Genomic DNA, 57671 nt, shown 5'->3' with positions numbered 1-57671 from the left:
GAATCAAAGACGGGCACATCGTCGGGTCCCATGAAGTGCTTTTTGAACCGATAGGTGCCGCGATATTTCGGAACGCCCGCATACATCTCATCGAAGAAGGTAAAGCCTTGGTCGAAAGAGACCTCAACATGGGCGTCTGGCCCGAACAGGTTGGCTTGGTAGACTTTCTCGCGCTCTGCTTGGCGGAAGCCATGAATTTTTTCAGACAGCTTGCGAGCGAGAATAAATTTGCAGCGCATCAGCTGCGACAAGCTTAGCTCGCGGTCACGTGTTAGATAGGTCACGACATCGCTCAGCCAAGCCAGTAATTCCGCTTGGCTGAGCCACGGTGTACGTATTTTGCGATCTAGCCATTGCACTAGGCTGTTTGGCGTCCAGTCGTCTACTTCGACGTTCATGGTGAGCTGTTCAGCGGTATCGCCAGAGCCAATGGTGACGCGATTGCCGTCCAAATCAATTTCAAATGTGTTCGTGGTATCCACGATACTGAATTCGGACGCTTCCAAGCGGGCTGGATGATCAGCAAGCGACCACTCATGTTGCTCCATGAGAATATCAGGGTCACCAAATACCATCTCCCCCTGCACGTAGGCCATCAAGCGGGGCAGCGTGAAGGTTTCTCCCTTCTGTGATGGCGGTATCTCGTGCTGGTATTTAGCGTGGTGCTCGTTGATGCTTTGCTGAAGCTGCGGTTTAAGCGATTCAGGGGCATAGCTGATCAATGTGTGGGTTTCTTCGGGCTTGAGGAAGCCCTTTACTTCCACGTGGCTCTTGCCGCTCTCATCAAAGGTCACTTGTACTTTCGACGGCACTGCCGTGTTCATTTTGCTAGCTTCTTCCTGGCTAGCCTGCATGGCGACTTTCATCGTCGGGATGGACTGAGGCTGTCGTCCAAACAACCCATCATCAAGGCCGAGCTGTTCGGCTTCGATATTGTCCTCTGCCTCGCTCTCTTCAAAGCCCATATCAATAAGTTTATCGCGAAGGCTGTGGGCCGCCTCAGAAAAGTGCTTAGAGACCAGCTTAGCGTAGGATTTATTCAGCGCTTTCTCTTTACGTTTCTGGGCGTAAGGCATGCGAAGCACGCGGCCCAGGAGCTGTTCGGCATCAGTTGAGCTGCGAATATTAGCCACCGAGCAGAAAACATAGGCAAACGAGCAGTCCCAGCCCTCCTTGAGCGCCTCGATCGTGATGACGTACTCGATAGGGCAATCGGGCTTGAATAGGTTGATGCCGTCTAATTCGCGCTGTGCGCCAGTGGCCACAGCGATTTTATTTGGATCAATATTCTCATTGTCGATCAGGTGCTGTTTCAGCACCTCCACGGTGACCTCTTCGCCTTTTTTTTGTGCCTGAAAGAGCACGATAGGGCGAATATAAGCTTCTCGATCACGTTCAGCGTGCTCTTGTAGCTCGGCACGCTTCAAAATGGCCGAGTTAACTGCTCCTTGCCATGTCTCAGCTTCATCCAGCACCACAGGCATTTTTATCATTTCTTCATCTTTCAGCTCCTGGGCTGTTACGGAGTGAAGTAGATTATTAAATCCCTTAGGGGTGGCGGTAAATTCGATGAGCGCGGTCGGATTAATCCGCTCATAAACTTCTTGGCTGAGCTTGGAGCCCGCTTTATGGGCTTCATCCATGATGACCAGCGGCTGGTGAAGGTGCATCAGGTTAGCGAAACTGAATTTGATATTGCCCTTCTCAGTGCGCTCTAGTTCCGGCGTTTGAGGAGAAACCGCTGAGAAGTGTGGCTCCATCTCCTCATTATGGGCATAGACTTTTCGCCCATCGGTATTGCTTACGCGCAGCGTTTGTACCGTACCCACAACCACACATAGGTTGGATCGAAGATCATGTGACTTAATATGGGTGAAATCGCCAATATCAAAGATTCGTACGCGCCCACCAAATGCCTCATCCAGGGCTTTTCGGTAGGGGTGGCGAGGGTTCTTGAGCGCTTCAGCCGTTTGCACACGAATGGTGTTGGTGGGTACTAGCCATAGCACCAAGGGGTAATCTTTTTCTACCCAAGCATCTTTTGCCACAGCAATCGAGTGAGCGGCGAGAATCGTCTTACCACCGCCAGTGGGTAAGCGCAGGCAAACATAAGGCGTATCTGGGAGCGTTTTGATTGGGGAGTACTTAGCCTGATAACCACGTAGACGTGCAGCTACCTCGGGTTTTTCGGTAATTTTTTTATATGCCTCTTGCGGACCAATAACCCGCGCCTCTTCCAGGTAGGATTTAAGCGTATCAAGCGAGGCGTGTTGGTAATCCTTTAACTTCATGTGCGCGCCTTAACATCGTAAGGGGTTTGCTTGAACTCGATCTGCTCAGCGTTGAGCGTTGCCTCTGACAACATGGTGCGCTCGCCGTAAATAGTCATTGGGCCTTCAAAATCCCCCTGCACAGCGCGAATAACGGCTAACGTCTTCCGAGTAAGTACGTTTCCATTGGCAGCAGCTTTGTCTCCAAGAATGCCGTTGTATAGGAGGGCATACCCATGGCCATTATGGCTGCCCAGAAACGGCGTTTGTTTATTCGGCTTCGCCCACGAGATGTCCGTCTCGGTATACCAGATATGAGCGGCCAATACGGGGAATTTGATATCGGGCTGAATTTGCCCATCTTCCGTAAACACTGGTGGACCAAGCCGATAAAATCGGAAGCCACCGCCGCCTTGCCAGTTTTGCTCCTCAGAAATACCGCCTTGCTCACCGTCAATGACTTGCTTGAGTCTGGGAACGCAGTGCGTGACGGCATGCTCACCCATCTCAATGCCGATATATCGACGGCTCATTTTTTGGGCTACAGCGGCTGTGGTGCCTGAGCCAAGGAAGCTATCAAGCACAAGGTCGCCGGGATTGGTGGCTATTTGGAGAATGCGCTCAATCAAGCGCTCCGGCTTGGGAGTACCAAATGTGTCATCGTGTCCAAAAAGAGCCTGATTCTCTTTTTTACCTTCTTGAGAATGCCCTACGTCTGTATGAGGCCACCATGTCCAAGGAACCATACCTGGCATTTCAGCGACGAACCTTTTAACCGAAGGTGCCCCGTCGCCTTTGGGGCCAAAGTACATCCTGTCGTCGGCTAGGAATTGCTCGTATCCTGTTTTAGTGACCCGCCAACACCGGCCGCCTGGAGGAGTAACTACGCGTCCAGAAGGAAGAGTGATTTCATACATTTGATTAGGACGGTAACCAGGTGCTGTAAAGTCTCTAGCCTTCCAGGGGCCTCGGTTGTCTTTATCTGGGTTTTTGAACTGTTTAGTTTGTGCGTCGCTAAGCGGGATGAGGTTGCGTGTTTCTTTAAATGAACGTGGCTCCATCGCATAGCAGAGCACATACTCATGGGCATCACTGATGGCAACACGCGAATCTGGCGCATAGCGTTTCTGCCAGACGTTGGTAGTTACAAATTTTCGCCTACCAAATACTTCGTCGCAAATGACTTTTAAATAGGCGTGCTCGTCTTCGTCAATACTGATCCATATCGAACCATCCTCAGCTAGCAGCTCACGCAACAGCTCCAAGCGGGGCCACATCATCGCGAGCCATTTGGAATGCTCTAGGTTGTCGTCGTAGTGCTCGAAGGCGGAGCCGGTGTTGTAGGGTGGATCGATATAGATGCATTTAACCTGCCCGGCGTAATAGGGCAGTAGTGCCTTCAGGGCGTCGAGGTTATCGCCCTGGATGAGCATATTCCCTGAGTTCTGGTCACCATAGCCAAGCTCGGGAGCCTCTTCCATCAAGCGATAGGGCACCTTTTCAGCGCCGCGCACGTCTTCGTCTCGGGTTAACCATCGCAGTATGGGCATGTACTCGTGTGTTCCTTAGCAGCGTATTACTTGGGCTTGGCTTATGGCCACATAATACCCTTTGTGAAGGGTAACTTCTAAAGCGGCTGGCATGCCTTACCAGCGGGCCAGAGATTGAGTTTTTCCATGGATAACACCAAAATTACATTATAATTCAGTTTTTTCGAATTCAATATCCATTTGGCTGTCAACTATGTACCGTGTATGTATAGGTCAAAAGTTAGATATTATTTCGCAACTGTTTCGTGAATATTGATTGTCTTAACGAAGGTTTTTAAAGATTTAATCCCTAAACTATACCAAAGTGATTAATGAAGATCCTGTACGTAGAGCGTAGTTTTTCATTACTTGATGGTTCAGGTGAAAAAAGCTCGAAAATCGGTTTAAAGTTCTTTTTATCTGTTCTAAGATCTCCAGTCCAAAGGCCTCTAGAAACGGTTCTTGCAAGAATAGATTCAAATATGTAGTCATTGCACTCTAGTACCAAGTTGTGACAAATATTAAACACATTGTTAATGGCGTCAAAAGTTAAAACTATCGGTTTTTCTAAATGCTCAGAAAAAGTTTCCAAGCCTAATTCTATCGCATTTTTTGAACCAAGGTGGCCAGAACGATGCGCAATGCAATGGCGAAGATGACATACTTTTTCATATTCATCGAGTGCCTTAGATAAATCGGGCTCTTTTTGAATGTTTAGTTGCAAGCCTGTGAAATCATTTATGTTTTTTACTATTCTAGATCCAGTGAGAAATGTGGATTCTTCTAATAAGGCTTCTGGCAGTAAATCAGGGCTATGGAATAAAGCTGCACCATAAGAAACCTTGTTACGATAACTATGAGCTCTTGAGCTATCATCAGTTATTAAGCATTTTCTTATTATTGATCTAAAGTACGTCTCGACACTTGATACAATGCCTATTGTTACAAGGTTAGCCTTCATTCGCCATTCCGCTGAGTCATTTTCTGCTCCTAATATAGTAGTCAATAATTCTCTTTGCTTCACAAACCGATGAATGGGTGAAAGGTCTGTCACTTCGACATCTTGAAAATAAACTGTCGAGTCGAATCGTGACGAGTTACGCATGCCTGATATTGAACTTTTAAAACGTTGTTGAGCCATTTTTACACCAGAAACTCATTAACCCAAGTATTTACCCAACCATCAATCCGGTTGTATATATCCTCAGCCCTAGCTGTTTTTATACGATGCGCCTTCTGTAATTCAGTTGAAGGATCCTGGCTGCGAATTACGTCCTCAACTGTTTTGAAACTCGTATATTGCTCAATTGCCTTTTTTTGGAAATCTGTAAGCGGTAATTCACTTAAAGGTTTCGCCATACATTCTCTGAATGTTGAGTAATCTACAAGAGGCTTACCACATTCATGGCAAAATTTCTGCTTCTCAGTTAGCCTCCTAGCCCCACAATTTGCACACGGTGGTAAGTCTAGGTTTAATTTTACGAGTTGATCCTCTTTAATTAGAGATTCAAAAGAGGGTCTAGCAGGATGCTTAGCCGAGCGGCCAGTCAAGATCTCTAGCAATTTTGTAGCGCTAAACCCTCTGCTCTTTGTTAGTACTCTTTCATCTAAGACAAATGCCATGTGAGGAATAAATCTACGGAGCCTACGGTCCGCCCCATGAGAAGTGCTATCTTCTTCATAAAGCAAACCAGCCTCTGTTAAAAATCGAATCATCCTTTCAGCTTTCTGAGGGATTCCAGTGATGCCAACAGTGATAATTTTTTCGAAGTTATCTCCTTTTTTATCAATATTTTGGTGATTTAATGATTTTAAATAATTAACAATATTTGTTAAAAACTCGTTTCCAAGCTCTATGACCCCCCTATACTGCTTGAGCTTATCAGCAATTGATAAATATTCTGCAGTTGTATATTGTTTTCTATCGTAAATTACTTTGTTGAATTTTTTCTGAGCTGTAGAAGAGCCTTGTTGCTGGTATTCACGAACCATCATTATATATGCTCTTGGTATACCAAAAGCAGCATACTTAAAAAGTTCCAATATTTCATTAGGAACATTTGGTTCACCCTCAAACCTGTTGCTGGTTAGAGAGGTCATGAATTCAATGTAATTTGGGTTTTCAACACTTAACCAAACATTTACTGGTTCAGCATCATGTCCAAGGTGAAAGCGTGGCCCATATTGCGTCGTTCCTGGATAAACCGATGCTTTAGGTGATATGAGCGAAGACTTTATACTTCTAAATACTTCAAAAAATTCAACCATGTATTCTGGAGTTAATGTCAATGCTGCGTCATCAAGCAACAAGATTGCTCGTTTACGTTCTTGGCGCTGTATAGAGCTTTCAATATAGTCTTTAGCTTTTTCAACTGAAAGTTTCTGTACAATGCTATAAAAATCGGAGTTGTACTGCTGTTTTTCTACAGCTTGTATAAATTCCTTTAAGCTGATGGCATCAATACCTTCATAGAGAACATTATCACCATAGTCCTCTATGCAAGATAGAATAATTTTTCCTAATGTCCATGCATGAAAGACACCAATAGCATTTGATGATTCGTTTAAGTATGTCTCAAGGCGAAGATAATGGTTAAAACTTACGTATACTGGTAAAGGCTTATTTGAATCCTCTTTGCAGGTTATGTACGCGAGTCTCATGTGGTGTGTTTTGCCGGTGCCTCGTGGGCCGATAAGTAACTTTGCACCAACTTGAAATAATTTCTTTTGTATATCCTCAAAAAACTTTCCCTTGGCGGTTTTTGTTTTAATATATTCTGGTGGCAGATAATCGGCACGCTCTTCGTATTCATGCGTATCCAGTTCAGCCATTAGTTCAAGTGTTTCTTGATTGTTGCTCACCCTTATCTCCTTTACAGAAAGGTACCTCCGTGCTAATTTATAAAATATTTTCAGGAGGTTAAGCTAGTGTCTCTAGAGCAATACTACACGGAAGAGAAGATAGGCGAAAGGTTAGCCACTATGCTTCCTTGCAGCGCTCCAGAGAATTGCATTGAGTTAAGTGCCGGAAAAGGTGCTCTTTTATCTCCAATAATAAAAAAATGGCCTAATATTTGCATATCTACTTGTGAGCTAGACGTAGCAAATAACGCATATTTGAAAAAGCATTTCCCAGGCGAACATCATAATGTTGATGTTGTATCTCGCTCCTTTGAATGTATTTATAAGGATGATCTAGCTAGTTATGATCTCGCCATTTGCAATCCTCCTTTTTCTTGGCGAACGAATCTTGATTACGAAAAAAAATTGCTAAAAGATTTTGGTCTTAGTTGGATGTGCGGGTGGTCAAAAATTAGAACTGAAGTTATATTTACTATCCAGAATCTCAAGCTAATTAAAAGTTCAGGTGTTCTTGCTTTAATCTTACCTGACCTTATTGTGTTTTCAGATTCTTTCTCAAAATTTAGAAAATACTTGTGTGCTGGTGGCTCTATTGTAGAGATTTCTGAGATTGAAGCTGGTTCGTTTAAAAGAACTGAGGCAAGAACATTCATTGTTGTAATGGTCAAGGGTGTTTTTGAAAATTATTTTTCGCTTACACGTAGTGATGGTGAAGTTTCTCATCATTCGCAAGATGAATTCTCCCGCTGGCCATCAAAGTTTATCAAGAGCGATTTTTTTTCGCTTGCAGAGTCTATTTTCAGTTTAAAGAGAGGAGTGCATTCTGGTAAAGAGTTAAGGGAGAGTGATATTCCCTATTACCATACCTCTGGATTTTCTCATAACAAGAATGAAGAAAGCTTCATATTTTCTTTGGAGGGAAAACTTGTTAATTCATCTCGCACGATAATTGGTTCTACGGGCGATGTCTTGATTAGCAGAGTTGGAACCCGAGCCATAGGTAAAGCAGAAGTTGTTGAGAAAGGTCGATATGTAATAAGCGACTGCGTTTTTCGTCTGTCTGTTCCGGATTACATCGACCCATTCGAAATTAAGGACTTTTGGCACGCCAGTGCTACTGAAATATTTTCGAGTGCCAGAGGGACTTGTGCTAAGTATCTAACAAAATCTGATGTTCTCAATCATCTTGCACGTTATTTAGAGATTAAGCATGAAGATAATATTGGCAGCATGAATATTGCACTTGCATAGTTGTGAAAGTTCTTTGTTATTTACATTAGTAACATAGGGATAATTTCCTTCAATATTAAATATTTTCAGTCATTTATGTTCTTTTTAAAATCGGGCCAACTAAATGTATCTTTCTAGCGATGCTAATATATTAATATTTATTATTAATAATTTTTAGTTAATAAAGAATAGTGAAGCCTAGCTTTTTAGCCAAACTCATAGGTCCAGATTGAAAAATCTCAGAGACGGTAACTCAATGGCTTATTCCAGTTCAGGCGACTCGCACTTTAGTTGAGCCACTACGCCTTATCGAATATTTTCATTTGGTTGCCGGTTGGTTCTCATGTGGCTGCCAACAGAATGAAGACCATGTAAGTAGCCTACACCTAGAGAGATGTTAACTCCCTGATAATATTTAGTTTCCACATTGGAGACACGATTTCAAAGTTTATTTTTTGTACTCATTATCTCTTGGTCGGAGGTTCAAGTTTAACTGGCCTCACCAGCTGCAAGCTAGTGAGAAGCAAGCTCGTTGAAAAAAGCTGGGTTGTCCTGGATCGTAGCCAGTACCTTAGCCGCCAGTCCCGTAGGGTTACGGCGCTTGGTTTCCCAACTTTTGATTGTGTCCACACTGGTTCCCATAGCTTCAGCAAACTCCGCCTGAGAAACATGAAGATTGGCCCGGATAGCACTCACATCGGTCACTTCATGGCGTGTGATGCGGCTGGCCTGCGCTTTGCCTTGTTTGATCTCAACGGCTTCCTGCAGCGATGTTTGCAGTTCGTCAAAAATGCTCATTTGGTAACCTCCCCCTTGAGTTGGTGGGTCAGTGTTTTCAGTGTGGCCTTTTCAGCGGGCGTTAAACTGTCTTTCACGCTCTTGGGGTAGGCCAGTATCAGATAGATTCTCTCTGCCGTTGCCAAAAAGTAAATAACCCGAGCGCCGCCGCTTTTACCTTGGTTGCCCAACGACATGCGTATTTTGCGCAGACCTCCCGTGCCGGTGATTTTCAACCCAGTTGTCCAAATGGCTGCGCTTAAGCAGCCTGTTTATTACGCTCGATTTCGTGCACTTTCCCTGGGTTGAGCGACACTGAACCAGTGACCTCCCAGTTTCGGGTGCTGCCCGACCAGCGTTTCGGATATCGACGCTTAGCGCTTTCATAAACCGCTTTACGGCGTTCAAGGCGTTTTCGATCAACACCACGATGTCGGTCAGCTGGCGTGACATATTGGATGCCACTGTGAAGGTGCTGCTCGTTGTAAGCCTGCTCGAACGCCAACATCCATTCTCGTACCGCGCTCAGCGATGCAAAGCCCTTGCTGGGCCACGCCGGGCAGTATTTGACGGTGCGGAACAGCGATTCCGAGTAAGGGTTGTCATTGCTCACTCTTGGCCGACTGTAAGACATCAGCATGCCCAGCTCTGTTAACCTCGCTTTGAGCGTATAGGACGTCATTGGTGCCCCGTTGTCTGAGTGCAGTACCGGCGGCTGATGCCAGCAGCTTTCTCGCAGCAAGGCGCGTTCCAGTAGCTGCTTAGCCAGCTCGCCCGATTCGGTGTCGTGAACTTCCCAGGCAATGATTTTGCGGCTGTAGATATCCATGATCAGGTAGAGATACCAGTGCTGGCCTCGTACAACGGAGGCGCAGAAGCTGATGTCCCAACTCCAGACCTGGTTTGGCCCGGTTGCCGTAAAACTGGTCGGCGCGGGCACTGGACGGCGTGGTTTCATACGGCCGCGATGGTGCTGCTGGTGATGCTTTTTCAAAACCCGATAAAACGACGCTTCGGAGGCCAGATAGACGCCTTTGTCTGCCAGTAAGGGCACGATTTGAGACGGCGGCAAGCTCTGATACTCGGGACGATGACAAACCTTCAAAATGGCCTGCTCTTCCTCATACGTCAGCTGATGTGGCTGCCTGCCTTGCACCGCCTGTGGACGCTGATCCTCAACAACAGCGCCACACTCAGATCGCCAGCGTTTCAGCGTGCGTTCGCTGACGTCGATAATAACGGCCGCTTGATAGCGGGAGGCACCACCCGCCACCGCTTCGTCAAATAGCGCGATGAGCCTTGCACGTTCGTCGAGAGGCGTTAGTCGTCCTCGCCGCTGTCGGGGTCTTCGCTGTACAAGGCTTCGAGCTTTTTTGAGAGCACCAGTAACGATGTCGTCTCTGCCAATACCTTGTCTTTGCGACGCACTTCTGCTTTGAGCTGTTTGATGGTCTTACGGTCTTCTTTACGCTGTTTTTGCGCCGCTTTTTCCTGATCTTCTTGCCGGCCAGCGCCTTCGAGGCAAGCCGCTTTCCACTGCTGAATTTGCTCGGGATAAAGGCCTTTTTCGCGGCAGTAAGCGCCAAGCTCTGTTTCTGACATCGTCGCGGTTTCGATGACCACGGCTAGCTTGGCGTCAGGTGACCATTCGTTGTCGCCTTGGGTGTAACCCGGCACAGGCACTCCTTTTTCTCGACACTGTTTTAACCAACTATACAGCGTCGCGTCAGAGATGCCTTCTTCCGTTGCAACCGATACCACACTGCGGTTGAGGGGTGGCAACAACTTCTTCAGGACAGCTGCTTTACGCTCTGCAGAATAACGTGGCACAAGGACTCCATGCCGCTCCCTCTGGGGTAGATTTAGGCGATATCGCCAACCGGACAACTAGGCTGACAGAGGGGGGTGCCCTGAATCAGGTCACCTTTGTCGGGTTGAGCAATCAGGGTGCGCTGCAGCTCCTTTAATTCGTCGTCTGTCGCAATGGCCTGGATCTGTCGGGTGAATGTTGGGGTTTCGATAAATTCAATCGCATGACTCACGTGGGGGAACATCCTTTAGCCAATGCGTAATTTAGTGTACATAGTACATTTTGAGTTATCAAGTATCGACCCTATACTCTGCTGTAGCTGGCAGCAATTTGGTTGCCAACTGGTCGCCGCGTGGTTGTTATTTGGCTGCTAACAAGGTGAAAACCATGTGAGTAATGTAAACCATGGAATATCTTAACTCATTGAAAAACCTTTGTTTCCGCATTGCAGGCGCGATCCAAAAGTTTGTTTGGTTGCACTCATAATCCCTTGGTATTCGGTGCATTGTGAATAGCCAAAGTCTGGCTGCGATTTACTGAAACGTCCCCGTTTCGAGAGCATGCCAGGAAAAGTAGTTCTCATGTTGAAAAAGCCCTCGATTGATAGTCACCCCCCTAGCTGCTGTCGACTGTCTGCCGAGGGCTCCGAGGCCATGTGGTCGCATTTTGGTCGCAGACTGGGTGCAACCAACGTGCTGTGTGTAAAAGATGTAAAGCGGTAATATACTGATTTTAAAGCAAAGCCTTGTGCAAGCGCGGCCCTGATATGTTGATTGTGCGGATTCAAAATCCGCCGCTGTAAAAGGCGTGGGAGTTCGAGTCTCCCCACCGGCACCAACGTATTAATCAAAAAAGGGCTTAGCGTTCATCGCTAGGCCCTTTTTGTTATGCGCGCGATATGGCTTCCCCGTTTATCAATGGAATGCCCAGGTGCCACGTTGGCGTTGATATATGGTGGTATTTGGATAACCATCAAAGCGACTCGCCATTATTCACCAAGGAGATGCTATGCGCGTCACTCGCGATGTTGGGGTATTGCACGCTATTGGTAAGCGGGTCGTGCGCAAAATGGAGCGTGACCAAATTACGATGCTCTCGGCGGGGGTCGCGTTTTATGCGCTGTTGGCGTTGTTTCCTGCAATTGCGGCGGTGATTTCTCTCTGGGGTCTTTTGTTTGATCCTTTTGACGCGAGCCAGCAGCTGCGCGAGCTCAGTCGGATTCTGCCGCCTAGCGCCTCGGAGCTGGTGAGTCAGCAAACGAAGAACGTGGCGGAAAACGCTGCACAAGCCGGAGGCATTACGGCCTTGGTGGGGGTGGCGGTGGCGGTTTTCGTAGCATCCAAAGGTGTGCGCGGGCTGATCGTGGGGCTCAATATTGTATATGGAGAAAAGGACCAACGCAGCCGTGTGTTACGCGGTTTTGTGGTAATGGCGCTGACGTTTGGGCTGGTGGTGATGACACTTCTTACTCTGGGATTTATTGCGCTAGTGCCCTTTGTGGTCGATGTGTTGCAGATTGCATCGCCCCTCGATCAGCTGATTGACTGGCTGCGTTGGCCGGCGTTATTGGTGGTCATGAGTTTGGTGATTGCGCTGTTGTATCGCTTTGGCCCTTACCGTAAGTCAGCGCATTGGGAGTGGGTCAATGTTGGCACGCTAGTGGCAACGTTTCTGTGGTTACTTGGCTCCGGCGGGTTATCGCTTTACGTGCGCTATTTTTCGCACTTTAGCGAGCTTTATGGTTCGTTAGGTGCTGTGGTCATGTTGATGCTGTGGTTTTGGCTATCGGCATTTGTGGTGCTACTAGGCGCTGAGATCAACGCGGAAAGAGCGCGCCAAGCCAGAGAAACGAATACTTAAAGAGGCCAATACGTAGGGCGATCCGTGTCGGTAACCAAGGCTAACGTGGCCGTGGTGGCCACGGCCTCTATCAGATATTGTTTTACTTTTTTTAGAACATTTCCCTGTTTTAGAACGTTTCCCACTCCGTATCTTGTTCTTTAGCACGGGACAAACGAGGCTGATCGGCTTTTCTATCCGAAGATACTGCCGGTGCCGGCAAGTTACCACCGCCACTGAGACGGAACGATTGCACTAGCGTACTCAACCTTTCGGCTTCCTCGCGCAACGAAGCGGCAGAGCTCTGAGTCGTGTCGACCAAGGAAACGTTTTGCTGGGTGGCGGAATCCATTTGATTGACCGCTGTGCTGACCTGTTCGATACCCGATTCTTGTTCTTTGAGCGCTGATGAGATTTCATTCATCAGCCCAGAAACCTGGCTGACGGCTTCTAGGGCTTCTTCAATGCCTTCTCCACTGCGGATGGCTTGCGCAGAGCCTTCGGAAATTCGCTGGGTAATATCTTCGATGAGGGTGCGAATTTGCTGTGATGAGTCGGTCGTGCGGACGGATAGCTTGCGGACTTCCTGAGCGACAACGGCAAAACCTCGGCCATGCTCCCCGGCACGCGCGGCTTCCACCGATGCGTTGAGGGCGAGGATATTCGTTTGGAAAGCAATGCTGTCGATGACTTCTACGATCTCGGTAACTTGACGTGAGCTAGCCTTGAGTTCATTCATCAATTCTACGGTGCGTCTCACTTCCTGATTACCGGCTGCAGCTTTGCTAGCGGCCTGTTCCGAAAGTTGGTCAGCGGAGGTGGCCGATTCGCTATTCTGGCGTACGATAGAAGACATCTCTTCCATACTTGACGCTGTCTGCTGCAGGGCGGCGGCCTGTTGCTCGGTTCGCGAAGCCAAGTCCTCACTACCGCTAGCAATGTCGCGCGAAGCGGAGCGTACACTTTGGGCACTTTGGCTTACGGCGCTAAAACTGCGATCCATCCGGGCGATGAAGGCATCAAATTCAGAGGCCAGCTCACCAATTTCGTCCTTGCGACGGCTCTGGATGCGCGCCGTCAAATCACCTTCCCCTTCAGTGATGTCACGAATACGTTTGCTAACATCACGTAGCGCGCGTGACATGAGGTTGGGGCCTATAAAGGCAATGGCCAAGGCGATAATCAGGACCAGGCCCACAAAGCCGAAAACCCAACGCGTTTTTACACGAATACTGGCCAGTGTATCCGCTTCTAGCGTCTCGCCACGCACGCCGGCATTTTGTCCGGCAATATCATAGAGCTCGCGCAATTCACCGAACGCTGTTTGCGATTCCCCCACCAACTGCGCGCGTGCTGATTCGATATCACGAGCGCGATGGTAGTCGAAAACCTGCTGAGACGCGGCTTTCCAAGCGTCGAAGCGTGCCTCGAAGCTTTCCAGCCCTACCATGACTTCAGGATACTCAGACAGTTTTTGCATGAAGTTCTGCATGCGCGCATGCGCTTGATCAGCGTTTTCTTGGTAGTCGGCAAAATCTGATTCGGCTGCTTCGCTTCCTGGCGGGTGTTCAAGCACAGTAAGTTCTGCCACGCGCGCTTGATAAAGATCTCGGTCTGCATTGAGTACAGCGGTGATAGCCGGGCTGAAGGCAGTTCTGAACGCCATCATGCTCTGACGTACGTTATTAAGCAGCAAGGTTTCGGCAACGACGACGATAATTAAGGCCGCCGCGACACCAATGAAGGCAAGCGTGTATTTGACATTGATAAGTTGTAATTTTTGTAGCATATCAAGCAGTCTCATAAGTCATTATACAAAGCATTAGACTATCTCATGCCTAAGCTGGCTCATAGGATCAAAAGAATCATGGCAACGTCATACTTTTAAACGCTACGCTGTGCTACGAGCCACGTATCAAAACAGGGCTTGGACAGGCCTCGACTTCGATCTCAAAAAAAGAAGTCGTCGCTCAGATTAATACGTAGGGCTGTCCGTGTCGGTAATGCCAAGGCTAATAATAAATACTATAAGGAGGCATGATGCAAAATCGCACGGTGCCGTTGAGCCAAGCGCTAATCGATGAAGAAAGTGCACGTGCACACCTGCTGCAGTCGGAAAAGCTTGCATCTATCGGCCAGTTAGCGGCAGGGGTAGCGCATGAGATTAATAACCCGGTGGGCTATGTTTTCTCTAATCTTTCGACTTTAGCGGGTTATGTGCAGGAGTTGATCAAGCTGATCGATGCGATCGACAGTGCGGCAAGCCTTGATGACCTCAAGCAGTTCAAACAGTCGACCGACTACGCGTATATCCGCAGTGATGTTCAGGACCTGATTGGCGAATCTGAAGAGGGCATCGAGCGTGTTAAGTCGATTATTACCGCATTGAAAGATTTTTCGCATATCGAAGAGGATGCGTTCACTTACGCTGATATTCATCGCGGCATCGAGACCACGCTGAATTTGGTCAACAACGAAATCAAATATAAAGCTGACGTAGTGAAAGCGTTTGCCGAATTGCCAAAGGTGGAGTGTTTGCCGTCGCAGATTAACCAAGTGGTGCTCAATCTGTTAACCAATGCGGCTCACGCGATGGGCCCCCGCGGCACGATATACCTACGCACCGGGTATGAGGGGGAACACGTGTGGTTTGAGGTAGAAGACACGGGTAAAGGCATCGCTGCGGAGCAATTGCCGCACTTGTTCGAGCCTTTTTACACCACCAAACCCGTGGGAGAGGGTACGGGTCTCGGGCTTTCGCTTTCTTACAGTATCGTCGTCAAGCATAGCGGCGACATTCAGGTATTCAGCGAGCCAGGCGCAGGAAGCCGTTTTCGTGTTTGGTTACCGGTTCACCAGTGCGTACGGCCTCAGGAGGTAAGCGAATGAGTCAGCCTGCCAGCGTATTGATCGTTGACGATGAGCCCAATGTCTTGCGTGCTCTGCGGCGCGTACTACGAAGTGAGACGTACCAAGTACTGACGGCGAGTAGCGGTGAAGAGGCGCTGGAGATACTGGCCGAGGAGCCCGCCAACGTCGTGGTGTCGGACAACAAAATGCCCGGCATGGACGGCGCTGAGCTCTTGAGCCGCATACAAGCCAGCTACCCTGACTGCATTCGTATTTTGCTCACCGGTCAGCACGATTTAGACGCGGTGACGCGGGCCATTAACGATGGCCATATCTATCACTACATCGCCAAACCGTGGAACGATGACGATTTGCGCTTTATCTTGCGCAAGGCGGTTGCCTTCTTTGAGAGCGAGCATGAGCGCCAACGCCTAGAAGCGCTGACCCAAACGCAAAATGAGGAGCTCAAGCGCTTTAACAGCGAGTTGGAAGCGCGGGTGGACGCCCGCACGGCTGAGCTTACCCAGGTGGCGAGCCAGCTCGATAGCGCCCATGAAGCACTCAAACACAGCTACGTGACGACGACGCGGGTATTTTCATCGCTAATCAATATGCGCTTACCCGAGCGGCATCAAACCAACAGTCAAATTACGCAAGTCATCAAGGCGTTTTTGCAGGCACATCCGGTAGATGAAGGGTTACGCCGTGACCTGCTGATGGCCGCATCGCTGTATAACCTGGGAAAGTTGAGCTGGGACGATCAATTGCTTGGTCTTGCGTCGGAAAAAATGTTTGGCGAAGAGCGCGACCGCTATCGGAAATACCCCGAAATGGCGGGAGAGCTTTTGATGGCGCTGGAACCCTTGCATGGGGCAGCAAAACTGATCCGCTACCATCAAGAGCGCTGGAATGGCAGTGGCTTCCCTAACCACCTCAAAGAGGAGGCGATCCCCTGGGGGGCGCGCCTGCTGCGCTTATGCGTCGATTTTATTGAGCTACAACGCGGATTGATGCTGGATCGCCACGTTAGCCGTGATAATGCCCTTAAGTTGTTAGAGAAACTCGCTGGCCGGGTTTACGACCCGGAACTAAGCCGCGAACTGGTGGCATTTTTGCAAGAGCACGCCCCGGATATGGGCATTAGCGATGCTTCCGTGATGGCGCTTAGCACCGACAAGCTGGAGCCGGGCATGATCCTGGTGCGTGATTTACACTCAAAAGCCGGGCACTTGCTGCTTAATGAAGGCCGCGAGTTGACCGAAGGGCTGATTGATAAGCTCATAAGCTTTGAGGGCACCGAATCGATCCGCTACACCCTGTTAGTGCGCCTGCCCGATGAAGAGGCGCTTATTGAGGACGAATCAGAAACGTAAAACCTTCCCCGTCCAAGTCCCTCACCGCTACAAGCACCCTTCCCGCCGCTAGCTCCTTATTAGCGGTGGGAAAGGTGTGTCGGGTGGAGAGGAGTAATGCTATAAAAGCTCTTCGGCAGCCAGCGCCAACCGCGAGCGCTCAACGCTTTTCAAGGTGATATGGCCGGCGTGGGGCCAGTCGCAAAAGCGCTCTACCACGGCCGCCATGCCGCAGGTATTGGCGGTGAGGTAGGGCGTATCAATCTGGCCGACGTTGCCCAGGCACACAATTTTGGTATTACGACCGGCACGGCTGATCAGTGCTTTGAGCTGTTTAGGGGTGAAGTTTTGCGCCTCATCGATGATTAAGAACGTATCGTTCAACGTGCGCCCGCGCATAAAGCTGGGGGCTCTAATTTGCACACGCGAGCCAATCAACTGCCGAGTGGCGCCGCTATCCCAACTCGATTCGCCCTCCTCGTTGCGCAACAGGTTGTCCATGTTGTCGTGAAACGCGCCCATCCACGGCGACATCTTCTCTTCTTCGGTGCCGGGGAGAAAGCCAATGTCCTCGCCCATAGGGATCGGTGCGCGGGTAAACACCACGCGCTCGAAGAGCTTGGCGTCAAGGGTTTGTTGGAATGCTGCTGCTAGCGTCATAAAGGTTTTACCGGTGCCCGCGTTACCGGCGATGGTCACAAGATCGATGTCTGGGTCCATTAGCATATTGAGGGTGAAATTCTGTCGGCTGTCGTGGGCGTGAACGCCCCAAACACCGTCGTTGTGGCGGTAATTAGTCAAAAGCTGCAAGCGTGCCGATGAGGGCGCGATTTCGCGGACGATGGCTTCAAATTCGGCACCATTTTCGCTGTCCGAAACGAGCATCCCGACGTGCCATTCGCGTGGTATATTGCCTTTGAGTTGATAAAAGGTGTGGTGCTCGACACGCTCGACAATGACCTCGACGTTAAGCGACTCCCAAAGCGAAGTGCCGCGCTGGTCGGTGCCAGCGTAAACCTGGGCGCCTTCGATCATAGCCTCGCTGTCGTCGAAAGCACGGTCGCTGAAATAGTCCTCCACCGGCACTTTTAGCGCGGCGGCTTTGACGCGCAAGTTGATATCTTTGCTGATCAAAATGACCGACGCGTCGGGGCGCTCTGCGCGCAGCCGACAGGTTTCCGCGAGTAAGCGGTTATCGGGGCTAGTCTCCAAATTATCGAGCGGTTTTAGATCGTCGTAACAGAGAAAACGTAGCCGACCGGAATGGCCGCTGGCGCGGGGTATGGGAATACCGCGTTGAATATCGTCAAAGGTCGCGTGTTGGGTAAGATCCGAGAGGGTGCGGCTAACTTGTCGAGCGGTTCGGGCAATTTCGCGAATGCCGTTTTTGTGTTTATCCAACTCCTCCAAAACGGTCATGGGGATTACCACATCGTGCTCGTCGAAGTGATAAAGCGCCATGGGGTCGTGGATTAAAACGTTGGTGTCTAGCACGTAAAGCCGTGTGGCTTTCTTTTCGAGTCGAACCATCGTTGGAAGTACTCCTTGGTAGACGGCAACGTCGACACTGGCAGGCACGTTTTACAACGATGTGACAGACAAAAAACGTGACGGATGCAGTGTCGCTCCCCGGCGAACTCACTTGACTCCTTTTTTGCCTGTATTAGAAATTAGCATGGCGTGCTTTACATCATTTCGCCAGGTTTGTTGTTCAACGTAATATGTCACCCCTATCAATGGCGACAAAGTGAGTAAGCGATGACACCCGCGGTTGAACAGGCCAAAAAGGCCGGGATTGCTTTTCATCTACATACGTATTCTCACGACGCCTCCGCTGAGTCTTACGGGTTGGAGGCGGCAGAGAAACTGGATGTTGCCGCCGAGCAGGTGTTTAAAACCCTGATCGTTAAGCTTGATGGCAAGCAGCTGGCGGTAGGTATTGTGCCGGTCACCTGCCAGCTGGGGCTAAAACAAATCGCCAAGGCGGCGGGGGCGAAAAAAGCGGCGATGGCCACGCCCGCCGAGGTTGAGCGCGCTACCGGCTACGTACTGGGCGGCGTGAGCCCATTAGGTCAGAAAAAGCGCTTGCTAACAGTAGTAGATGACACCGCCCAACCCCACGCCAAAATATACGTCAGCGCCGGGCGCCGTGGGCTAGAGATTGAACTGGCCCCAAGCGATCTTGTCGCACTAACGCAAGGCCACTTAGCCGCGATTGCCGTGTAATCGCCGCGCAGGCTAAGCGGCTTTCTGGTAGTCTGCGCGGTTAAAGGCGCGCTGCGCCGTTTTTGTTTTGCTGGGCGTCTCCGCCCCTTCAGGAATTCTCTGTGTCCGACACTTCTTTTGCATCGCTTGCGCTGCCTCACGCGCTTGCGACGAACCTAGACTCTCTTGGCTATCACGCGATGACCCCGGTACAGGCACAAAGTTTGCCGCCGATGCTGGCCGGGCGCGATGTGCTGGCGCAGGCGAAAACCGGATCGGGTAAAACGGCCGCGTTCGGATTGGCACTGCTGGCGGGGCTGCGCGTTGAGGCCTTCGACGTGCAAGGTTTGGTACTATGCCCTACACGGGAGTTGGCCGACCAAGTGGCCGAGGAGCTGCGCCGTTTGGCCCGCGGTATGCCCAATGTGAAGGTATTAACGCTGTGCGGCGGCGCGCCCTTTGGGCCGCAGCTGGGCTCTTTGGAGCACGGCGCGCATATCGTCGTGGGAACGCCGGGGCGTATCGAAGAGCACCTGCGCAAAGGCTCGCTTGCCCTAAGCGTGCTGACAACGCTGGTGCTCGATGAAGCTGACCGGATGCTCGATATGGGCTTTCAGGCCTCTATCGATGCAATCATCGCCGACACGCCCGCCAAGCGCCAGACGCTTCTGTTTAGCGCAACGTTTCCTGAAGAGCAGGTATCCGGTGGTTTGGCGGCGATGACCCGCGGCGTGATGCGCGATCCGGTGACGGTAAAAGTGGCCGAGGCTCACGATGCCACTACCATTGATCAACACTTCTATACCGTGGCCAATGAGGACGCACGCTTTGCCGCGCTTAAAACGCTGCTGCTAGCCAAGCGGCCGACAAGTAGCGTGGTGTTTTGCAACACCAAGCGCGAAACCCAAGCGGTCGCCGACGGGCTAAACGACGCAGGCTTTAGCGCCTTAGCGCTGAACGGCGATTTAGAGCAAAAAGACCGCGACCGCGTGTTAATCCTGTTTGCCAACCAAAGCGCATCCATTTTGGTCGCGACCGACGTCGCCGCAAGGGGCTTGGATATCGCCGAGTTGGATGCGGTGTTCAATTACCAGATTGCCCGCGAGCTTGAGGTTCACGTGCACCGCGTGGGTCGCACCGGCCGGGCCGGGGCAAGCGGTGTTGCCTGTACATTGGTGACGCCTCAAGACACCTACCGGCTGGAGCGTTTAGCCGATGTTCTGGGTGAGCCGCTGACCACCGAGGCGCTACCCAAGGCCTCGAATAGCGCGCCGTTTGAACCTCCCATGGCCACGTTGCAACTCGCGGGCGGTAAAAAAGATAAGCTGCGCCCGGGGGATATCCTCGGTGCGCTGACCGGTGAGGGCGGCTTGCGCGGCGACCAGGTGGGTAAAATCAAAGTGCTGGCCCGTAGCGCCTATGTGGCGGTGGAGCGCAGCGCGATTCAACCGGCTCAAGCCAAGCTTGAGCGCGATAAATTAAAAGGGCGAGCCTTCAAGGTTCGTCGTGTCCGTTATTAAGTGTGTGCGATGAAAATACCCAAACGATTACAGCCTTTAGTCGACGATGGCATGATCGACGAAGTGCTCATGCAGTTGATGAGCGGCAAAGAAGCGCAGGTGTACGTGGTGCGCTGCGGCGAAGACGTACGCTGTGCCAAAGTGTTTAAAGAAGCCAAGCAGCGCAGCTTTAAGCAGGCCGTGCAATATCAGGAAGGGCGCAAAGAGCGTAACACCCGCCGTGCCCGGGCCATGGCAAAGAAGACCCGCTACGGCCAAAAAGAGCAGGAGCAGGCGTGGCTAACAGCGGAAGTCGATGCGCTTTATCAGTTGGCCGGGGCGAATGTGCGGGTGCCTAAGCCATTCGGCTTTGTCGACGGTGTGCTGCTGATGGAGATGATCACCGGTGCCGAAGGCGAAGTGGCTCCGCGTTTAGACGAGGTGACGTTGTCCCATGAGCAAGCGCTACGCTATCACGCCAAAGTGATTCAAGACGTGGTGAGAATGCTCTGCGCCGGTTTGATTCACGGCGATTTATCCGAGTTTAATGTGCTGGTCGACGCCGAAGGTCCGGTGATTATCGATTTGCCTCAGGCCGTGAATGCCGCGGGTAATAACAGCGCTGAGGCGATGCTTGAGCGCGATGTGAACAACATGCGCGCTTATTTCGGTCGCTTTGCGCCTGAGCTTTTGAAGACCCATTACGGTAAAGAGATGTGGGCGCTTTATGAAGCGGGCGAACTGCACCCGGATAGCCAACTGACCGGCGACTTTGACTTTGACACCCATATCGCCAATGTCGATGAACTGATGGAAGTGATCGACGATGCCAAAGAAGAAGAGGACGAGCGTCAGGCTCGGATGCGCGACGATGATGACGACGACATCCCCTACGGGTGATGATTCCCTGTGCGTTTTATCCCCTAAGGAGCCGTTATGCTGACGCGCTGGCTTCAGCCTTTATTTCGCTACTTTGAATCGCGTATCGGCCCCTATCCCGAAGGCGATGTGGCCACACCGCCCAAGGGTCTTTTCCCCTTTATCTGGCACTTTTCGCGCCCGGTTTGGCCGTGGCTGTTGGTGATGTCGCTGCTCACCGCGCTGGTTTCTGCCGCTGAAGTGGTGTTTTTTCGCTATATGGGCGAACAGGTGGACTGGCTGGGTAACGTCGAGCGGGCCAACTTTTGGGCGGAGCACGGCGCTTGGCTGATGGGCGTTGGTGCGGCGGTATTGGTGGGGCTGCCGCTGTTGGTGCTCGTTCAGTCGCTGGTGACCCACCAGAGTATTTTCGGCAACTACCCGATGATTGGCCGCTGGCTGTCGCACCGCCACATGCTCAGCCAGAGTTTGGCGTTTTATCAGGACGAGTTTGCCGGGCGCGTCTCGCAAAAGGTGATGCAAACGGCGCTCGCCATCCGCGAAACGGTCACCAAGGTAATGGATTTGATGGTGTACGCCATCGTCTATTTTACCGGTGCCGCCTTTTTGCTGGCCCAAGCCGACCCCTGGCTGACGCTGCCGCTGGCCATCTGGCTGGTGGGGTATTTGGGCATCATGCGCTTTTTTGTCCCCCGGCTTAGGGATGTCTCCATGGCCCAGGCGGATGCGCGTGCGCAGATGACCGGGCGCGTGGTAGATAGCTACAGCAATATTCAGACGATTAAACTCTTTGCCGATACCCGTCGCGAGCTTGATTACGCCAAAGGCGCTATGCAGGGCTTTATGGCTACTGTGCACCGTCAGATGCGCCTGGTGACGGTGCTGAGTGTCTGCTTGACGCTGTTAAATACGCTGCTGTTGGTGGGCATGGCCGCGATGGCCATCACTACTTGGTACGTTGACACGATCTCGCTAGGGGTACTGGCGATTGCCATCGCCTTGGTGATGCGGGTGCGCTTTATGTCCGACTGGATCCTCTGGGAGGTCGCCGGGCTGTTCGAGAACATCGGCACCGTACAGGACGGCATGAATACCATTGCCCAAGCGCCTACCGTGAGTGATGCGCCCAACGCCCGAGCCCTAAGCGTGCCGCGTGGTGAGATTCACTTCGAGGCACTACGCTTTGGCTATCCGCAGGCGGTGGGCGAGTATAAAACCGTCTTCGATGGGCTCGATTTGACCATCGCGCCGAACGAGAAGGTCGGGTTGATTGGCCGCTCCGGCGCGGGAAAATCCACGCTCGCCAACTTGCTGCTGCGCTTTTATGACATTCAGGGCGGGCGCATCACCATCGACGGGCAAAACATTGCCGAGGTGAGCCAAACGTCGCTGCGTCACCAAATTGGCATGGTGACCCAAGATACCTCGCTATTGCACCGCTCGCTTCGCGACAACATCCGCTACGGCAGCCCTGACGCCAGCGACGAAGATGTCTGGAACGCCGTGCGCCGCGCCCACGCCGATACCTTCATTAATGATCTGGTCGACACAAAAGGACGGCGCGGCCTGGATGCCCACGTGGGCGAACGCGGCGTGAAGCTCTCCGGCGGCCAACGCCAGCGTATCGCGATTGCCCGCGTGCTGCTCAAAAACGCCCCGATTCTGGTGCTGGATGAAGCTACATCGGCGCTAGACTCCGAAGTAGAGGCCGCCATTCAGGAGCAGCTAGAAACGTTGATGGAAGGCAAAACGGTCATCGCCATTGCGCACCGGCTCTCTACCATCGCCATGCTGGATCGGCTTATTGTGGTGGACGAAGGGCGCATTGTGGAGAGCGGTACTCACCAAGCGCTATTGGCGAAGGGTGGCATTTACGCTCGCCTGTGGCAGCGCCAGTCGGGTGGTTTTATCGGTCTTGACGTCACCGCTGATCGCCCCAACGTTTAGGGGTAAGCAATAATCCAGTATACAAGCGACACTTCCGATTAGGAGACAGCGATGCAAGCGATTCAACTGAAAGCACCGGGTGGGCTCGACAACCTCAATGTGGTGGAGCTAGACGCCCCTGGTGAACCGGGGCCGGGTGAAGTTCGCGTGCGCCTTCACGCCAGCTCGCTTAATTTCCACGACTATGCCGTGGTCGCAGGAATGATTCCCACCGACGATGGCCGCATTCCCATGTCCGATGGCGCGGGCGTTGTCGACGCTGTGGGTGAGGGCGTAAGCGAATTCGCCGTGGGCGATCACGTGGTGTCCACCTTCTTCCCCGGTTGGCAGGAAGGCCCTGCGCGAGTGGGCGACTTTCGCACCACGCCGGGTGATGGCGTTGAGGGCTACGCCCGCGAGCAAGTTGTTGCACCGGTGACGGCTTTTACCCATCAGCCGCAGGGCTACAGCCACGCTGAATCCGCCACGTTGACCACCGCAGGGCTGACCGCCTGGCGTGCGCTGGTGGTTGACGGCGGCCTGAAAGCCGGCGACACCGTGCTGGTGCTGGGCACCGGGGGCGTGTCTATTTTCGCCCTGCAGTTTGCCAAGATGATGGGCGCTCGCGTGATCGCCACGTCGTCTTCTGATGCCAAACTCGAGCGGCTAAAAGAGATGGGCGCTGAGCACGTGATCAACTACAAAACCACGCCCGCCTGGGGGAAAGAGGTCAAAGCGCTGACCGGCGGCGAAGGTGTGGACCATGTGATTGAAGTCGGTGGCTCCGGTACGCTGCCGCAGTCGATTGATGCGGTCAAAATTGGCGGTCATATCGCCTTGATTGGCATTCTTACCGGCCGCGAAGGCGAGATTCCCACCGCGAAGCTGATGGCCAAGCAGGCGAAACTACAGGGCCTAATTGTCGGTAGCCGCCGCGACCAGATCGAGATGGTGCGGGCCATCGACGCCAATGGCCTGCATCCGACTATCGACCGGGAATTTGCCTTGAGCGAAATTGCCGATGCTTTCCGCCATCAGGAATCCGGCAAGCACTTCGGTAAAATCTGCCTGACGTTTTAATACGGTAGGCGAGTGCTTTAGATGATTGACTGAAACCGGGCGGCCATTTTGACCAAATGGCCGCTCTTATATTCTTGCGAGTAGGAGGATCTCGATTCAGCGCGAAACGCAGGTGCTGGAACGCGCCTAATCTCTCTCCGGCAGCTCGCCGCTGTGGTAGACGTTTTGCACGTCGTCGAGGTCGTTGAGCATATCCAAGAGCTTCTCGAAGGCGGCAACGTCGTCGCCTTCCACCTGTGTGGTGGTTTGGGGGAGAAATTGGATCTCGTCTGCTTCAAAGTCGATCTCACCAAAGGTATCCCACAACGCCTGCTTGGCCTTGGCGTAATCGGTGTGCGGGGCAAATACCGTGATGTGGCCGTCTTCGTGCTCGATGTCGGTGACATCTACGTCCGCTTCCATCAGCGCTTCAAGCACGGCTTCTTCGTCATCACCGGCGAAGGCAAAAATCGCGCAGTGGTCGAACATATGGCTGACGCTACCAGGGGTGCCGATCTTGCTTTTGGTTTTGGTAAAACAACCGCGCACGTCGCCAAAAGTACGGTTAGGGTTATCGGTTAAGCACTCGACGATCACCATCGCGTTGCCGGGGCCAAAGCCTTCGTAACGGGCGATAGAGAAATCTTCGCCACCCGCGCCGCTGGCTTTATCCAGGGCTTTGTCGATCACGTGCGAGGGCACCTGATCTTTCTTGGCGCGCTCAATTAAACCGCGCAGCGCCAGGTTGCCGTTAGGGTCGGTGCCGCCGGATTTGGCGCAGACGTAAATTTCGCGCCCATATTTGCTGTAAACCTTGGTTTTGGCATCGGCCGTTTTGGCCATGGATTCTTTACGGTTCTGGAAAGCCCTACCCATCGTACACTCCTGTGTTGGTGGCATCGTGAGCGACGATTTTACTCGACAAGCCTGCTGCCTAACAGCGTTATTGCGCCGCGAGCGGGCCGCTCGTTGGGTTACACTAGTGAGGTTGTTGATTAACGCTCAAGGAGGAACTCCATGCCGTTTTCGCTATGGCTATCGTTAGCCGCTATTTGTGCCATGGGCGCGATGTCGCCAGGGCCGAGCTTGGCGCTGGTGCTGCGCCATACGCTTGGGGGAGGGCGCCTACCTGGGGTGACGGCGAGCCTTTTTCATGCATTGGGCGTGGGGTTTTATGCGCTACTTACCGTGCTGGGGTTGGGTGCGTTAATGGCGCGTTTTCCGCTGCTGTTTCAGCTGGTGACCTGGGGTGGGGCGGCCTATCTCGCTTGGCTCGGCATTAAAGCATTGCGGGCGGGAAGAGCCGGGTCGATTCAAGCAAACGCTGTGCTCACTACTAGCCCTCAGGCGGCGCGGGAAGGCGTACTGGTGGCGCTTAGTAATCCTAAGTTGATTCTGTTTTTCGTCGCGCTGTTGAGCCAATTTGTCTCGCCGGAAATGAGTGTGGCGGCAAAGGCGATTATCGTATTGACGGCCATGATTATCGATGGCGTTTGGTACGTGCTGGTGGCGCTTTTGCTCTCGCACTCGCGTGTGTTGCCGTGGTTGCAACAACGCGCTCACTGGATCAATCGCGCGACCGGGGTGATGCTCATCGGGTTAGCGTTAAGAGTCGTGCTAGGGCCACTGGCCTAGCAAAATGGGGCTTACCAAGACTGGTGTGGATTTTGTTGGCGTGGCAAAGTAAGTCGTATGTATTTGTTGCTATAACGGGGCTGCCATGAACATCTACGATTACGACTGTTATACCCACGATGGGCAGCCGTTTAACCTGGGCGCACTTCAAGGCCAAGTGCTTTTAGTGGTCAATGTCGCGAGTCAGTGCGGCTTTACCCCGCAGCTAAAAGAGCTGGAAGCGCTCTATCAACGCTACCGCGATCGTGGCTTTACGGTGCTGGGGTTTCCCTGTAATCAATTTGGTCGCCAAACGCCAGAGAATGCGGAGGCCTTTTCCGTGTTTGCCCAGCGCGAGTTTAGCGTCGAGTTTCCCCTGATGGAAAAAGTGAAGGTTAACGGCCGTGATGCTCATCCGCTCTTTGTTCAGATCAAGCGTGAAGCACCGGGCGTGATGGGAACGAAAGCGGTCAAGTGGAACTTCACCAAATTTCTTGTCGGGCGAGATGGCCATGCCATCGCGCGCTTTGGGCCTAAAGAGCATGGTGTGGCGCTAAAAATCGAATTGGAACGTGCGCTCGATACCGAGTGATCGCTAGTTCAAAAAGGTTGCTCGCCACGGGCGACGAGCACGCGCTGCATTAACTCGTGCCATCGGTGGCGTACCATCATCGTCGTCAGGCCAGAGAACAGCGCCCAGCCTTTACGCCGCCAGCCGGTTAAGCGCAAGTTGTGGCTGACCAACTGCTTCATCAATTTGTAATCGTCATATCGGCGCCACTCGCTGGCAATTGAGAGTTGATGGCGCGACATAACCGGAGCAAGCTCTAAGCGAAACATCCACTCAAGTTCTTTCAGTGTCATCTCATGGCGCTGAATTTCCTCGACCATGGCGGCAAAGTCACGCTCGCTGGGCTCTCGGTCCAGCCATAACGGCGCCAGTGCCAACCATAAATCCCCGCGTTCATCGACCAACTGCTGTGCGTTCATACTTGTCACTCCGTGCCCATATTTTGCTCGTTATCCTGCCGCGAATGCCTAGCCATCTCAACCAGAAACGGCTTAGCCACCCCACAGGGGCGGACAGCGGCGGCGTTGGCGGCTAGAATACGGCCATTGTTTATTTTAGCGCTTAACGCCAACTCCCGATAACGAGGTTCGATGTGATTATTAAACCTAAAGTACGCGGTTTTATTTGTACCACTACCCACCCGAAAGGCTGTGAGCAGAACGTTCGCGAGCAGATCGAAGCGACGCGGGCACGGGGGCTGGATAAAAGCGCCGGGCCGAAAAAAGTGCTCGTCATTGGCGCCTCGAGCGGCTATGGCTTAGCGGCGCGTATTACCGCCGCGTTTGGTTATGGCGCCGATACCCTGGGGATCTTTTTTGAAAAGCCAGCTAGCGAGAAAAAGCCGGGCACCGCTGGCTGGTACAACAGCGCGGCGTTTGACAAGTTTGCCAAAGAAGAAGGGCTGTACAGCAAATCCATCAACGGTGATGCGTTTTCGCACGAAGCACGGGAAAAAGCCATTGAGCTGATTAAGCAGGACATGGGCGAAGTCGACCTGGTGGTTTATTCCCTGGCGTCGCCAGTACGCAAGCTGCCGGACAGCGGCGAGGTGAAGCGCTCAAGTCTCAAGCCCATCGGCGAGACCTACCGCGCGACTGCCATCGATACCAACAAAGACGCCATCACGGAAACCGAAGTCGAACCCGCGACCCAGCAGGAGATTGACGACACCATCGCAGTGATGGGCGGCGAAGACTGGGAGCTGTGGATGGACGCCCTGGATAAAGCGGGCGTGTTAGCCAAAGGCGCTCGCAGCGTGGCGTTTAGCTATATCGGCACCGAAATCACTTGGCCGATTTACTGGCACGGTGCGCTGGGCAAGGCCAAGGAAGATCTCGACCGTGCGGCTAACGAGATCGATAAGACGCTTAAAGAACACGGCGGTAGCGCCAACGTCGCGGTGCTTAAATCGGTCGTCACTCAGGCAAGTGCCGCAATCCCCGTGATGCCGCTGTACATCGCCATGGTGTACCGCATTATGAAGGAGAAGGGACTGCACGAAGGCACGATTGATCAGCTTAACCGCCTATTCGACGAGAAACTCTACGGTGATGATGCCAGCACCGACGACGTTGGCCGCGTGCGTTTGGACGATTGGGAGCTGCGCGATGACGTGCAGCAGGCGTGCAAAGATTTATGGCCGGCGGTCACCACCGACAACCTCTTCGACATTACCGACTATGCTGGGTATAAGCACGAGTTCTTGAAGCTGTTTGGCTTCGAGCGTGATGATGTCGATTACGATGCAGATGTGAACCCGGTCGTAGAGTTCGATGTCGTCCCGTTGTGAGTATGTCTTGTGCGACTCTTAACCCGACATCTGGAGGTACCGTATGGATACTAAGGAAAGCAAAACCCCAGAAGAAGAGAAAGAGCATGTCATGAACGAGCGGAAACCAGAAAACTATGAAGCCTCCAAGCCGGAGCTTCAGCCCGAGGCCCAAAAGCCAGCAGGGGGTATGCACAAATTATTGCCGGTTATCATCATTGTTCTCGGCATTTTAGTCGCCGCGCTGCTGTTATTTAACGTGGTCGACTAAGCTTCTTTGAACAACTAGGCCGGGTCATTGCCCGGCCTGTTTCGTCTCTTCACTTATCTTAACTTCCCTTCCCTTCCCTTACGTTTTTGGCTATGCCGCAATCGGGGTGACAACCGAATGAAGGCTTAGGTGAGGGTGTCCACAATACCGCCTTCCACTCGCAGTGCCGCACCGGTGGTGGCGCTAGCTTGTGGAGAGGCGGCGTACACGCTCATGTTGGCGACTTCTTCCGGTGTGGCCAACCGCTGGATGATGGACGACGGGCGGCCTTTCTGCACAAATTGGGCTTCGAACGCTTGCTGAGATACCCCTTCTTTTTCCGCCATGTCAGCCATCATGTTCAGCACGCCTTCCGAGCGCGTGGGCCCTGGCAAAATCGCATTGACGGTTACCTGAGTACCGCTAAGCACTTTGGCAAGCCCGCGAGAAACCGACAGAAGGGCTGATTTCGTCATACCGTAATGGACCATCTCGCTGGGAATATTGATACCCGACTCGCTGGAGATAAACTGAATGCGACCCCAATCGCGCTCGCGCATACCCTTGGCGTAATGGCGAGAAAGGCGCACCGCACTCATGATGTTCACGTCGAAAAACTGCTGCCAAGTAGCGTCATCAATTTCAAAAAAATCCTGCGGGCCAAAGATGCCCACGTTATTGACCAAAATATCGGTGTCGGGCTGCTGTTCAATCAGCGATTGGCAACCTTCTGCTGTCCCCAGGTCGGCGGCTACCCCTTCTGCTTTGGCGTTGGGGGCGTCTTTTTTGATCGCCGCGACGGCCTCATCGACCCGCTCTTGGGTGCGCCCAGTGATGACGACGTTGGCCCCTGCGTTGGCAAGCCCTTGGGCAATTGCAAAGCCAATGCCCGCCGTGGAGCCGGTGATGATGGCGTGCTTACCGCTTAGATCAATATGCATACGGTGTGCTCCTCTTGATGAATATCAGCGTCGCGCTAGGAAGCGCCATGTTAAGCCTATTAATGAGTATTGGGCGCTTAACGGATTCTTCAAGGCGAGAGTCGTCGTACACTCGTATAGCGCAACGGATAATTTTTCGCTCCATTGCTGAAAACGGTTAACCTAGTAAAATTCTTTATACTCTTTTCTTTCTTATACTTTCTTCTTTCTTATACCCAGTGGAGGTAGCGTACGATGAGCCACACCCCAAACCGTCAGGATTTTGATCACTACATGGCGCCCAACTACGCCCCTCAGCAGGTGATTCCAGTGCGCGGGGAGGGGAGCCGGCTATGGGACCAAGCGGGGCACGAATATATCGATTTCGCTGGCGGCATCGCGGTGAATTCGCTCGGTCACTGCCATCCGGTGCTGGTTGATGCGCTCAAAGAACAGGGCGAAACGTTGTGGCATCTCTCCAACGTATTCACCAACGAGCCGGCGCTGAAGCTTGCCAAAGCGCTGGTCGAGCGTACCTTCGCCGATAAGGTATTCCTCTGCTCCTCCGGTGGTGAGGCTAACGAGGCCGCGCTCAAGCTGGCGCGCCGCTGGGCGGTGGATAATCACGGTGAGCACAAAGATAAAATCATCTCGTTTTATCAGTCTTTTCACGGCCGCACCTTCTTTACCGTGAGCGTGGGCGGCCAACCCAAATACTCCCAAGGCTTTGGCCCGGTGCCGGGCGGTATTCTGCATGCCGAGTATAACGATTTGGAGAGCGTGCGGGCACTGGTGGGCGATGATACCTGCGCGATTATGGTCGAGCCGATGCAGGGTGAAGGCGGCATCGTGCCCGCCAAGCCCGAGTTTTTACAGGGCCTGCGTGACTTGTGTGACGAACACAACGCGCTGCTGATCTTTGACGAAGTACAAACCGGGGTGGGCCGCAGTGGCGAGCTCTACGCGTATAAGAACTACGGCATCACCCCAGATATTCTCACCAGCGCCAAATCGCTCGGCGGCGGCTTCCCGGTCGGTGCGATGCTCGCTATCGACGACGTGGCCAAGTCGCTGGTGGTGGGTACTCACGGCTCGACTTACGGCGGCAACGCGCTGGCCTCGGCGGTCGCGCTGGCGGCGGTGGAGTTTATCGACACCCCCGAGGTGCTAGAGGGCGTGAAAAAACGCCATGACCTGTTTCGCGAGCACTTAGACGCCATCAACCGCAAGCACGGCGTATTTAAAGACATCCGTGGGATGGGGCTTTTGATCGGCGCGCAGATGGCGGATGCCTACGAGGGCCGCGCCAAAGACATCCTGCCGCTGGCGATTGAAGAGGGGCTGATGGCGCTAATCGCTGGCCCAAACGTGCTGCGTATGGCACCGTCGCTGGTGATACCCGAAGCGGATATTCAAGCGGGCATGGAACGGCTTGATCGCGCGATTGCACGCCTGGTCGCCCAGGAGTGAAAAAAACCGAGATGAGGAGACGAGGATGTTGATCGTCCGACCTGTCGAGACGCGCGATATCGACGCCTTAGCGCGACTAGCGGAAAACGCCACCCCACGGCTGACTAATTTGCCTGCCAGTCGGGAGCGGTTGCTTGAACGCATTGCGCGCTCTCAAGACGCGTTTATCAGTGAGGTGGAAGCGCCAGGCAACGAGCACTACACCTTTGTGTTGGAACGCATCGCGACTGATGGTACCTCTCATGAGGTACTGGGGACGGCGACCATTCGCGCCCAAGCGGGCGGTGCTGAGGCCTATTACACCTACCGTCAGGAAACGCTGATTCACGCCTCCCAGCAGCTCAACGTGCGCCGCGAAGTGCAAACGCTTTCGCTGTCTCACGAGGTGTCTGAGGCGACGCTGCTGTGTGCTTTCTCGCTTGACCCGCGCTACAAAGGAACTTACGCAGAAAGCCTGCTGCGTCGGGCGCGGCTGATGTTTATCGCCCAATACCCCGAGCGCTTCTCGCGTATTCTGGCCGTGGCGTTTCCCGGCTACCTGGATGCCCAAGCGCAATCGCCATTTTGGGAGAGCGTCGGGCGGCACTTTTTCGCTCGCAGCTTCCAAGAGATGAACCACATCGCCGGGGTGCGCTCGAAAAGCTTTATTGCCGAGGTCATGCCGCAGTTTCCGCTGTATTTGCCGCTGCTAACGTGTGAGGCGCGCGCGGCTATTGGCCGCGAACACCCGGCGCACAAAACGGCACTAGCGGAAATGATCGCGGAAGGCTTTGCGCGCTCTCGCCACGTGGATATTTTCGACGCCGGGCCGATTGTCAAAGCCAAGCGCGAGCGTCTGGCAACGTTTCGCCATGCCGCCTGGCGCCCGGTGCGCATACGCCCCGAACAGGCGTTGCCCGATGCCGAACCGGCGATGATCGCCAACCAAAAGCGGGATGATGATTTTCGCTGCCTTGTCGCGCGTTACGCACTTTCCCCTACCGGCCAGTTGATGCTATCGCCCTCGCACGCCGAGCAGCTTGGGGTGGAAGAGGGCTGCGCAGTGCTGGCGGTACCGCTAACCCTGCCAAGCGCCGTCGCTGAGCTCGATGAAGGTGCTGTGTTCGATGAAGGAGAGGTGTAATGCGTCTTCGACCCATTGCCCGTGACGACCTGGATGGACTGCAGGTGCTGGCACAACAGACCGGCGTGGGCTTTACCTCGCTGCCGGATAACCGCGAATTTCTGGCAAGTAAGATTGAAACCGCCGCTAGCGCTTTTGAGGAACGCACTCCTAAAGACGACCGGCTGTATTTTTTCGTGCTGGAAGACGAAGAAAACGGCGAGTTGGCGGGCTGCTGCGCGATTGAAGGCCAGGTAGGCCGCGAAGTGCCGTTTTACCACTACCGTCTGGGTACGCTGGCGCACTCTTCAGCACAGCTGGATTTGCACCGCACCATCGACACGCTGTTTTTAAGCTCTGATCACACCGGCGACGCTGAGGTATGTTCGCTGTTTTTGCGCGAGGAGTACCGCGGCGAAGCCAATAAGCATTTGCGCAACGGCGCGCTGCTTTCGAAAGCCCGCTGGCTTTTTATCGCGCAGTTTCGCGACCAGTTCCCGGATAAAGTGTTGGCGGAAATGCGCGGCGTGTTCGACGACGACAACAAAAGCCCTTTCTGGGAGAGCCTGGGCAAGCATTTCTTTCCCATGGATTTCAACGAAGCCGACCGTTTAACCGGCTTGGGGCAGAAGAGCTTTATCGGCGAGCTAATGCCCAAGTTTCCCATTTACACCACCTTCATTGCAGAAGAAGCGCGCGCCTGCATCGGCCAGGTCCACCGCCACACGCGCCCAGCGCTGGAAATGCTCAAAAAAGAGGGGCTACGCTGGGAAGGCTATATCGATATCTTTGACGGCGGCCCCACGGTGGAAGCCTATATTGATGACGTGCGCGCGATTCGTAACTCACAGCTTTATACGGTGGAAGTTTCTCAAAACGCCGCGCAGGAGAGCGTCAGTCGTTGGTTAGCGACGACCACTAATATGCTCACCTTCACTGCCAGTTGGGTAGGTCGCGGGCCAAGCACTGACCACACCATTGTGCTTAGCGAACAAGAGGCGAAGCGCTTGGGCGTTGCCACTGGCGATACCCTGCGGCTACTCGAAACCTAGGAGACGTTTACAGGAGAGTTTTATGCACGCCCAACAGCAGCAATTGATCAACGGTGCCTGGGTAACGGGGTCAGCAGATGCGTTTACCAAGCACGACCCCGTATCCAGCGCGCTGCTCTGGCAGGGAGGGGCGGCGTCAAGCGAACAGGTAACGCACGCAATCGAGTCCGCGCGATACGCTTTCCCCGGCTGGGCGCGCACGCCTTTTGCTGAGCGCCAAGCGCTGGTGGAGAGCTTCGTTGAAGCATTAAAAAACCACCGTGAGGATCTGGCCGTGGCGATTGCCAGTGAAACCGGCAAGCCGCTTTGGGAGGCGCGCACCGAAGTCGGCGCGATGATCGGCAAGGTGGCGCTTTCGCTTAAGGCTTATCATGAGCGCACCGGCGCGCGGGAAAAAGACGTCGGCGGCGCGAAAGCCGTGCTGCGCCACCGCCCCCACGGCGTGATGGCGGTATTCGGCCCGTATAACTTCCCTGGGCACCTGCCCAACGGCCATATCGTGCCCGCACTGTTGGCGGGAAACGCCGTGGTGTTTAAACCCAGCGACCAAACCCCGCTCACCGCCGATATTACCCTGCAGTGCTGGCTTGAGGCCGGACTGCCCGCCGGGGTTATCAACCTGGTGCAGGGCGGCGTGGCGGTCGGACAGGCGCTGGCGGGCAATGCCGGCATCGATGGGCTACTGTTTACCGGCAGCGCCAAAGTAGGCGGTATGCTGCACCAACAGTTTGCCGGGCAACTGGATAAAATCCTCGCCCTGGAGCTGGGCGGTAATAACCCGCTGGTGGTCAAAGACGTCCCCGATGAGCGGGCCACAGTGCTGGCCATCCTGCAATCGGCGTTTCTTTCCGGCGGCCAGCGCTGCACCTGCGCGCGTCGCTTAATGGTGCCCGAAGGCGACGTGGGGGATCGGCTAATCGACGCACTGGCCGATGCCATTACCAAGCTGCACGTCGCCGGCCAGTTCGAAGAAGACCCCGCGCCGTTTTATTCAGGCCTGGTCAGCGTGGCCGCCGCCGATGGCCTGCTCAAGGCTCAGGAGGCGCTGGAAGCCATGGGCGGCACGGTGATTAGTCGCATGCGGCGCCTGCAAGACAACACCAGTCTGCTGAGCCCTGCGCTGATCGACGTGACGGGACTGGGCGTGCCCGATGAAGAGCACTTTGGCCCGCTTCTGAAAATTCATCGTTACGGCGATTGGGACGAAGCGCTACGGCTTGCCAATAACACCCGCTTCGGGCTTTCCGCCGGGCTGATTGGCGGCGAGCAGGCCGATTGGGACGACTTCCTGCTGCGTATTCGCGCTGGGATCGTCAACTGGAACCGGCAAACCACAGGCGCCTCCGGCGACGCGCCCTTCGGCGGCGTGGGCGACAGCGGCAATCACCGGCCCAGCGCTTTTTATGCGGCAGATTACTGCGCCTATCCGGTGGCCTCCATGGAAGCGGAAACGCTGGAAATGCCCGATACCCTGCCGCCGGGAGTAAGTTTATGAGCGCCCAGGAAGTGAATTTCGACGGCCTGGTCGGCCCGACCCATAACTATTCGGGTCTGGCCGTGGGTAACGTGGCCTCGATGAGCCACGGCGGCCTGGTATCCAACCCTAGAGAGGGCGCGCTGCAGGGGCTTTTAAAAATGAAGTCGCTGATGGACGCTGGCTACGCCCAGGGCGTACTGCCTCCCCAGCAGCGGCCCGATATTGGCGCACTGCGCGATCTAGGCTTTAGCGGCAGCAACCCTGAGGTGCTGGCGCGCGCTGCTAAAGAGGCGCCGCAGCTGCTGCGTGCGGTCTGCTCTGCGTCCAGCATGTGGACGGCCAACGCGGGTACCATCACGCCAAGCCCGGACGCGCCGGATGGCCGGGTGCATTTCACTCCGGCCAATCTGCAGTCAAGCTTCCACCGCTATCTGGAGCCGGCCACCACCGGCCGCGTGCTGCAGGCCATTTTTCGCGATGAGGAGCGCTTCGCCCATCATTCGGTTCTGCCTGCCACGCCGGCGTTTGCCGATGAAGGCGCGGCCAACCATACCCGCTTATGCGGTGAGTACGGCGAGCCGGGCGTTCATCTGTTCGTGTATGGCCGCCAAGCGTTTGGTGACGTGCGTAGCGGCGAGCGCGAACCCAAGCGCTATCCCGCCCGCCAGACGCTGGAAGCCAGCCAAGCGGTGGCTCGCCAGCACGGGCTAACGGATGCGCAAACCGTGTTTGCCCAGCAGCATCCAGAGGCCATCGACGCGGGTGTCTTCCATAATGACGTGATTGCTGTGGGTAACGGCCCCGTGCTGCTTTACCACGAAATGGCGTTTTTAGATGAAGCGCGCACGCTTGATGAGCTACGCGCCAAAATGGCCACACCGTTGATTCCCGTGCGGGTGCCCGTAGAGGCGGTGAGTATGGAAGATGCCGTGGCGTCTTATCTGTTCAATTCCCAGCTGCTCTCCAACCCCGATGGCACCATGACCCTGGTCGTGCCCGGTGAATGTCAGGAGCGCGAGGCGGTATGGCGTACCATTCAGGATTATCTGCTGGCGGGCCATAACCCCATCAGCGAGGTGGTCGTCAAAGACGTCAAACAAAGCATGCGCAACGGCGGTGGCCCCGCCTGTCTGCGTCTGCGCGTGGTGCTCACGGACGCTGAGCGATCAGCGTTGACAGGCCGCGTGCTGCTGACTGAGACGCTTTTTGAGGACCTCACCGCCTGGGTAAACCGCCACTACCGCGACCGCCTCGCCCCGGAAGACCTTGCCGACCCGCAGCTTGCGGAAGAATCCCTTACCGCGTTGGATGAGCTTACGCAGCGACTCAAACTTGGTGCGGTCTACCCGTTTCAGTTGAAGTAAACGTCGTGTGCCTTACTTAGCGAGGTGCAACCTGCACCTCACGTGGAGTCCGAACGATGTATATAGGCAGTATTTTTGTTGCCCTGGCCGCCCTTAGCTGGGGGATTACAGGGGCGATTGCAACGCAACTCATGGCCCTGGGGTGGGATGCCGCGCTCGTCTCGTTGTGCCGGGGGGCTATTGGGCTTTTGTGCTTTATCGCTTGGTTGGCTCTGCGGCCGCAACAAAGTGGCCTATCCAACCCACAGTTGTGGAAATGGTCGTTATTGGCCGGTCTCGGTGTGGCGGGCAACTTTACGTTTTACTTTCTTAGCATAGCGGAAGGCAGTATCGCGATTGCGGCGACGTTGATGTATTGCGCACCGGTTTTTGTCTACCTGGTGTCGTTTGCCATGAAGATAGAGCGCCCCACACCGATCAACTGCGGCGCTATTTTGCTGGTGATGCTGGGTATCGTGCTGCTCACTCGTCTTTATGATGTTAGCGCGGGCGATGTGACGGCAGTGGGTATTATGACCGGCCTGCTCGCCGGGCTTTCCTATACGCTATTTATCTTTGGCTTTAAGCAAGCGTCAGTTCACGGCAGCAATCAGGCGAGCCTTAGCATTTCCTTTGTTGTCATGGTGGTCGTGATGAGTGTCTGGTCCGGTCTTCGCACGGGGTTTGCGATACCGGCGCTTGATATGCAAACACTCGCGCTGCTGGCGGGCCTTGGCTTTCTCGGGGCGGGTCTCTCCTTTGTGCTGTATTTCCAGGGGCTAAAGCAGAGCTTGGCGACAGTGGCGTCGATTGTGGCACTGGTGGAGCCGGTGACGGCGACATTGCTGGGGTATGCCATCTTCGATCAACAGCTCAAAGGGCTGCAATTAGCCGGCATGGTGCTGATATTGGTGACCGTGACAGCGTTGACTATCCACTCCAACTGGGAGCGCAAGCGTGCGCTGCGTAAACGAGGCTTCGATCTCGAATAATGCATGCTTTATCCACGCGGAATTAAGGTGTTATTCCGCGTATGCTAGCAAAATACCGTGCTGGGGTTTACGTTGGCGGCAGGTTGTCGCCTACGCTAAAGACTCCATACCGTTCTTTATTATCAAGAGGCGACTCCATGAGCCAGGCGCTAACCGGGCATAACCGCCCCGCCCAAGTGATTGATGCGATACAAACCGCCAATGCCGAGCTGCCTAGCGCTGACCGGCAGGCCAAGTTTGCCAAAATGGCCCTTTCGCCCTATGCCTTTTTTCGTGGTACCAACCACCTTTACTGGGACGATATCTGGCGTGACTGGCGTTTTGCCCTGTTTGGTGGTTGGCCGGAAACGCAAACGTGGCTTCAAGGCGATGCTCACGCGTATAACTTCGGCGCTTACGGGCATCATGATGACCTTATCCGCTACGGCATGGATGACTTCGATGACGCCCTGGTGGGGGATTACCAGTACGATGTGTGGCGGCTGGCAATCAGCGTTGAGCTAGATGCCCGTGAGAACCTGGAGCTCTCTGATAAAGACACGCAAAAAGTGATAAAAAAGCTGCTACTGGGCTATATCGATACGATCCAGCACCACCACGAAGGCATCCCGCTTTATGCAGTGTCCATGGAAACTGCCATGGGGCCGCTTAAACCCTTTCTGGAAAAGGTGGCGAAAAAGCAAAGCCGGGCCAAAATGTTGGCGAAGTGGACCGAAGTGGACGAAACACAGGGGCGGCTTTTTACCCGGCGGCCTGGAAAACTCGCTAACTTGCCCGCTGATGTCGCCAGCCAGCTCAAGCGTTTGATTGAGAACGAATACCAGCAGACGCTATCGCACCCAGTCAAAGAGGCCGACCCCGACCATTTTCGCGTGAAGGATACCGCCCGCCGTCTTGGTGCCGGTACCGGCTCGCTTGGCGTGGAGCGTTATTATGTGCTGATTGAGGGTGGGCGTGATCACGAGCATGACGATGTGATTCTGGATGTGAAAGAGCAGGTGACCCCAGAGGCATACCGGCTAATGACCCCCGCTGAAAAACGCGCTTGGCGGCGTAGCTTTCCTAACGAGGGGATTCGCCACGCGGCGGCGTTTCATGCGATTGCCGAGCACCCGGACCGCTACCTGGGCTGGCTCACCTTCAACGATAAGGTGTTCTCGGTGCGCGAGCGTTCGCCGTTCAAAAAAGACCTGCCGACGCATAAATTATCGGGCGCTAAATCTTACCGCAAGCTAGCGCGCCAGTGGGGCGAAATCCTCGCCCGCGAGCACCTGCGTGGCGCCCAAGCGCTTAATCAAGGTGATGAGCATGCCCATTTCGCTAAGGCCGTTTGCGCCCGGCTGGAAGGTCGCGAGGATGCGTTTATCCAGGTGGTCACCACACTGGCACAGGCTTACGCCGATTGTGTCGAGCAGGACCATCAGGTCTTTGTCGATCACTTCTTGGCGACATCAGCCCCGTAAAAAGCCGCCCAATACGTAAAGAGCTCAAATACACAAAGCATTAGAAACGAAAGGAGAAACGCTTGCCAGAGGTCGTGTATTGGCTGGATATGGTCGGGGTGATCGTTTTTGCGCTATCCGGCGTGATTCTGGCCTGCCGCAAGCGGATGGATCCATTTGGAATGCTGGTGTTAGCGGCAGTGACCGGCATTGGCGGCGGCACACTGCGCGATTTGGTGCTGGGCGTGCACCCGGTGTTTTGGGTCACTGACCCAACCTACTTGTGGGTGATTTTGGCCACGGTGGGCGTCTCGTTGGTAGGGTTTCACTATATTCATCGTCTCTCACGCGGTTTTCTGCCCGTGGCGGATGCCTTTGGGCTGGCGCTTTTTATGGTGATTGGCACACATAAGGCGCTGTTTCTCGGCCACGAGGGCGTAGTCGCGGTGTTGATGGGCATGATGACCGGGGTGGCCGGCGGCATGATCCGTGACGTGCTGGCTCAGCGCGTGCCCATGGTGCTGCGCGAGGAGGTTTACGCCACGGCGGCCATCGCTGGTGGGATCGTTTACGTCGTACTGCATAGCCTGGAAGCGCCGTTGATGCTGACGATCACGGCCGCGCTGTTGACCACCCTGGTACTGCGGCTGGCGGCAATTTACTGGCACCTTTCGCTGCCGGTGTTTGCCTGGGTAACCCTGCCGCCCAAACCCAAGGCGGGCAGCGACGAAGACTCTTCGCTTTCCGACGCGTGGAAAGCCAAGGAGCGGGTACGCATGATTCGGCGCGAGCGTAAAAAACGCTGATTTTTTGTAAGTGCTGTCTCACTCAGGAACGGTCTCAAGAGCTATTCCAAGAACTGTTTCAAGAACTGTTTCAAGAGCTATCGCAATAGTGATTGCTGTTGCCGCCAACGGTCGAACCAGCGCCGTGGTTGGATCACTTGCAGCGTGGGTTCGTTGTCGTCTAACGCAACGCCCAGCCCCAAACGCCCTAAGCGGGCATAAAGCGCCCCGCTGGCGCGTTGATCCGCTAGCGTCAGGTCGGCTAGCACCAAAAGCGGGCCGCCGCTAAGCGTTAGATCGCTCAGCGTGAGTTGGTCGCCGTTTAAGCGTAGCTGCGCGTCGCCGGTCATATCGAGCACGTTGAGCATTCGCCCCAGCCAGTCGTTTTCTCTGGCGCGGGCAAGAAATAGCCGTGCTAGCAGGCCGCTATCGCGCAGTTGAAGCGCTAAGTGAGCGCTAAGGTCGATAGGCGTGTCCCACATCAGTGCCGCGTCGCTCATATTGAGCTGGGCCCACCAGCCAGCATCCTGGTGGCCTTCCGCGCTTAAGCGGGATACGTTCTCCAAACGCAGGAAGGAGTCGTCGGCGGTAAAGCGCATGGCGTCGATATTGCCTTCGCTTAAGGTTAAGTGCATATGCATATCCCCCCGCAGCCGCTGCTTCATTAGCGAAAGCTCCGCACCGAAGGCTCGCAAGGTGACGTCGCCTTGGCCGTGTAACCCGCGCAGCGTTAGCTCGCTTTCGAGGCTGGCGTTGCCATCTAAAAGTGCAATACCAACGCCTTCAGGGAAGTAGGTGTTGTAACGGGTAATGTCAGGCACGTCGATAATTGGCAAGCTAATACGGGTCGTGAAATGTTCCGGTTGCGGGTCATCCATGACGGCGCTAAAGGTATCCGTATGGGTGGTAAGGGCGAGATGACGCCCTTCTACATGGGGGCGGTCCTCGTCTTGGCGTTTAAGCGAAAAGCGTGGAATCCCAAGCGTCAGCTGCGCTTGCTCGGGGCTATCCAGCTGAGCGGTGAGCTCCCCGCGCCCGCTGGCTTGGTAGTCTAAAAAATCGACGCTGAGCGGGTTGGCGTCCACCCGGAGGCGTGTCGGCACGGTGAGTTGGCGGCCGTGAAAGCCACCCTGAGCAAAAAGCTGCCCTTCACCGCTTATCGCAAGCCCATGGGCGGCGGGTAAAAAGGCGTTGAGAAAGCCTAGGCGCTCGACGCGACCCGATAGTGAAAATTGCCCACGCGGCTCGCCATCCTCGAGCTGAAAGCGTCCTTCGTGCAGCGTCAGGGTGCTCGTTAGACTTCTCTCTCGATTGGCGTCCGCTACCTGCCAACGCAGTTGGCTACCGCTCAAATCAAGATGGCTAGCATCGAGTGCCGCGTCGCGAATGGCAAGATCAAGCAGCATGTCGCTGGTTAAGCGGTGGACGTGCTCGCCCGCGTGCCAGTCGGTAACCCAGCGGTTCCCCGCAAGCGATACGTCACCGCTTAACGACGTCGGGGTCAGCGTTAACTGGCCGTGGCTCTCGGCTTGCCCGCTCACCAACCGCAGCGGTGTTGGCTCAGGTAAGAACGGGGCCACATAGGGCTGCAGTACCGTCATATCGGGCAATGTGGCGTCTTGCCAGTGCAGTGTGACTTGCTCGGGCGCCTGCAAGCGGTCAAGACGGCGGTTGTCCAGCGAGGTGGTGAGTCGCAGTTGGGTATCGGTGGCATACGGTGTCTCAGCCAAGCTTTGATGTACTGTGACGCCGTTGAGCCTCGCGCTTAAGGAGAGCGTATCCGGCGTATCGTCGGATACGCGCAGCGTGATGGTGCCGTCGCCACGGGCGGTGTGAACCGCAGGGCGGCGTTCGGGGGAAACCCAGGCCGTCGTCTCGGTGGCATCAGAGGAAGTGCTTAGGGCTGCCTCGTCGACGTTTAGCGTCAGCGCAGGCGTGTTCAAGATGAGTTGGCTGCCAGCGTCGAGCTGACCATGCGTTAGGGTGATTGTGCCCTTAAGCTTGCCACGACCGCTGACGGCAAGCCAAGGCAGCGCCTCGATGTAGGGCATAAAAACGTCCCAAGCATCGGCGTGGGCGCTTAGCTCGGTATCGGCGGAGAGCGCGGCCGCCAAGTCAGGGTTTAAGGTGCCGTCGGCGGTCGTCGGCATCACTGGGTCCAGCGTGGCGCTGGCGTTTAGGTGAATATCCCGTGCCAAAACGGCACCATCGCTTTCACGCAGCACGCGCCCCTGGGTTAAGTCCAGCTCAGCATGGGGAATGGTCAGGGTGTCGCGGCTGAGGGTGGTTTGGCTGAAGCTGAGGCGACCGTCGCCCTGTAGGCTAATGTCACCTAGACGCAGTTTTCGGATGCCGTTCGCTTCTAAGGCGTCAATATGCATCTCACCGCGTAGCAGCGCCAGTAGCGAGAGTTCGAGCGTGGCGCGTTCGGCGTCGACGGAAAGCGCCAGCGTGCCGTCATCGCGGCTCAGGCTCAGCCCTTTGACCTCCCAACGGCCGGGGTGGTGGCTACTGCCTTGGTCCCAGCGCACCTCCACGCCCTCTATTTGCGAAATGCGTTTAGGTAACCATTGACTGTTGAGCAGCCAGTAGCTGCCCGCAAACCACAGCGCCACCAGACCGAGGATAAGCACCAGTGTTATCGCTAGCCATCGCGGAAAGCGGTTTTTGGCAGAGGGTGGGGCGGCTTTTTTGTCTGTCGTTGTGGTCGGCATACGCGCGGTCTAAAAGACGGCTCCTGTTAAACGCGGTTTTATGGCATGATGCGCGGCGTTGTTTATGATGGACGACTAACTTTAACGCTAGGCAGGCAGCAAACGCCATGTTCAAGGATTTTTACGCGCAGCGCGGAGAGTACGTGGTGATCTCCGCTGAGCAGGCCAGCCGCTTCGCCAAGGGCGTTGCCGGTGACTACAACCCCATCCATAATCCGGATGCACGCCGCTTTTGCGTGCCCGGCGACCTGCTTTTTGCGCTCGTGCTCGAACGCTTTGGGCTATCGCAATCGATGGAATTTCGCTTTTTGAGCATGGTGGGCGCGGACACGCCCCTACGCTTTCATGAGGCGGATGACGGCTCGATTCACGTCAGCGACGAAGGCGGTAAGTGCTATTTACAAGCGACTCGCGGGGGCGCCACTACCCACGAAGAAGCCGCCGTTGATGCGTTTGTGCGCTGCTACGTGGCGTTTTCAGGCAAAAACTTCCCGCACTATTTAAAACCGCTAATGGAAGATAAAGGGGTGATGTTCAACCCCAAGCGCCCGCTCGTTATCTACGACAGCATGGGGTTCACTTTGGAGCGGCTCGACGGTTTGTCACCCGGGTTGGCGCTGACGCGCTCCTCGCTTGAGGTATTGGGCAAGCGCGCCGATGCGTTGCTGGAATTTTCCATTCAATCGAACGGTGAAGCGGTGGGATGGGGCTCGAAGAAACTCGTGGTCAGCGGCCTTTGCGACTATGACGCCGAGGCGATGGAGGCGATTGTCGCTGAGTTCTACCGCCTGAAAGCCGCCTACGAAACCTCTAACGCCTAGACGTAAGGCTACACCACCACGGTGACCGGGCAGGGAGCGAGCTCAATCACTTTTTGGCTTACGCTGCCCATCAGCGACTCCCGCCAGTGGCCTAGGCCGCGTCGTCCCATCACTATCACCGGGCTGTCGTCGCATTTTTGTGCTTGCTCGGCGATGGCTTCACCGTAGTGTTCGGCGTGCAAGACGGTGTCTTGAATGCCCGTTGGCACGTCCCCCAGTGCTTCGCGGGTGTTGGTTAATACCCGTTCAGCTTCAGGCTCGCCGTTATCCAGCGGTGGCACCTCGCCGGGGGGCTGACAGTAGATAATCTCGACCGGGATATTGCCGCTGCGGGCTAAATCGCCTGCCAGGCGCGCGGCGAGGTCGCTCTCTGCGGAACCGTCAGTGGGGAGAAGAATTCGCCCGATATAGGCCGTTTCGGTAATCTCAGCGTCGGCATGCAATACGGTTACGGGGCCTTTAGCGCGGTGAATCACGGCGTTGCTGACACTGCCTTTTACCCACTTGCCAATTTCGCCTAAATGTCGAGCACCCATCACTAGCTGGGATTTTTTATGCTGGCGTGCATGTTCGACAATGGCGCGCTCGGGCTGACGCACAAAGCTTGTGTCGCGCAGGCGTACCTCTTCCACTGTCAGTTCCGAGGCAAAGGATAGGTCTTTGAGTGCGCGACGGGCCTCGTCAAAAGCGACATCGGCTTTGGCGTCTTGCTGCTCGCGGTCAAAGTCCACCTCACCCTCACGGTTGGCGGGTAAATCACTCAGTTCAGCGGGGTGTAAGGGCAATACGTTAACGAGTTGTAAGGTGGCGTGGTGGAGGCTCGCCAGTAGCGCGGCGTGGCGCGTTGCGGCGTTAGCCTCCTTGGACCCGTCGATGGGCACGATTACCCATGAAATTTGCTCACTCATGCAAGGCTCCTTGCGTATCTGTTCAGCCGGTCCGGCCTCTACGTCGTTAGTTTAAGCGGGTGCCATCAACGTTGCCACTGGGGTATTCTCAAAGGTAGCAACACAATGGGCTTTGCCTTTTACCCTATCAAACGCCTATAAAAAAGCGCCGTTAGCGCTTTCTCGCTAAATAAGGGATCACCATGAACCAACGCAAAACGTTAACGCTGGCCGTGGCGGCCACTGCCTTAGCGCTCTCTTCACTGTCGGCGCAAGCGCGTGATTTTCGCCTGGGTTTGATTACGCCGCCGCAGCATTTGTGGTCAACCGAAGCTGAAGCGTTCGCCGAGACTTTGCACGAACGCTCGGGCGGCGAGCACAGCGTGTCGGTTTTCCCAGCGCAGCAGTTAGGCAACGAAGCGCAGATGGTGCAGCAGCTGCAAACCGGCGCGTTGGATATGGCGTTTTTAACCATTGCCGAGATTTCCAATCGGATTCCCGATTTCGGCGCGCTCTATGCCCCGTATCTGGTCGATAACGTCAACCACGCGGCAAGCCTTTTGCGCTCTGACGCAGCAGGCGAGCTGTTGGACTTAATGCCCCAAGGCGCGGGGTTGGTGGGGGTTGGCTACGGCATGGTGGGGATGCGCCAGGTCTTGAGCCGCGACCCGATTACCTCCGCTGAGGATATGCAGGGCTTGCGTTTGCGCATTACGCCCTTCGAGCCGATTCGTGACTTTTACACCGCCACCGGGGCCGCGCCAGCGCCGATGCCACTGTTGGAAGTCTACGATGCTCTGGCAAACGGCCAGGTTGACGCCATCGATATGGATTTTGACTCGATTTTGATTCTGAAATTCTACGAGCAGGCGGATAACCTACTGATCTCCAACCACATGATGTTCCCGATGGTGGGCGTGGTATCCGGGCGGGTGTGGCGTGAACTTTCCGCTGAGGATCGCGAGCTGATCGACACGACGATGTCCGAGCATCTGGAAAACGTGCTCGCCGGCTTTGAAGCGAAAGATGCCGCGCAGGAAGAAGAAATCCGTGCGCTGAATATCAATATCGTCGAAGCGGATGCCGGGTTCTTTAGCGAGGCGATTGCTGAGTGGGAGGCGATCTGGGCGCCCAAGGCTCCGATGTTAGACACGCTGCGTGAAGAGGCCGAGCGTCTGCGGGATCAGTGATGCTACAGCGTTTATCCACCGGGCTTGCCCGCGTTGAAGAGGTTACCGCCGCCTTATTGGCGGCGGTGGTGACGTGCTTGATTCTTACCAATATCGCCTTCCGTGCCTTGGGTAGCCCACTTTATTGGATCAGCGAGCTTTCAATCTACGCTATGATTTGGATGACGTTTTTGATCGCAAGCGCGGTGTTAAAGCGCCGCCAAGGTATCGCGGTGACGCTGCTGCCCGAGGCGCTGCCACAAACCGGGCGTAAGCTCGTCACCCTCTTTGTGGATAGTGTGGTACTTGTGTTTGCGCTTCTGATGGTATGGCTCTGCTGGCAGTGGTATCAGCCGTTGACGCTCGCCCGGTTAGGCTTTGATACCCAGGCGTTTCAAGGCGAGACATTTAACTTTATCTACGCCGAAAACACCTCCACGTTGGGCGTCAAAAAATTCTGGTTTTGGCTTATTGTGCCGTGGTTTGCGCTGTCGTTGACCCTGCACGGTACGGCGAATCTTATCCAAGCCCTTTGGCAGTGGCGAAACCCGACCGAAGAGCCTGCTTCGGAGACGCTGCTATGACCGTGATGGTATTTGCGCTGTTGCTACTTGGTGCTGTGCCGATCGCCTTGGTACTGGCGCTGACCGCCATGTGGTACATCTATGCCTCCGGCAATACAGTGTTGTTTGCGTCCTACCCGCAGCAGCTCTTCAGTGCGATTGAAAGTTACGGCTTACTGGCGATCCCGCTTTTTATGCTCGCCGGTGAGTTGATGAATGAAGGCGGGCTGACGCGGCGGTTGATTGCGTTGGCGCGGATTTTTGTCGGCGGTTTTCGCGGCGGGCTGGCGTATATCAACTTGATCGCCAATATGATGATGGCGGCGATAATCGGCTCGGCGGCCTCGCAAATTGCGATTATGTCGCGTGCGATGGTGCCCGCCATGGAGCACGAGGGCTACGACAAACCCTATAGCGCGGCCATTACTGCGGCGGGCGGCTTGCTCTCGCCGATTATTCCGCCGTCGATGTTGTTTGTGCTGTTTGGCGTGATTGCGCAGGTGCCCATTGCCGAGATGTTTATCGCCGGGCTTTTGCCGGGTCTGTTACTTGGCTTGGCTTTTTTTATTGTGATTGCCGTCGTGGGACTTTTGCAGCAGTACCCGCGCGGGCAGTGGCCCAGCCGACAGCAGGCGCTTGCGGATTTTGCCTGGGGGTTACCGGCGCTCTCGATTCCGGTAATTATCATTGGCGGTATTTTGTTGGGCATCGCCACCCCCACTGAGTCGGCGGCGCTGGCTTCATTAGCCGCGCTTTTAATCGGCCGCTTTGTTTACCGTGACCTTGATCTGGGGCGGCTGCCCCAGGTGCTGCGTCGCACGGCGGTTAATGCGGGGCTGGTGATTATGCTTATCGCCGCAGCCGGGGTGTTTGGTTGGGTGGTGGTGTATGAGCAATTGCCGCAAATGGCCGCCGCCTGGATTGCCGCGCTGACCACCGATCCGTTTATGTTCTTACTGCTGTTGATCGGCGTCTTGTTGCTGGTCGGCATGGTGATCGATGGCATCGCTGCGCTTATTCTGGTGGTGCCGATAGTGCTACCGATTGCGCAAAACCAGTTTGATATCAGCGCGTATCAGTTTGGTGTGGTGGTGTGTTTGACGCTTGTGATGGGGCTGTTGACGCCGCCTGTCGGCGCCGGGCTTTTCGTGGCCTCGTCGATGACCGGCGCGCCACCGCTGAAAATCTTTCGTGCGCTGCTGCCGTTTTTGCTGGCAACGCTCATCATACTGGTGCTACTGGCTTGGCAGCCCTGGTTAACGGAAGCGCTAATTGACCGCTAGCTGCCCCTTGCAGCATAAATTCAGCGCACGGCGGAAGGAGCATTGACCCCACCTTGAGAATCTTGTTTACTCGCGTAATGCCCGTTGACGCTTACGTCAACTTACTGCTACATCCTTTACCCACAACAAACATAAAGACGATAGGAGACACTGCATGTCCGTTCGCGAAATCCCCATGTATATCGATGGCAAACCGGTCATCTCGCAAAGCCAAGATTGGCATGATGTAGTCAACCCAGCGACGCAGGAAGTCGTGGCGCGGGTACCGTTTTGTACCGCTGAAGAAGTTGAACGCGCGGTGGCAAGTGGCAAAGAGGCGTTTAAAGAGTGGCGCAAAGTGCCGCTGGGTAAGCGCATGCGCATTATGCTCAAGCTACAAGCATTGATCCGCGATAACACCGCCGAGCTTGCCGCGCTGATTACCGAAGAACACGGCAAGACCCTGCCGGACGCAGAAGGCGAAGTGGGCCGTGGGCTGGAAGTGGTCGAGCACGCGTGTTCCATCACTTCGCTGCAGCTTGGCGAGCTTGCGGAAAACGCCGCCAATGAAGTCGACGTTTACAGCATGCATCAGCCGCTGGGCGTTGGGGCGGGTATCACCGCGTTCAACTTCCCCATCATGCTGCCGTGTTTTATGTTCCCGCTGGCTATTGCCACCGGTAATACCTTCGTGCTCAAGCCCTCCGAGCAAGACCCGAGTTCCACCATGCGTTTGGTCGAGTTGGCCCACGAAGCGGGCGTCCCTGCGGGCGTGCTGAACGTGGTCCACGGCGGGCCGGATGTGGCTAACCAGATCGCTGATCATCAAGACATCAAGGCGCTGTCGTTTATCGGCTCCACCCACGTAGGCTCGCTACTCTATAACCGTGCCGCTGCGGCGGGTAAGCGCATGCAGTCGATGATGGGGGCCAAAAACCATTGTGTCGTGATGCCGGACGCCAACCGCAGTCAGGCCATCAACAACTTGCTAGGGTCGGCTTTTGGTGCCGCCGGACAGCGCTGTATGGCCAATTCCGTTGTCGTCTTAGTGGGCGATGCATGTGAATGGCTGGAGGATATCGTCGAGGGCGCACGTGGCATGAAAGTTGGCCCTGGCACCCAACGCGACGCCGACTTGGGCCCGCTGGTATCGCCGCAGGCCAAAGAGCGCGTCGAGCGGTTGATTACCGCGGGGGAAAAAGAGGGCGCCAAGTTAATGGTGGATGGCCGCGGTTGTACGGTCGACGGCTACCCAGAGGGCAACTTCGTTGGGCCGACGCTCTTTGCCGACGTCAACGCCGATATGACGATTTACCGAGAAGAAATATTTGGCCCGGTGCTGTGTGTGGTTAACGTGGAAACGCTGGATGAGGCGATCGAGTTCATCAACGCCAACCCCAACGGCAACGGCACCTCAATCTTCACTAATTCCGGTTGGGTGGCGCGCCGCTTCGAGACCGATATCGATGTGGGCCAGATTGGCATCAACGTGCCGATTCCGGTGCCGGTGGCTTACTTCAGCTTTACTGGTTCGCGCGCCTCCAAACTTGGCGATCTCGGCCCCAACGGCAAGCAGGCCATTGCGTTTTGGACACAAACCAAAACCGTTACCGCGCGCTGGTTTGAGCCGGAAAACGTCTCTAGCGGCATCAACAGCACGATTTCATTGGGCTAATCGCCTTTTTGAGAAACAGCAAAGCCCCGCACAAGCGGGGCTTTGCTGGACGTGTGATGCAATAATGCAGTGGCAGGTGTTAGGCAGACTCAAACAGTGGCGCACTTGCGATGAGTAAGCGCTTAAAAGGCTCTAGCTGACTTTCGTGCAGTATTAGGCGTGTTCTTTCTGTGGCGAAGTGGCGCCCCGGTGGAGCCAAAAACGCGAATTCCCCTTCTTCTAGGTGAAACTCGTGAATTTCGCGTATGCCTTGAGAGGTGCGGCACTGGCTGCTGCGGTAGGCGTCATCTTCACCGTATACGAGGCGATGATACATTTTAAACAGGGTGTAAAGCGCCAGACCGCCCTCAAAGGAGGGCCAGCGTGCTGGCCGGGCTCTGGTTTCATCGTCCAGCGGTTGGCCGTCGGCTTTGGCATCGGCCATCGCGTCACTTAGGGGCTTGGCCAGAAGCGAGCCCTTTTGTTCGGGAAATGCCACGTTGTTTTTCATTGCTGAGGTAAATTCGTCTGCCGCGCGATGTAAATCGGTTATGTCGCGAAGCGGATATTCCATGTACTTAAGATCGGCGGGTTCGCAGCCGCCGTTCTCCCAGCCGTGAATCACGCGCAGCGTGAGAAGATCGTGCTGCATGGGGCGAACGGCCAACAGATAGAGCATCACACGGATATGCAGCTGGCGCTCATGACTGTCGTTATCAAATGCGTGGTAGGGGTCGACAAATAGCTCGTGAAGACGCCCGGGGGTATGTTCCTTCGCTTCGGTATAGCGCATGAGGCTTCCCTATAAACTCACGGTGGCGCAGGGTAGCGCCTTTATATATAGCGGATAAGAGTCGATGTATGACCAATGCAAAACTAACTTCAGTATGGAGAGCCTAACGACAGATTAAAAGAGCCAAGCAACTGAATAGCGCGTTTGTTTTAGCTTTCTTACGTAAACGGCACCCTCAGACGCACTATGTTAATTCCACAACAATAAACGGAGTTTTTATGACGTCATCCATTAGCCGGTTTAGCGTTCCAGAATCGCTGGAAGCGCTGCCCGACGATATTCGCGACACCATACTGGCCGTGCAGGAAAAGGCCGGGTTTGTGCCCAACGTGTTTTTAATGTTGGCGCACCGCCCGGCAGAGTTTCGCGCTTTTTTCGCGTATCACGATGCATTGATGGAGCGTGAGTCGGACACCTTAACCAAGGCAGAAAAAGAGATGATTGTGGTCGCGACCAGCGCGCGCAACCGCTGTCTTTACTGCGTGGTCGCCCATGGTGCGCTGGTGCGTATCTATAGCAAAACCCCAGAGCTTGCCGATCAGGTGGCGGTGAACCACCGTACCGCGCCCATTAACGAACGCCACCGCGTGATGCTCGACTTTGCCATGTACTGTGGCGTGGAAGTCGGCGAGTTAACCGATGCATGGGAAGAGCGGCTCACCAATGTCGGTTTTACCCGCGAAGATATCTGGGATATCGGTGCCATTACGGCGTTTTTTGGTCTTTCTAACCGGCTTGTGACCCTCACGGGTACGCCACCTAACCAGGAGTTCTATCTGATGGGGCGCGTGCCGCGGGAGAAATAACACGGTGGCCATGGCTTTACTGTCCGCGCTAATTGCGTAACCATATTCACCACGGATAATCCGTCTCACAATTAATTCACTGTCGCCAGGGGAGCCCACTTGGGCTGAGAACGCACACACCCGTGCTGACCCTGGAACCTGATCCGGTTCATACCGGCGGAGGAAGTGCGACATGCCTTACCTAACCACTGCGGCACTGGCTGCGGCGCTTTTCTGTTTTGCTTACCTTGGCCTGCGCGCACGCCGTGCTGATGGCTTGTTGGATGATTATGTCACCGCGCGCAATTCCCAATCGGCGGGAACGCTGGGGCTTTCGTTTTTGGCCTCGGGCATGGGTGCGTGGATTTTGTTTGCGCCGCCGGAAATCGGCGCCTTTGTCGGGCCGGTAGCGCTTGCCGGCTACGCCATCGGCTCGGCGTTGCCGTTTATCGTGCTTGGCCTTTATGGCCCCAAAATCCGCCAGGCGCTGCCACAGGGGCGCAGCATCGCCGAGTTTGCCGAGGCCTGTTACGGACGTGGCGTGCGGCGCTGGGTGTCCCTGGTGTCGGTAGCCTACATGGCGTGTTTTCTTGCTGCCGAGCTAACGGCTATTGGCGCGATTACATCGCTGCTCTCGGATGTGCCGCCGGCGCTGGTGATCTTGGGCGTGGCGCTTACCACGCTGGCGTACACCGCCGTGGGTGGCCTGCGGGCGAGCCTTGCCACCGACCGCTGGCAGGCGTGGCTGTTGATCGCGCTATTGATGATTGTCGGCGGCGTGGCGCTCACGTCGCTGCCTGAGTTGCCACAAACCGCCGCGCTGCCTAGCGCGCCAATAGGGAATGCACTGAGCGTGGCGCTCACCCTGGTCATCGCGGTTACTGCGGCGAATCTGTTTCACCAAGGCTACTGGCAGCGGGTATGGGCCGCCGAGAATGACCAAAGCCTGGGGCGCGGCGCCTGGTTGGGTGGTGGCGCGACAGTGCTGGTGGTGATGCTGATTGGAAGCCTTGGGATGCTCGCGGCGATGAGCGGCGTCGCCCTGGGCGAGCCGCCGATTCCCTTTTTTGCGCTATTAAGCGAGGCGCCGGGCTGGCTTGCGCTACCGGCGCTGGTGCTAGCGGTAACGCTGGTGGCCTCCAGTGTCGATACGCTGCAAAACGGTATCGCATCGCTGGCGGCGGGCAATAGCCGCCAAAGCCGTTGGTCGCTGGCGGCGGCGCGCTGGGGCACGGTCGCGCTGATGGTGCCGGTGGTGGTGGTAGCCCTGCAGGGGCTCTCGGTGCTGCGTTTATTTTTGATCGCAGACCTGCTCTGTGCGGCGATTGTGATCCCCGTGCTGCTCGGTTTATGGCAGCGGATGACGCCGCGTGCGGCGGTGGCAGGCGGCGTTGGCGGCATGCTCGGCGCCATTCTCCCTGGCTGGGTAGTGCAAGGTAGCTTAAGCGCTGGGCTGATGGCGGCAAGCTTCCCCAACAGCATTCCCACGCTGCCACCATTTTTGGGCGCGTTGGTGGCTTCTACCCTGGTGAGTGTGGTGATGGCGACAATGAACCGGGCGCGTTGACAGAAAACCTGTCTGACGGCAGCAAGGCGGCATCTAACGCGTTATGCTAGGAAAAAACATAACCGTGTTCCGTCTCTATGCTTGGCTACCCCATTCCTGCCAATGAAACACAGCGCTTGGCCGCGCTACACCAGATTAAACTGCTGGATACCCCCGATGACCCGGTGTTTGACCGGGTCACTCGGCTGGCTACTCGGCTGCTAAACGTTCCGATTGCGACAGTAACGTTGATTGATGCCGACCGTCAGTGGATCAAATCGCGCGTAGGCACCGATACCCGAGAAACAACGCGGAAAGTGGCGTTTTGTTCGCACACTATCGCCGAGGGTGCGCCCCTGGTGGTGGAGGATGCCCGTCAAGACCCACGCTTTAGTGCCAATCCTTTTGTCGATTGCGAAAATGGCATACGCTTTTATGCGGGTATACCGATATTCTCTTCTGAGGGCTATGCGCTTGGTTCGCTTTGCGTTGTGGATACGCAGCCGCGTCACCTGCACGAGGACGAACTCGCCGCGCTTAAAGACTTGACCGATATATTGAACGATGAGATTCGCCTGCGTGAGCATTTGACCCGCGAGCAGCAGCGCCGCGCGATATCACAGCGCGAGCTTGACGCACTTCACAGGAGTCTCGAAGAACAGATCGAGCGGCGCACCCGCGAGCTGAATTTAGTCATTGAATCGGCGTACGACGCCTATATCAGCGCGGATGAAAATCACCGTGTGCTGGATTGGAATCGTGCCGCAGCGGCGATGTTTGGCTGGTCGCGCCAAGAGGCGCTAGGGCAGTCGCTGCAAGCGCTGATTTTCCCTCATGGTGTGCCTGAGTACGATGACGCAACGCCCATCGAGGTGAATGCTTGTCGCCGCGATGGCCGTGAGACGCCGGCTGAAGTGCGGATGAAATCGCTGCGCGTTGAGGGCAAACACCGCTATAGCCTCTTTCTCCACGATATTACCGAGCGCCGTCAGCTAGAGCAGCTGCGCGACCGAGAGGCGCGAGAAGATGCGCTCACACAGCTGCCCAATCGCCGTGCGCTAGATGAGCGGTTGCTCGATGCCATGGCCAGAGCCCGGCGGCTTCAGCAGCCGCTCGCGGTACTGTTTTTAGACTTGGATGGTTTTAAAGCCGTGAATGATGATCACGGCCATGCCGTGGGCGATGAGCTGCTGCGTGACATTGCGAAACGCCTACGCCACAGCGTGCGCGAAACCGATTATGTCGCGCGCTGGGCGGGTGACGAGTTTGTGATTGTATTAGAAGGAATGGCGCCTGAGGCAATACAGGGGCTTAGCGAAAAGCTGATTCTTACCATTGAAGCGCCGATCCAGTTGGGCGAAATGTCACTTTATGTCAGTACCAGCATTGGCGTGGCAAGCTACACTCCAGCGAGCAATGAAACGGCACAAGAGCTGTTAAAGCGCGCCGACGTGGCGATGTACGAAGCCAAGCAAGCAGGCAAAGCGCAAGTTAAAATCGCACAGCAAGGAAAAGCATGATTCGCGTATTACTCACACTGCCGGATGGCACCACACAAGAGGGCGATGAAACGCTGATAGCGCTCTTTCGCGAAACCCCCAAAAGCCATATCTGGGTGGATATGCACGGCGAGGAGCAGGCGCAGGAGCTAGCGTTACTTGAGTCCTTTGAGTGTCACCCGCTTGCCATTCAAGATGCTCATAAAGAGCGTCACCCGCCGAAGATAGAAGAGTTTGAAACGCACACGCTGATTATCTATCGCGGTATTTCCTCGTTTGATGCCGAGCTTAACTATGTGCCGCAGCAGGTGAGCTTTTTCATCGGCGAACGTTTTTTGATCACCTTGCACCCGGGTGAAGCCCTAAGCATTGAGCGGTTATTCAACGAGGCAGGTGCCACGCTTTTGCGTCAATCCCCTGAGCGTGTTGCGCTGCGTGTGATGTACATCTCGGCCGGGTTTTATATCGATAGCCTGTTGCAATTTGAAACCGCGCTGAGCGATATCGAAGATGAGCTGCTAGCCGCGGGCAACGACGACCTGATGCGACGGATTACCGCCTACCGTTCGCGATTGGTCAAAATGCGCCGCGTGTTCAGCTATCACAAGGGCATCACGCAGGAGCTCACCGCCTATGACTACGCGCATCTGCCCCGCGATGATAGTGAAACCCTGCACGCCATCACCGATGTGGAGGATCGCTTTGAGCGTCTCTATACCCTCACGCAGATGTATTACGATATTTGCGGTGACTTAGTCGACGGCTATATCTCGATTTCCTCGCATCAGCTCAATATCACCATGCGCGTGCTAACGGTGATCACCGCCATCTTTGTGCCGCTGACCTTTATCGCCGGTATTTACGGCATGAACTTTGAATATATGCCCGAGCTTGGCTACCGCTATGGCTATTTCTTCGTCTGGGGTGTAATGCTGGGTATCGGCATCACGCTAATTTGGCTCTTCAAGCGTCAGCGCTGGTTTTAACCTGTTGCTATAAGAAGTGCGCGATTGCGTGTGCGCCCCATGGCGACGCGGCGAAAGTTTGTTATCGTCATGGTTTGATTATCGACAACCAAGAGGAGTCAGCCATGGCAGATAACATCGCTAACCTGCCCACTCGCATGGCCGCTATGGTACTGACCGGACACGGCGGCATTGAAAAGCTTGAATATCGCGTCGATGTACCCGTGCCGACCCCGGGGCCGGGCGAGGTGCTGGTGCAAGTGACCGCAACCGCCAAGAACAACACCGACCGCAAGGCGCGCGAAGGGCTCTACCCGACCAAAGATAAACAGGACGTGACCTCGTTTGCCATGGGCGGCGAGCCGACGCTGACGTTTCCGCGCATTCAAGGCGCGGATATCGCCGGGCGCGTGGCCGCCGTGGGTGAGGGCGTTGACCCCTCGCGCATAGGCGAGCGCGGCCTGTTGGATTTCAACCTTTACGCTGATGCACGCCGCGATATCAACCTAACGCCGGACTACTACGGCCATGGTGCGGATGGTGGCTTTGCCGAGTACGTCGTACTGCCGGCGGATCAGTTTCATTCCATTCCCAATCCTGAGCTCAGCGACGCCGAGCTTGCCGCCATGGGCATGTGCTCGTACCAGACCGCCTATCATATGATGACTTCCGCCAAGGTGAGCACCGGCGAGCGCGTGCTGGTGAGCGGAGCCAGCGGCGGCGTGGGCACGGCGCTGATTCAGCTCTGCCGTGTGGTCGGGGCGATCCCTTACGCGGTGAGCCAACCCGATAAAGCCGATGCGCTGCTTGAACTCGGCGCTGAGGCGGTGATTGACCGTGGCGATTTGCCAACGTTCGTGGACCGCGTGCTTAAGGCAACCGGCGGCGCGCCGATTGACGCGGTGATGGACTTGGTGGGTGGTGAGATGACGAATTTGTTTATCGATACCATGATCCAGGATATGAAAGCGCGCACCACCTACCCGCGCCTATCGATTGCCGGGGCCAGCGGCGGCAACGTCAGCGAGATGATGTGGACGCGGGTTTATCTCTACCAAGTGCAAATTTTCGGTGTCTCCCACGGCACTCGCAAAGAGGCCGAACAGCTGATGGCGTGGATTCGACGCGGTGAGCTTAAACCGGTGCTGCACGCGGCATTCAAACTCTCCGAGCTGCACGAGGCCGAGCGCTATTTCGTCAATCGCGATAGCAACTACCTGGGTAAGATCGTGATCGTCCCGGACAGCCAGTGGCAAAACCACGGCGCGCCGTTTGCCCTAAACGCCTCTAACGAGAATGCTTCTAACGAGTCAGTGAGCCGCGCATGAATACCACACATACCATCCAACTGATGGATACCCACGCAGGCGGCGACGTGAGCCGTATTGTCACCGGCGGTATCGATTTGCTGCCGGGCGCCACGGTGCGCGAGCAGATGGAGTACCTGCGCGACGATGCTGACGGCCTGCGCCAGCTGTTGCTGACCGAGCCTTACGGTATTCCCGAAATGTCGGTGGATTTGCTTGTGCCTGCCACCCACCCCGAGGCAGTTGCGGGCTACATCATCATGGAAGTCATGGGCTACCCCATTTACTCCGGCTCCAACACGCTGTGCACCGCTACCGCCGTACTGGAACACGGTATCGTGGCGAAACAAGAGGGCGTGCAGCACTTCAAGCTCGAAGCGCCGGCGGGGCTGGTGAATATCGAAGCCACGGTGAAAAACGGCGTGGTGGATGCGGTGACCTGCGAAGGACTGCCCAGTTATATCGACACCTATCGCGCTACCATCAACGTGCCCGATATTGGCGAAGTTACCTATTCCATCGCCTACAGCGGCGGCTTTTACGCGCTGGTCGAGGCCGACGCATTGGGCTTCAAGCTGGTCCGCGAAGAGGAGCGAGCGCTGGCCGGTTGCGCGCACAAAATTGTCGAGGCGATCAAAGCCGAACGGGGGTTCTCCCACTACACCTTAGGCGATGTCGGGCCGTTGCCGTTTCTTCACTTTATGGGGCCGGAAGAACGCATCGCCGATGGCTACGTGCGTTCGCGCTCCACCACCTACGTTCATCCTGGTGTTATTTGCCGCAGTACCACCGGCACCGGCACCTCGGCGCGACTGGCCTTGATGAATTATGAAGGGCGGCTGCAGCTTGGCGATAAGCTGGAAACCGTCTCGCTGCGCGAAACCGGCTTTATCGGCACTTTTACTGGCACCCATACAGAGGGGGCTTACCAGGTGGTAGAAAATAACATCACCGGGCGCAGCTACGTGCTGTCGAAATCCGATATCGTTATCAATTGCGAAGACCCGCTGGTCTACTGCGGCAACCTCCATCACATCTTAAGTGACCGTCACGCCCACGCTCTTGTAATAGGTGCGTAACTGATAAGGATCCCTAATGAGCGAATACCGTTTGGATGACCAGCCGCTGGAGGCCGGGACGCTGTATCGTCTGCTTTCAGGCACCATCTGCCCGCGGCCGATGGCTTGGGTGGCCACGCAAGATAGCCAGGGCAACGCGAATTTGGCGCCGTTTTCGTTTTTTAACGTAGTGAGCGTCAATCCGCCGGTGCTTGGTTTCTCACCGCTACAAACGCCGCAAGGTCAGAGCAAAGATACTGTGCGCAACTTATGTCAGGTGCCCGAGTGCGTCGTGCACTTATGCGGCGAAGCGCTGGTGGAAGCGCTCAATATCACCAGTGCGAGCTTGGCTCCTGAGGAGGATGAGTTCGCCTTGGCGGGGCTTGAAAAAGCCACCATGCCAGGGATTCGCGTACCGCGAGTTGCCGCCGCGCCGGTCGCTTTTGGTTGCAAGCTTTATGACATGATCCGCTTCGGCGAGCAGCCCATGGCGGGGAGTTTGGTGCTGGCCGAAGTTGTCTCGATCTATATCGACGACGCCGTCTGGGACGGGCGCCATGTGGATATAGAGGTGCTTAAGCCCGTGGGCCGTTTAGCGGGCAGCGATTACATACGCTGCACTGATCGTTTCGCCTTGGAACGCCCCGCGTAACGCTCAAGGGTTGAAGTTATCGACTTTCGACTACACTAACTCTATAAAAGCATTTGATGTTAGAGCGAAAGGAGGCGTAATGACGACACTGGTAATCGGTGCTAACGGCCAGATTGGTAAGCAGTTTTGCGAGCTAGCGAAAGAGGCCGGTGAGCCCATCAAAGCCATGGTGCGTAGCCATGAGCAAACCGACTGGTTTACCCAGCACGGCATTGATGCCGTGGTGGCGGATCTAGAAGACGACTTTTCCCATGCATTTGACGGTTGTGATCAGGTCGTCTTTGCCGCTGGTTCCGGCCCCCATACCGGCCCCGATAAAACCCTGATGATTGACCTTTACGGTGCTATTCGCGCAGCGGATATTGCCAGTGAAAAAGGCCTTTCGCGCTATTTGATGATCAGCGCCATGCGCGCAGAAAACCCGTTGGAAGCCCCGGAAAAGCTGCGCCCTTACATGGCGGCTAAATTCGCGGCCGATGCGCATCTTAAGATGAGCACTGTTCCCCACGTGATCTTAAAGCCCGGTCGGCTGACTAATGAGCCTGCCAGCCAGCGATTTGCCGGTTCGCTTGAAGAAGCGGGAGACGACAATCAAGTATCTCGCGCAAATGTCGCTCATGCGCTGCTTTATGCCTTACAGCACCCTGAGACCACGCAGCGGGAATTTGTTTTGCTAGACGGACAGCGCGAATTGGTAGACGTCATGCAGTAACGCTGCAGAACGATGTGTCGAATGCTTGAAGTGGTTGGCTTTCGACTACACTCATTTTGTAGTTACCACTAATTGTAGTTACCACTGATTGTAGTTGCCACTGATACCACAATACATTTCACTGCATAACGGCGAGGAGTACAGACATGAGCGGCAAACGTATCCTAATGATTACCGGTGACTTTACCGAAGATTACGAAACCATGGTGCCCTTTCAGGCATTGATGGCGGTTGGCCACCAAGTCGACGCCGTGTGCCCGGATAAAAAAGCGGGTGATAGCGTCGCCACCGCGATTCATGATTTCGAAGGCGATCAAACGTATACCGAAAAGCCGGGCCACCGCTTTGCACTAACCGCTGATTTTGAAAGCATTAATCCTGCCGATTACGATGCGTTGGTCGTGCCGGGTG

51 protein-coding genes and 1 riboswitch (2 of these 52 cut by a window edge) are annotated in these 57671 nt (G+C 55.0%); of the genes, 35 read left to right on the top strand and 16 right to left on the bottom strand.

Annotated elements, in window-relative coordinates; genetic code table 11:
• From HZS81_RS02710 to HZS81_RS02695, 4 genes are all read right to left on the bottom strand, one after another.
• Positions 1-2291: the 5' portion of a DEAD/DEAH box helicase gene (locus tag HZS81_RS02710; protein WP_179928987.1), read on the bottom strand. It extends 355 nt beyond the left edge of the window; 2291 of the gene's 2646 nt are visible here — the first part of the coding sequence; its start codon is at positions 2289-2291; its stop codon lies off the left edge, out of view.
• Complete coding sequence (locus HZS81_RS02705) at positions 2288-3820, bottom strand: site-specific DNA-methyltransferase (RefSeq protein WP_179928986.1); 1533 nt, start codon at positions 3818-3820, stop codon at positions 2288-2290. The genes HZS81_RS02710 and HZS81_RS02705 overlap by 4 nt, the downstream gene beginning before the upstream one ends.
• A 289-nt stretch (positions 3821-4109) precedes the next feature.
• Positions 4110-4940 (bottom strand): hypothetical protein, encoded by an 831-nt coding sequence (locus HZS81_RS02700; protein WP_179928985.1) that lies wholly within the window; start codon positions 4938-4940, stop codon positions 4110-4112.
• A gap of 2 nt (positions 4941-4942) precedes the next feature.
• Positions 4943-6661, bottom strand: a complete 1719-nt coding sequence (locus HZS81_RS02695) for a zinc ribbon domain-containing protein (RefSeq protein WP_179928984.1) — start codon at positions 6659-6661, stop codon at positions 4943-4945.
• Positions 6662-6727: 66 nt separating this feature from the next.
• Between HZS81_RS02695 and HZS81_RS02690 the strand changes: the two genes are divergently transcribed.
• The gene (locus HZS81_RS02690; RefSeq protein ID WP_179928983.1) at positions 6728-7912 is read left to right on the top strand and encodes a methyltransferase; all 1185 of its coding nucleotides are present in this window, start codon (positions 6728-6730) and stop codon (positions 7910-7912) included.
• A gap of 492 nt (positions 7913-8404) precedes the next feature.
• On the opposite strand, the gene nadS is transcribed toward HZS81_RS02690, so the two are convergent.
• The 4 genes from nadS to HZS81_RS02670 all read right to left on the bottom strand — a co-directional run bounded on the left by nadS (position 8405) and on the right by HZS81_RS02670 (position 10710).
• A complete protein-coding gene (gene nadS, locus HZS81_RS02685; protein ID WP_179928982.1) occupies positions 8405-8689 on the bottom strand; it encodes a NadS family protein in 285 nt (94 codons plus the stop codon).
• On the bottom strand, positions 8686-8904 hold the full coding sequence (locus tag HZS81_RS02680) for a type II toxin-antitoxin system RelE/ParE family toxin (protein ID WP_422141317.1): 219 nt from the start codon (positions 8902-8904) through the stop codon (positions 8686-8688). The genes nadS and HZS81_RS02680 overlap by 4 nt, the downstream gene beginning before the upstream one ends.
• A gap of 23 nt (positions 8905-8927) precedes the next feature.
• Positions 8928-10498 (bottom strand): IS3 family transposase gene (locus HZS81_RS02675; protein ID WP_422141315.1). Its coding sequence is split into 2 segments (ribosomal slippage): positions 8928-10045 and positions 10045-10498, totalling 1572 coding nucleotides; the frame shifts between segments, so codons are not numbered across the junction.
• Positions 10499-10530: 32 nt separating this feature from the next.
• Positions 10531-10710 carry a hypothetical protein gene (locus HZS81_RS02670; protein ID WP_206679525.1) on the bottom strand — a complete coding sequence of 60 codons (180 nt, stop codon included), beginning with the start codon at positions 10708-10710 and terminating at the stop codon, positions 10531-10533.
• Positions 10711-11486: 776 nt separating this feature from the next.
• Here HZS81_RS02670 and HZS81_RS02665 point away from each other — a divergent pair.
• Complete coding sequence (locus HZS81_RS02665; RefSeq protein ID WP_179928981.1) at positions 11487-12338, top strand: YihY/virulence factor BrkB family protein; 852 nt, start codon at positions 11487-11489, stop codon at positions 12336-12338.
• Positions 12339-12447: 109 nt separating this feature from the next.
• Here the strand turns inward: HZS81_RS02665 and HZS81_RS02660 are convergent, their stop codons facing one another.
• Entirely contained in the window at positions 12448-14106 is a 1659-nt protein-coding gene (locus tag HZS81_RS02660) for a methyl-accepting chemotaxis protein (protein ID WP_179928980.1), read from the bottom strand.
• 248 nt (positions 14107-14354) lie between these two features.
• Between HZS81_RS02660 and HZS81_RS02655 the strand changes: the two genes are divergently transcribed.
• Together HZS81_RS02655 and nosR are read left to right on the top strand one after the other, a co-directional pair.
• Positions 14355-15206, top strand: coding sequence for an ATP-binding protein (locus HZS81_RS02655; RefSeq protein WP_179928979.1), 852 nt, complete (start codon positions 14355-14357; stop codon positions 15204-15206).
• Positions 15203-16540 (top strand): response regulator c-di-GMP phosphodiesterase, NosR family, encoded by a 1338-nt coding sequence (gene nosR / locus HZS81_RS02650; RefSeq protein WP_179928978.1) that lies wholly within the window; start codon positions 15203-15205, stop codon positions 16538-16540. The genes HZS81_RS02655 and nosR overlap by 4 nt, the downstream gene beginning before the upstream one ends.
• Before the next feature lie 99 nt (positions 16541-16639).
• Here nosR and HZS81_RS02645 read toward each other — a convergent pair whose 3' ends face one another.
• Complete coding sequence (locus HZS81_RS02645; RefSeq protein ID WP_179928977.1) at positions 16640-18049, bottom strand: PhoH family protein; 1410 nt, start codon at positions 18047-18049, stop codon at positions 16640-16642.
• Positions 18050-18277: 228 nt separating this feature from the next.
• Between HZS81_RS02645 and ybaK the strand changes: the two genes are divergently transcribed.
• From ybaK to HZS81_RS02620, 5 genes are all read left to right on the top strand, one after another.
• On the top strand, positions 18278-18745 hold the full coding sequence (gene ybaK / locus HZS81_RS02640; RefSeq protein ID WP_179928976.1) for a Cys-tRNA(Pro) deacylase: 468 nt from the start codon (positions 18278-18280) through the stop codon (positions 18743-18745).
• Between the two features lie 101 nt (positions 18746-18846).
• On the top strand, positions 18847-20244 hold the full coding sequence (dbpA, locus tag HZS81_RS02635; RefSeq protein ID WP_179928975.1) for an ATP-dependent RNA helicase DbpA: 1398 nt from the start codon (positions 18847-18849) through the stop codon (positions 20242-20244).
• Between the two features lie 9 nt (positions 20245-20253).
• A complete protein-coding gene (locus tag HZS81_RS02630) occupies positions 20254-21123 on the top strand; it encodes a PA4780 family RIO1-like protein kinase (protein WP_179928974.1) in 870 nt (289 codons plus the stop codon).
• 36 nt (positions 21124-21159) lie between these two features.
• Positions 21160-23049 (top strand): ABC transporter ATP-binding protein, encoded by a 1890-nt coding sequence (locus HZS81_RS02625; RefSeq protein WP_179928973.1) that lies wholly within the window; start codon positions 21160-21162, stop codon positions 23047-23049.
• A 51-nt stretch (positions 23050-23100) separates the two neighbouring features.
• Positions 23101-24108, top strand: a complete 1008-nt coding sequence (locus tag HZS81_RS02620) for a zinc-dependent alcohol dehydrogenase family protein (RefSeq protein WP_179928972.1) — start codon at positions 23101-23103, stop codon at positions 24106-24108.
• 126 nt (positions 24109-24234) lie between these two features.
• Here HZS81_RS02620 and HZS81_RS02615 read toward each other — a convergent pair whose 3' ends face one another.
• Positions 24235-24963 carry a YebC/PmpR family DNA-binding transcriptional regulator gene (locus tag HZS81_RS02615; RefSeq protein WP_179928971.1) on the bottom strand — a complete coding sequence of 243 codons (729 nt, stop codon included), beginning with the start codon at positions 24961-24963 and terminating at the stop codon, positions 24235-24237.
• A 141-nt stretch (positions 24964-25104) separates the two neighbouring features.
• On the opposite strand from HZS81_RS02615, the gene HZS81_RS02610 reads away from it, so the two are divergent.
• Positions 25105-25722 (top strand): LysE family translocator, encoded by a 618-nt coding sequence (locus HZS81_RS02610; RefSeq protein ID WP_179928970.1) that lies wholly within the window; start codon positions 25105-25107, stop codon positions 25720-25722.
• Between the two features lie 85 nt (positions 25723-25807).
• Entirely contained in the window at positions 25808-26293 is a 486-nt protein-coding gene (locus tag HZS81_RS02605; protein WP_179928969.1) for a glutathione peroxidase, read from the top strand.
• Positions 26294-26301: 8 nt separating this feature from the next.
• Here HZS81_RS02605 and HZS81_RS02600 read toward each other — a convergent pair whose 3' ends face one another.
• Positions 26302-26691, bottom strand: a complete 390-nt coding sequence (locus HZS81_RS02600) for a DUF7079 family protein (protein WP_179928968.1) — start codon at positions 26689-26691, stop codon at positions 26302-26304.
• A 173-nt stretch (positions 26692-26864) separates the two neighbouring features.
• Between HZS81_RS02600 and fabV the strand changes: the two genes are divergently transcribed.
• Together fabV and HZS81_RS02590 are read left to right on the top strand one after the other, a co-directional pair.
• Entirely contained in the window at positions 26865-28061 is a 1197-nt protein-coding gene (gene fabV, locus HZS81_RS02595) for an enoyl-ACP reductase FabV (RefSeq protein WP_179928967.1), read from the top strand.
• Positions 28062-28104: 43 nt separating this feature from the next.
• Positions 28105-28311, top strand: a complete 207-nt coding sequence (locus HZS81_RS02590; protein WP_179928966.1) for a hypothetical protein — start codon at positions 28105-28107, stop codon at positions 28309-28311.
• Between the two features lie 125 nt (positions 28312-28436).
• Here the strand turns inward: HZS81_RS02590 and HZS81_RS02585 are convergent, their stop codons facing one another.
• Positions 28437-29231 carry an SDR family NAD(P)-dependent oxidoreductase gene (locus HZS81_RS02585; RefSeq protein WP_179928965.1) on the bottom strand — a complete coding sequence of 265 codons (795 nt, stop codon included), beginning with the start codon at positions 29229-29231 and terminating at the stop codon, positions 28437-28439.
• 234 nt (positions 29232-29465) lie between these two features.
• Between HZS81_RS02585 and HZS81_RS02580 the strand changes: the two genes are divergently transcribed.
• From HZS81_RS02580 to HZS81_RS02545, 8 genes are all read left to right on the top strand, one after another.
• Positions 29466-30680: an aspartate aminotransferase family protein gene (locus HZS81_RS02580; protein WP_179928964.1), complete on the top strand. Its 1215-nt coding sequence runs from the start codon at positions 29466-29468 to the stop codon at positions 30678-30680.
• Between the two features lie 25 nt (positions 30681-30705).
• On the top strand, positions 30706-31803 hold the full coding sequence (locus tag HZS81_RS02575) for an arginine N-succinyltransferase (RefSeq protein ID WP_179928963.1): 1098 nt from the start codon (positions 30706-30708) through the stop codon (positions 31801-31803).
• On the top strand, positions 31803-32834 hold the full coding sequence (gene astA, locus HZS81_RS02570) for an arginine N-succinyltransferase (protein WP_179928962.1): 1032 nt from the start codon (positions 31803-31805) through the stop codon (positions 32832-32834). Before HZS81_RS02575 ends, astA begins: the two co-directional genes overlap by 1 nt.
• A 22-nt stretch (positions 32835-32856) precedes the next feature.
• A complete protein-coding gene (gene astD, locus HZS81_RS02565) occupies positions 32857-34329 on the top strand; it encodes a succinylglutamate-semialdehyde dehydrogenase (protein ID WP_179928961.1) in 1473 nt (490 codons plus the stop codon).
• Entirely contained in the window at positions 34326-35675 is a 1350-nt protein-coding gene (gene astB / locus HZS81_RS02560; protein ID WP_179928960.1) for an N-succinylarginine dihydrolase, read from the top strand. The genes astD and astB overlap by 4 nt, the downstream gene beginning before the upstream one ends.
• Positions 35676-35731: 56 nt before the next feature.
• A complete protein-coding gene (locus HZS81_RS02555; RefSeq protein WP_179928959.1) occupies positions 35732-36646 on the top strand; it encodes a DMT family transporter in 915 nt (304 codons plus the stop codon).
• Positions 36647-36783: 137 nt separating this feature from the next.
• Positions 36784-38109 carry a DUF2252 domain-containing protein gene (locus tag HZS81_RS02550; protein ID WP_179928958.1) on the top strand — a complete coding sequence of 442 codons (1326 nt, stop codon included), beginning with the start codon at positions 36784-36786 and terminating at the stop codon, positions 38107-38109.
• 62 nt (positions 38110-38171) lie between these two features.
• Entirely contained in the window at positions 38172-38894 is a 723-nt protein-coding gene (locus tag HZS81_RS02545) for a trimeric intracellular cation channel family protein (protein WP_179928957.1), read from the top strand.
• A gap of 77 nt (positions 38895-38971) precedes the next feature.
• Here HZS81_RS02545 and HZS81_RS02540 read toward each other — a convergent pair whose 3' ends face one another.
• Complete coding sequence (locus HZS81_RS02540; protein ID WP_179928956.1) at positions 38972-41587, bottom strand: hypothetical protein; 2616 nt, start codon at positions 41585-41587, stop codon at positions 38972-38974.
• A 107-nt stretch (positions 41588-41694) separates the two neighbouring features.
• Between HZS81_RS02540 and HZS81_RS02535 the strand changes: the two genes are divergently transcribed.
• A complete protein-coding gene (locus HZS81_RS02535; RefSeq protein WP_179928955.1) occupies positions 41695-42408 on the top strand; it encodes a DUF3581 family protein in 714 nt (237 codons plus the stop codon).
• 8 nt (positions 42409-42416) lie between these two features.
• Here HZS81_RS02535 and HZS81_RS02530 read toward each other — a convergent pair whose 3' ends face one another.
• Positions 42417-43316: a universal stress protein gene (locus tag HZS81_RS02530; protein WP_179928954.1), complete on the bottom strand. Its 900-nt coding sequence runs from the start codon at positions 43314-43316 to the stop codon at positions 42417-42419.
• A gap of 182 nt (positions 43317-43498) precedes the next feature.
• On the opposite strand from HZS81_RS02530, the gene HZS81_RS02525 reads away from it, so the two are divergent.
• The 4 genes from HZS81_RS02525 to HZS81_RS02510 all read left to right on the top strand — a co-directional run bounded on the left by HZS81_RS02525 (position 43499) and on the right by HZS81_RS02510 (position 47964).
• Positions 43499-44485, top strand: a complete 987-nt coding sequence (locus HZS81_RS02525; RefSeq protein WP_179928953.1) for a TRAP transporter substrate-binding protein — start codon at positions 43499-43501, stop codon at positions 44483-44485.
• Entirely contained in the window at positions 44485-45048 is a 564-nt protein-coding gene (locus HZS81_RS02520) for a TRAP transporter small permease (RefSeq protein ID WP_179928952.1), read from the top strand. The genes HZS81_RS02525 and HZS81_RS02520 overlap by 1 nt, the downstream gene beginning before the upstream one ends.
• Positions 45045-46310 carry a TRAP transporter large permease gene (locus HZS81_RS02515; RefSeq protein ID WP_179928951.1) on the top strand — a complete coding sequence of 422 codons (1266 nt, stop codon included), beginning with the start codon at positions 45045-45047 and terminating at the stop codon, positions 46308-46310. The genes HZS81_RS02520 and HZS81_RS02515 overlap by 4 nt, the downstream gene beginning before the upstream one ends.
• 154 nt (positions 46311-46464) lie before the next feature.
• Positions 46465-47964, top strand: a complete 1500-nt coding sequence (locus HZS81_RS02510; RefSeq protein ID WP_179928950.1) for a CoA-acylating methylmalonate-semialdehyde dehydrogenase — start codon at positions 46465-46467, stop codon at positions 47962-47964.
• A gap of 79 nt (positions 47965-48043) precedes the next feature.
• Here HZS81_RS02510 and HZS81_RS02505 read toward each other — a convergent pair whose 3' ends face one another.
• Positions 48044-48736, bottom strand: coding sequence for a hypothetical protein (locus HZS81_RS02505; protein ID WP_179928949.1), 693 nt, complete (start codon positions 48734-48736; stop codon positions 48044-48046).
• A gap of 218 nt (positions 48737-48954) precedes the next feature.
• On the opposite strand from HZS81_RS02505, the gene HZS81_RS02500 reads away from it, so the two are divergent.
• From HZS81_RS02500 to HZS81_RS02460, 9 genes are all read left to right on the top strand, one after another.
• Positions 48955-49542, top strand: a complete 588-nt coding sequence (locus tag HZS81_RS02500) for a peroxidase-related enzyme (RefSeq protein WP_179928948.1) — start codon at positions 48955-48957, stop codon at positions 49540-49542.
• A gap of 77 nt (positions 49543-49619) precedes the next feature.
• Positions 49620-49725: riboswitch (TPP riboswitch) on the top strand.
• On the top strand, positions 49715-51088 hold the full coding sequence (locus tag HZS81_RS02495; RefSeq protein ID WP_179928947.1) for an SLC5/6 family protein: 1374 nt from the start codon (positions 49715-49717) through the stop codon (positions 51086-51088). It overlaps the preceding riboswitch by 11 nt.
• A gap of 77 nt (positions 51089-51165) precedes the next feature.
• Positions 51166-52587 carry a diguanylate cyclase domain-containing protein gene (locus HZS81_RS02490; protein ID WP_179928946.1) on the top strand — a complete coding sequence of 474 codons (1422 nt, stop codon included), beginning with the start codon at positions 51166-51168 and terminating at the stop codon, positions 52585-52587.
• A complete protein-coding gene (locus HZS81_RS02485) occupies positions 52584-53552 on the top strand; it encodes a magnesium transporter CorA family protein (protein ID WP_179928945.1) in 969 nt (322 codons plus the stop codon). Before HZS81_RS02490 ends, HZS81_RS02485 begins: the two co-directional genes overlap by 4 nt.
• A gap of 104 nt (positions 53553-53656) precedes the next feature.
• Positions 53657-54859, top strand: coding sequence for an alcohol dehydrogenase catalytic domain-containing protein (locus HZS81_RS02480; protein ID WP_241697342.1), 1203 nt, complete (start codon positions 53657-53659; stop codon positions 54857-54859).
• Positions 54856-55917, top strand: coding sequence for a proline racemase family protein (locus HZS81_RS02475; RefSeq protein WP_179928944.1), 1062 nt, complete (start codon positions 54856-54858; stop codon positions 55915-55917). The genes HZS81_RS02480 and HZS81_RS02475 overlap by 4 nt, the downstream gene beginning before the upstream one ends.
• A 16-nt stretch (positions 55918-55933) precedes the next feature.
• Entirely contained in the window at positions 55934-56548 is a 615-nt protein-coding gene (locus HZS81_RS02470; protein ID WP_179928943.1) for a flavin reductase family protein, read from the top strand.
• A gap of 79 nt (positions 56549-56627) precedes the next feature.
• Positions 56628-57260, top strand: a complete 633-nt coding sequence (locus HZS81_RS02465; RefSeq protein WP_179928942.1) for an SDR family oxidoreductase — start codon at positions 56628-56630, stop codon at positions 57258-57260.
• Between the two features lie 146 nt (positions 57261-57406).
• Positions 57407-57671: the 5' end (the start) of a DJ-1/PfpI family protein gene (locus HZS81_RS02460; RefSeq protein ID WP_179928941.1), read on the top strand. The gene runs 305 nt beyond the window's last position; 265 of the gene's 570 nt are visible here — the first part of the coding sequence; it begins with the start codon at positions 57407-57409; the stop codon falls past the right edge of the window.

It is taken from the genome of Vreelandella salicampi (genome assembly GCF_013415105.1).
GTDB classification, from domain to species: Bacteria; Pseudomonadota; Gammaproteobacteria; order Pseudomonadales; family Halomonadaceae; genus Vreelandella; species Vreelandella salicampi.
Note: the sequence above shows the minus strand (reverse complement) of the source record. Positions and strands in the feature narration are given on the sequence as shown.

Coding starts and splice junctions, on each gene's coding strand:
- HZS81_RS02520 (WP_179928952.1), top strand. CDS start 44,485: ATGCTACAGCGTTTATCCACCGGGCTTGCCCGCGTTGAAGAGGTTACC.
- HZS81_RS02700 (WP_179928985.1), bottom strand. CDS start 4,940: ATGGCTCAACAACGTTTTAAAAGTTCAATATCAGGCATGCGTAACTCG.
- HZS81_RS02535 (WP_179928955.1), top strand. CDS start 41,695: ATGTTCAAGGATTTTTACGCGCAGCGCGGAGAGTACGTGGTGATCTCC.
- HZS81_RS02465 (WP_179928942.1), top strand. CDS start 56,628: ATGACGACACTGGTAATCGGTGCTAACGGCCAGATTGGTAAGCAGTTT.
- HZS81_RS02615 (WP_179928971.1), bottom strand. CDS start 24,963: ATGGGTAGGGCTTTCCAGAACCGTAAAGAATCCATGGCCAAAACGGCC.
- HZS81_RS02485 (WP_179928945.1), top strand. CDS start 52,584: ATGATTCGCGTATTACTCACACTGCCGGATGGCACCACACAAGAGGGC.
- HZS81_RS02705 (WP_179928986.1), bottom strand. CDS start 3,820: ATGCCCATACTGCGATGGTTAACCCGAGACGAAGACGTGCGCGGCGCT.
- HZS81_RS02600 (WP_179928968.1), bottom strand. CDS start 26,691: ATGAACGCACAGCAGTTGGTCGATGAACGCGGGGATTTATGGTTGGCA.
- astA (WP_179928962.1), top strand. CDS start 31,803: ATGCGTCTTCGACCCATTGCCCGTGACGACCTGGATGGACTGCAGGTG.
- HZS81_RS02510 (WP_179928950.1), top strand. CDS start 46,465: ATGTCCGTTCGCGAAATCCCCATGTATATCGATGGCAAACCGGTCATC.
- HZS81_RS02500 (WP_179928948.1), top strand. CDS start 48,955: ATGACGTCATCCATTAGCCGGTTTAGCGTTCCAGAATCGCTGGAAGCG.
- HZS81_RS02655 (WP_179928979.1), top strand. CDS start 14,355: ATGATGCAAAATCGCACGGTGCCGTTGAGCCAAGCGCTAATCGATGAA.
- HZS81_RS02645 (WP_179928977.1), bottom strand. CDS start 18,049: ATGGTTCGACTCGAAAAGAAAGCCACACGGCTTTACGTGCTAGACACC.
- HZS81_RS02610 (WP_179928970.1), top strand. CDS start 25,105: ATGCCGTTTTCGCTATGGCTATCGTTAGCCGCTATTTGTGCCATGGGC.
- HZS81_RS02620 (WP_179928972.1), top strand. CDS start 23,101: ATGCAAGCGATTCAACTGAAAGCACCGGGTGGGCTCGACAACCTCAAT.
- HZS81_RS02585 (WP_179928965.1), bottom strand. CDS start 29,231: ATGCATATTGATCTAAGCGGTAAGCACGCCATCATCACCGGCTCCACG.
- nosR (WP_179928978.1), top strand. CDS start 15,203: ATGAGTCAGCCTGCCAGCGTATTGATCGTTGACGATGAGCCCAATGTC.
- ybaK (WP_179928976.1), top strand. CDS start 18,278: ATGACACCCGCGGTTGAACAGGCCAAAAAGGCCGGGATTGCTTTTCAT.
- HZS81_RS02590 (WP_179928966.1), top strand. CDS start 28,105: ATGGATACTAAGGAAAGCAAAACCCCAGAAGAAGAGAAAGAGCATGTC.
- HZS81_RS02555 (WP_179928959.1), top strand. CDS start 35,732: ATGTATATAGGCAGTATTTTTGTTGCCCTGGCCGCCCTTAGCTGGGGG.
- HZS81_RS02530 (WP_179928954.1), bottom strand. CDS start 43,316: ATGAGTGAGCAAATTTCATGGGTAATCGTGCCCATCGACGGGTCCAAG.
- HZS81_RS02580 (WP_179928964.1), top strand. CDS start 29,466: ATGAGCCACACCCCAAACCGTCAGGATTTTGATCACTACATGGCGCCC.
- HZS81_RS02575 (WP_179928963.1), top strand. CDS start 30,706: ATGTTGATCGTCCGACCTGTCGAGACGCGCGATATCGACGCCTTAGCG.
- astD (WP_179928961.1), top strand. CDS start 32,857: ATGCACGCCCAACAGCAGCAATTGATCAACGGTGCCTGGGTAACGGGG.
- HZS81_RS02665 (WP_179928981.1), top strand. CDS start 11,487: ATGCGCGTCACTCGCGATGTTGGGGTATTGCACGCTATTGGTAAGCGG.
- HZS81_RS02515 (WP_179928951.1), top strand. CDS start 45,045: ATGACCGTGATGGTATTTGCGCTGTTGCTACTTGGTGCTGTGCCGATC.
- HZS81_RS02470 (WP_179928943.1), top strand. CDS start 55,934: ATGAGCGAATACCGTTTGGATGACCAGCCGCTGGAGGCCGGGACGCTG.
- HZS81_RS02505 (WP_179928949.1), bottom strand. CDS start 48,736: ATGCGCTATACCGAAGCGAAGGAACATACCCCCGGGCGTCTTCACGAG.
- HZS81_RS02490 (WP_179928946.1), top strand. CDS start 51,166: ATGCTTGGCTACCCCATTCCTGCCAATGAAACACAGCGCTTGGCCGCG.
- HZS81_RS02480 (WP_241697342.1), top strand. CDS start 53,657: ATGGCAGATAACATCGCTAACCTGCCCACTCGCATGGCCGCTATGGTA.
- HZS81_RS02475 (WP_179928944.1), top strand. CDS start 54,856: ATGAATACCACACATACCATCCAACTGATGGATACCCACGCAGGCGGC.
- HZS81_RS02605 (WP_179928969.1), top strand. CDS start 25,808: ATGAACATCTACGATTACGACTGTTATACCCACGATGGGCAGCCGTTT.
- HZS81_RS02625 (WP_179928973.1), top strand. CDS start 21,160: ATGCTGACGCGCTGGCTTCAGCCTTTATTTCGCTACTTTGAATCGCGT.
- HZS81_RS02630 (WP_179928974.1), top strand. CDS start 20,254: ATGAAAATACCCAAACGATTACAGCCTTTAGTCGACGATGGCATGATC.
- HZS81_RS02540 (WP_179928956.1), bottom strand. CDS start 41,587: ATGCCGACCACAACGACAGACAAAAAAGCCGCCCCACCCTCTGCCAAA.
- nadS (WP_179928982.1), bottom strand. CDS start 8,689: ATGAGCATTTTTGACGAACTGCAAACATCGCTGCAGGAAGCCGTTGAG.
- HZS81_RS02525 (WP_179928953.1), top strand. CDS start 43,499: ATGAACCAACGCAAAACGTTAACGCTGGCCGTGGCGGCCACTGCCTTA.
- HZS81_RS02550 (WP_179928958.1), top strand. CDS start 36,784: ATGAGCCAGGCGCTAACCGGGCATAACCGCCCCGCCCAAGTGATTGAT.
- HZS81_RS02495 (WP_179928947.1), top strand. CDS start 49,715: ATGCCTTACCTAACCACTGCGGCACTGGCTGCGGCGCTTTTCTGTTTT.
- HZS81_RS02660 (WP_179928980.1), bottom strand. CDS start 14,106: ATGCTACAAAAATTACAACTTATCAATGTCAAATACACGCTTGCCTTC.
- astB (WP_179928960.1), top strand. CDS start 34,326: ATGAGCGCCCAGGAAGTGAATTTCGACGGCCTGGTCGGCCCGACCCAT.